This window comes from Streptomyces sp. NPDC086989 (assembly GCF_044745505.1).
Classification (GTDB): domain Bacteria; phylum Actinomycetota; class Actinomycetes; order Streptomycetales; family Streptomycetaceae; genus Streptomyces.
Genome location: NZ_JBIVAL010000012.1, coordinates 1 through 54370, shown reverse-complemented (window position 1 = coordinate 54370; position 54370 = coordinate 1). Strand labels below are relative to the sequence as shown.

Genomic DNA, 54370 nt, shown 5'->3' with positions numbered 1-54370 from the left:
GGCATGACCTCCCGCGACCTCACCGAGAACGTCGAGCAGCTCCAGATCCGGCTCTCGCTGGAGCTCGCCCGCGACCGCACGGTCGCCGTCCTCGCCCGGCTCGGCAAGCTGGCCGGCGAGCACGCCGAGCTGGTCATGGCCGGCCGCTCCCACAACGTGGCCGCGCAGGCCACCACCCTGGGCAAGCGCTTCGCGACCGCGGCCGACGAGCTGCTGGTCGCCTACGACCGCCTGGAGGACCTGCTGGGCCGCTACCCGCTGCGCGGGATCAAGGGCCCGGTCGGCACCGCCCAGGACATGCTGGACCTGCTGGGCGGCGACGCCGCCAAGCTGGCCGACCTGGAGCAGCGGATCGCCGCCCACCTCGGCTTCGCCCAGGCGTTCACCTCCGTCGGCCAGGTCTACCCGCGATCGCTCGACTACGACGTGGTCACCGCCCTCGTGCAGCTGGCCGCCGCCCCCTCGTCGATCGCGAAGACGATCCGCCTGATGGCCGGCCACGAGCTGGTCACCGAGGGCTTCAAGCCCGGCCAGGTCGGCTCCTCCGCGATGCCGCACAAGATGAACACCCGCTCCTGCGAGCGCGTCAACGGCCTGATGGTCATCCTGCGCGGCTACGCCTCGATGACCGGCGAGCTGGCCGGCGACCAGTGGAACGAGGGCGACGTCTCCTGCTCCGTCGTCCGCCGCGTGGCGCTGCCCGACGCGTTCTTCGCGTTCGACGGCCTGCTGGAGACCTTCCTGACGGTCCTCGACGAGTTCGGCGCCTTCCCGGCGGTCGTGGCCCGCGAGCTGGACCGCTACCTGCCGTTCCTCGCGACCACCAAGGTCCTGATGGGCGCGGTGCGGGCGGGTGTCGGCCGCGAGGCCGCCCACGAGGTCATCAAGGAGCACGCGGTGGCCTCCGCGCTCGCCATGCGCGAGCAGGGCGCCGAGCGCAACGAGCTGCTGGACAAGCTGGCCGCCGACGAGCGGATGCCGCTGGACCGGGCCCAGCTCGACGCCCTGATGGCCGACAAGCTGTCCTTCACGGGTGCGGCCGGCGACCAGGTCGCGGCGGTGGTCTCCCGCATCGAGGCGATCGCCAAGCAGCACCCCGAGGCCGCCGGGTACACGCCGGGGTCGATCCTCTGACCCCCGACGAGCTGAACGCCGCCCGTGACCGCGTCGTCCCCGACGTGGTCGCGGGCGGTCTGCGTGTGCTGTTCTGCGGGATCAACCCGGGTCTCCTCTCCGCCGCGACGGGCCACCACTTCGCCCGCCCCGGCAATCGTTTCTGGCCGGTCCTGCACCTGTCCGGCTTCACCCCGCGCCGCCTGGATCCCTCCGAGCAGGAGGAGCTGCTGACCTACCGGCTCGGCATCACCAACGTCGTCGCCCGCGCCACGGCCCGCGCCGACGAACTGAGCGCCGAGGAGTTCCGCGAGGGCGGCCGCATCCTGACCGCCAAGGTGGAACTGCTGCGCCCGCAATGGCTGGCGGTCGTCGGGGTCACCGCCTACCGCACGGCCTTCGGCGAGCGAAAGGCCCAGATCGGCCCCCAGGAGCGGACCATCGGCTCCACCCGCATCTGGGCCCTCCCCAACCCCAGCGGTCTGAACGCCCACTGGACCGCGGAGTCCATGGCCCAGGAGTACGCCCGCCTCCGCACGGCCGCCGAGACGACTGCCTAGGGAGGGTCGATCACGGTCACCGCGGCCATGAGCTGCGGTGAGTGGTCGGTCCCCCACCGGGCCTCGTAGACGGCGACCCAGCGGTCACCGGCCCGCCAGAGGTGGAGGTCGTCGCTGGTGTCGCAGATCTCCTGCCACGGCTGCGGCGCCTCGCCGCCCTCCGTCCGCAGGCGCAGGCTGTCGAGCGTGAACCGGTCGGGCTTCCCCCAGCGCTCCTCCAGCCGCTGGACCAGTGCCTCGAACTCGGCGGTCACCTGGTCCTCGTGCGCCACGCGCTCGGCCGCGTCCTCGTCTCCGTACCACCGGCTGCCGCCCAGCTCGGCGAGGTGGTAGCCGGGCCCGCTGGTGCCCACTTCGGACCTGCCCCGGACCTCGGGGAAGTCACGCGTCCGGAGCCGGTCGATCGTGTCGAGATGCTCTGCCGTGGTCATGCCGTCAGTATCCCGGGCGCCACTGACAACTGGCCCTGCGTCACGCGTCCCGTCGGCGCACCGCCGTCCAGCCGCCGACGAGCGCGGCCAGCGCCCACAGCGCCAGCACCCCGAGCCCGCTCCAGGGGCCGAGCCGGCCGGTGGAGTCCAGGTGCATGACGAGCTGTCCCGCCTGGTCCGGCAGGAACTCGGCCACTCCGCCCGCCGCCTGGCCGACGATGAACGGCACCATGACGACGAAGGGTATGAGGATGCTCAGTACGATCGCCGCACTGCGCAGCACCGCCGTCAGCCCGGCCGCGAACAGGGCCATGAGCGTGAGGTACACACCGCTGCCGAAGGCGGCGCGGAGGGTGCCCGGGTCCCCCAGGGACAGCGCGTGCGGGCCCATCACCGCCTGGCCCAGCACGAACGTGAGCAGTCCGGTGACCTGGCCCACCAGGAAGGCGAGCACCCCCACCATGGCGATTTTCGACAGGTAGAAGCGGGTGCGGCCCGGGACGGCGGTCAGCGAGGTGCGCAGGGCGCCGCCCTGGAACTCGGCGGACAGCGCGCTCGCCCCGAAGGTGAAGGCGGCTATCTGGCCGAAGTTGATGCCGTAGAAGGCTCCGAGCAGCGGGTCCTCCCCCAGGCTGTCGGCCTCCGCTTGCCCTACCGCGGCTGCGGCCAGCACTTGTATCCCGGCGGTGGCCACGAGGATGGCGATCAGGGCCCCGAAGGTGCCCCGGAGGGACCGTATCTTGATCCATTCCGAGTGCAGGACGGGGACGGTGGGCTGAGCAGCGCTCATGGCGAAGCCTCCTTGGGTCGTGGGCGGAGATCAGCGGGTGGCGGCGAACTGGGCGTGGTCGGCGGTGAGGTCGAGGTAGGCCTGTTCCAGTGAGGCGCGTTCGTCGGAGAGTTCCAGCACGGGGACGCCTTCGCGGGCCGCCATGGCGCCGAGTTGCTCGGCGTGTATGCCCTCGACGGTCCAGCGCCCGTTGTCCGCGCTCGCCATCTCGAAGCCGTCCCGGGCCAGGACGGCCCGGAGCAGGACCGGGTCGGAGGTGCGCAGACGGACCTTCGGGGTGCTGCGCGCCTCGATGAACTCCTCCATGGAGGAGTCGGCCAGCAGCCTGCCCTGACCGAGGACGACCAGGTGGTCGGCGAGCGCCGCGGTCTCGGTCATCAGATGACTGGAGACGAGCACCGTGCGGCCCTCCGCGGCGAGGCCCTGCATCAGCTCGCGGATCCAGATGATGCCTTCGGGATCGAGCCCGTTGGTCGGCTCGTCCAGCAGCAGGACCGCGGGGTCTCCCAGCAGCGCGGCCGCTATGCCCAGACGCTGACGCATGCCGAGCGAGAAACTCTTGATCCGACGCTTCGCCGCCGAGGCGATCCCCGACTGTTCCAGCACCTCTTCCACCCGCCGCGCAGGGATGCGGTTGGCTGCGGCGAGGAAACCCAGGTGGTCCCGGGCGGTGCGCCCGCCGTGGGCGGCCTGTGCGTCGAGGAGGGCGCCGACCCGGTGGAGCGGGTCGGGGAAGTCGGTGAACCGCTGCCCGTCGATCGTGGCCGTCCCGGACGTGACCCGGTCCAGACCCAGCAGCAGGCGCATCGTGGTGGACTTGCCGGCGCCGTTGGGGCCCAGGAATCCGGTGACCCGGCCCGGCAGGACATCGAAGGTGAGGTGGTCCACGGCCCTGGTGCGGCCGTATTCCTTGGTCAGTTCTCGGATCTCGATCCTGTTCATGGCTCAAGACTCGCCGTCCGCCCCCTCCCCCTCCCTCCCCCATGCGAGGGTGCCGTCTCCCCCACGTGGGGGAGACGCATCCGGGCCGGTCACTGCCACGATGGGGTCATGTACCGACTGCTCCGTGCCCCGCTCCAACCGGTGACCTACTCACGCTGGTTGCATCTGTGCGTGCCCATGCTGCTGCTGGCCGTGTGGATGTTCATAGGGCCGGAGATGCCGTGGATGCCGTTGGTCATCGTCATACCGTTCGGGCTGGTGCCCTGGGTGCGGCTGGCCGAGGGGCTGCAGGCGCAGTTCCTGCTCACGCCGAACGACCACGGCAACCCGGAAAGCGCCATCAGCGCCACCCCGTCGGCGCGTTGGGGAGACCGGTGGCGGACGCTGCTGTGGCTGGAGACCCGGCTGGTCATCGCGCTCGTCGCCATGCTCGCGACCGTGTGGCTGCCGGTGATGACCGTCGAACTGATCGCCACGGCCTTCGGTCACCCGATCCACGCGGACCCCATGGTGCCCCTCGTTCCGCCCCGGTGGATCGCCGCGCTGCTCGCCCCGCTGCCGTTGGTCCTCCTCATCGTCATAGTGGTGCTGCTGGGCGAGCTGGTCACCGCGGCGGCGCGCCGGCTGCTGGGTCCTTCGGCGGCCGAGCGGCTCACCGCACTGGAGGCGCGCACCGAGCAGCTGTTGGAACGCACCCGCATCGCGCGGGAGCTGCACGACTCGATCGGGCACGCCCTGACGGTGGCCGTCGTACAGGCGGGGGCGGCGCGGGCGGCCGGCAATCCGGAGTTCACCGACCGGGCGCTGAGCGCGATCGAGGAAACGGGACGGGCCGCGCTGGAGGACCTGGAACGGGTGCTGGTGGTCCTGCGGGAGTCGCCGCAAGCCGTTTCGCAGCGGCCGACGCTGACGGAGGCCGACCGGCTGCTGGATTCGGCCCGGGCGTCGGGGTCGGAGGTGGACGCACAACTGACGGGTCCGCTGGATCAGTTGCCGGGCCCCGTCACCCGGGAGGGCTACCGGATCCTGCAGGAGGCGCTCACGAACGTGCTACGGCACTGCGGTCCGGTGCCCGTGCGGGTCCGGGTGGAGATGGCCGTCGGCAGGCTGGACATGGAGGTCACGAACCCGCTGCCGGAGGGACCCACCGTCATGTCCGGCAGCGGGAGCGGGCTGCGCGGGATGCGGGAGCGGGCCGCGCTGCTCGGCGGGGAGGCCGAGACCGGTCCGTACGAGGGCAGTTGGAGAGTGCGCGCACGGCTTCCGCTGGAGCGAATAGGCTGACCGGATGCCGGTTACCGTTCTGCTCGTCGATGACGAACCCCTGGTGCGTGCGGGTCTGCGTGCCGTTCTGGATGCCCAGCCCGACATCGCGGTGGTGGGTGAGGCGGCCGACGGGGCATCCGTCGTCCCGCTCGTCCGCCGGCTGAGGCCGGACGTGGTGGCCATGGACGTGCGGATGCCGCTGCTCGACGGGATCGAGGCGACGCGGGCCGTGCTGCGGACCGTGGACTCCCCGCCGAAGATCCTCGTGGTGACCACCTTCGAGAACGACGAGTACGTCTACCAGGCACTGCGCGCCGGCGCGGACGGATTCCTGTTGAAGCGGGCCCGCCCCTCCGAGATCGTGCACGCGGTACGGCTGGTGGCGGAGGGTGAGACGCTGCTGTTCCCCGCGGCCGTGCGGGCACTGGCCGCGGAGTACGGGAACCGGCAGGCCCGGGCCGCGCTGGAGCGGGCCTCACTGACCGAGCGCGAGGAGGCAGTGCTGCGGCTGATGTCGCGGGGGCTGACGAACGTCGAGATCGCCCGCGAGCTGATCGTCGGTACGGAGACGGTGAAGTCCCACGTGAGCGCGATTCTGGGCAAGCTGGGGGCGCGGGACCGGACGCAGGCCGTGATCACGGCGTACGAGTCGGGGTTCGTCGCCCCGGCCTGAGAGGAGCAGCCGGTTCCGGCCGATGGGGGGCTGCTTCTCGCCGCCGGCCCGGGGGCGCAGTACGATCCGGCAGACAGGCTCGCCAGCTGGGAGGACACACGTTGGGGCAGCTGACCGGCGGGGATCCTTCTCTGCTCCGGCGGATCAATTCGGCCGTGGTGCTGCGGGCACTGCGGGCGGCCGAGTCGCCGACACTCACGGACCTCACCCGGGTGACCGGGCTGTCCCGGCCCACCGTCGAAGGTGTGGTCGAGGGACTGATCGGGACCGGGCTCGTCGTCGAGGCCGGTGCGGAGGAGGGTGCACGGCGCCAGGGCCGGCCCGCCCGGCGCTACCGCTTCCGGACCGAGGCGGGGCACCTGCTCGGCATCGAGATCGGCTCGCACCGGGTCGCGGTGCTGCTGTCCGGGCTGGACGGGCGGGTGATCGGCGCCGGCACCAAGGAGGTCGCCGAGACGGCGTCCGCGGACGAGCGGCTGGAGCGCGTGCGGGCGGCGGTGGCCGACCTGCTGCGACGGGCGGGCGTACCGCGCGACTCGCTGCGGGCGGTCGGTGTCGGCAGCCCCGGGATCGTTGAGGCGGACGGCACCGTGCGCCTCGGGACGGCCCTGCCGGGCTGGACGGGGCTGCCGCTCGGCGAGCGGTTGCGGCGCTCGTTCCGCTGCCCGGTGCGGGTGGAGAACGACGCGAATGCGGCGGCGGTCGCGGAGCACTGGAAGGGTGCCGCGCAGGACTCCGACGACGTGGTGTTCGTGATGGCGGGGCTCAGCCCCGGCGCGGGTTCGCTGATCGGGGGACGGCTGCACCGGGGGTTCGGCGGGGCGGCCGGCGAGATCGGCGCCCTCCACCTGCTGGGCCGCGACGTCACGCCCGAGAAGCTGCTGTCCACCACCGGAGAGCCGTTGCACCCGCTGGACGAGCAGGCGGTCGCCGAGGTGTTCGCAAAGGCCCGGCGGGGCGACGAGCGGGCCGTGGCCGCGGTGGAGCGGTTCATCCAGCGGCTGGTGCACGACGTGGCGGCGCTGGTCCTGGCCATGGATCCGGAGCTGGTCGTGGTCGGGGGTTGGGCGGCCGGCCTGCACGGGGTGCTGGATCCCCTGCGCCGCGAGCTGGAGCGGTACTGCCTGCGCCCACCGCGGGTGGCACAGTCCCTGCTCGGCGAGGCCGCGGTGGCCACCGGGGCCCTGCGGCTGGCGCTGGACCACGTGGAGGAAGAGCTCTTCGCGGTGGAGAAGACGGTCACCACCCGCCGCCGCTGACCGGCGTGCTCCCGGCACACCTCCGGAACGGCGAACGGCCCGCCCGGGTGTCCCGGGCGGGCCGTTGTCGCGCAGGCCGCCGTTGTCCTGCACGCCGCCGTTGTCGTACAGGCCGCCGTTGTCGCGCAGGCCGCCGTTGTCGTACAGGGCGCCGTTGTGGGGCGGCCCGGTCAGGAGGCCGCGCGGGTTTCGTGGCTTATCTCCACGGCCCCCGAGTCACCGAAGGTCAGGCGGCAGGTGTCCGCGCGGTACGTGGCGACCGAGACGGCGGCCGTTCCCGCGGCGGTGAAGTAGCGGGTGGTGACCACGAGCACCGGTGCGCCCGGCAGGCGGTCCAGTTCCTTGGCGTCGTCGGCACGGGCCGAGCCGAGTTCCACCGAGCGGTCCTGGCCGTCCAGGGCGAGCCGCTGGAGCTCGCGCAGCACGGCGCGTGCGCGGGCGGGTCCGGCCGGGGCGTCGATGGCGGACAGGCCGGGCACGGAGGCGGCCGGCACGTACAGCAGTTCCGCGGCGACGGCCTGGCCGTGGGAGACGCGGGTCCGACGCACGGTGTGCACGGGCTGGTCGGCGGCGGCGCCGAGGAGCTTCAGCACGGCGGGGGACACCACGGCGGTGTCGGCCACGTCCACGATCTCCCAGCCGTCGGCGCTCTCGCCGGGCCAGCTGTGCTCCGTACTGCCGACGGCCACACCGACCCGCGGCGGGGCGACGGTGGTGCCGACCCCACGGCGGCGCTGCAGCCGTCCTTCGAGTTCGAGCTGTTCGAGGGCCTGGCGCAGGGTCGCGCGGGCGACTCCGAAGCGGGCGGCGAGCTCACGCTCGTTCGGCAGGACCTCGCCCACCGCGAAGTCCTGGTCGAGCGCCTCGCTGAGAACGGTCTTCAGGTGCCAGTACTTCGGCTCCGGCACCGTTTCGAGCTGCGTGGTCCCCACCCTGATCCTCCTGCCATCGCTGCAATCGCCGTGTTCCAGCGGCAGTTCTGCGCCTTTGTTTATTAAAGGTTCCTGCACTATCCCAGCCGACGATAGGACGGCGCACCCCCTTGGTCAAGACCAATCCTCACCCCTTTACCGGGCAGATCGGGCATACGTATCAAGCCGTTCATGCGATGTTCTCGCGCACTCCGACGCCGCACTGCGACGCCGAACCGGAACGCCTCGCCCGACGGGGCTCGCCCCGAAGTCACCCCGACACGCGCCGGAGGCTTGTCCCCTCGTACTACCGGGCGGTAATCATGGCGGTAGTCATTACTGACAGCCTGTCTCACACGCGTCCACCCGACGAGGAGCAGCATGACCGCAACGGTCTCCTTCCCGATCGAATCGCCGCTGGGCCCCCGTACCGCCACCGTCGCCTATGAGCGCAAGGGCACCGGCGCGCCGCTGCTCCTGCTGCACGGCATCGGCCACCACCTCCAGGCCTGGCACCCGGTGACCGACATCCTGGCCGCCGAGCACGACGTGATCGCCGTCGACCTGCCCGGCTTCGGGGTCTCGGATCCGCTGCCCGAGGGAGTCCCGTACGACCTCGGCAACGTCGTCCCCGCGCTCGGCGCGCTCTGCGCGGCGCTCGGCGTCGAGCGCCCGCACGTCGTGGGCAACTCCCTCGGCGGGCTCCTCGCCCTTGAGATGGGCCGGAGCAACCTGGTCCGCTCGGTCACCGCGCTCTCCCCCGCCGGGTTCTGGACCGAGGCCGAGCGCAAGTACGCCTTCGCCACGCTGCGCGCGATGCGCGTCGGCGCGCTCACCCTGCCCCAGTCCACGCTGGAGCGGCTCTCGCGCAGCTCCGCCGGCCGGGCCGCGCTCACCGGCACCATCTATGCCCACCCGGCCCGCCGGTCGCCGGAGGCCGTGGTCGCCGAGACCCTCGCCCTGCGGGAGGCCACCGGCTTCGAGGAGACGCTGGCCGCGGGCCGCTCCGTACGGTTCACCTCGGACGTGCCCGGCCTGCCGGTCACCATCGCATGGGGCTCCCGTGACCGGCTGCTCCTGCCCCGGCAGGGCGTCCGCGCCAAGCGCACCGTGCCGGACGCGCGGCTGGTCCGGCTCCGCGGATGCGGTCACGTCCCCATGAACGATGACCCGGCGCTGGTCTCGCGCGTGGTTCTGGACACGGTGCGTGCCACAACCGGCCATTTCGGCCGAGGGACTGACGGCTGAGCGGCTGAGCGGCTGACGGCTGTTCATCCACGGTTCGGTTGCACGACGCGGGCGGGCCGGTGTGCGTCGGCACACTGGTCCGACCCGTCCCCGCCGGCCCCTGGAGACGCTCCGATGGCACCCATTCCGCACTCCCGACGGTCCCTGCTCGGCGGTTCACTCGCCGTTCCGGTGGGCCTCGCCCTGTCCGGGGCGCTCGCCGCGCCCGCGTTCGCCTCGCCCGCCACCGCCGCGGCGGCGTTCACCCGCTCCGGGCGCCCGGGCGCGCCCTGGGGCACCCAGTCTGGTGAGATCACCGCGCACTCGGCCACGATCTGGACGCGCTCCGACCGTCCGGCACGGATGTACGTCGAGACCTCCCCGAGCGAGTCGTTCCGCTACGGCGTCCGGCGGCACGGCGGCCCGTTCCTCGGTCCCGCCACCGACTTCACCGGCACGACCACCCTGCGCGACCTCCCGCCCGGGCAGCAGATCCACTACCGGGTGACCCTGGCCGACCCCGACGACCCGCGCCGCACCGGCGAACCCGTCTCCGGCACCTTCCGGACCACACCGGTCTCCCGCCGTCGGCACGTGCGCTTCCTGTGGTCCGGGGACCTCGCGGGCCAGGGCTGGGGCATCAACCCGGACCTCGGCGGCTACCGGGTCTTCGACGAGATGCGCCGGCTCGACCCGGACTTCTTCCTGTTCAGCGGGGACACGATCTACGCCGACGGCCCGATCCAGGCCTCCGTCCCCCTGCGCGACGGCAGCGTCTGGCGCAACATCACCACCGAGGAGAAGGCGAAGGTCGCCGAGACCCTCGACGAGTTCCGCGGGAACTTCCGCTACAACCTGCTCGATCGCAACCTGCGCGAGTTCAACGCCCAGGTGCCTGTCCTCGCCCAGTGGGACGACCACGAGGTGCGCAACAACTGGTATCCCGGCCAGGTGATCGACGACCCGCGCTACACGGTGCGCGACATGGACACCCTCGCGGGCCGCGCCCGCCGCGCCTTCGGCGAGTACTTCCCCGTCACCGACCTCCGCGGCGGGCGCGCGGAGGGCCGGATGTACCGGGTGATGCGGTACGGGCCGCTGCTCGACGTCTTCGTCCTCGACATGCGGACCTACCGCGACGCCAACTCCCCCGGCCGCCAGACCGTGGACCCCATCGGCATCCTCGGCCGGGAGCGGCTGGCCTGGCTCAAGCGGGAGCTGTCCCGTTCTCGCGCCACCTGGAAGGTCATCGCCGCGGACATGCCGCTGGGCATCGTCGTGCCCGACGGGGCGGAGAACTTCGAGGCCGTCGCACAGGGCGACCCGGGCGCCCCGCTCGGCCGCGAGCTCCAGATCGCCGAGCTCCTGCGCCACATCAAGCACCAGCGCATCACCGGCACACTGTGGCTCACGGCCGACGTCCACTACACGGCCGCGAACCACTACGCCCCCGAGCGGGCCGCGTTCACCGACTTCGCACCGTTCTGGGAGTTCGTCTCCGGTCCCGTCGGCGCGGGCGGGTTCCCGGCGGGGAAGCTCGACGCCACGTTCGGCCCCGAGACCGCGTACGTCCAGTCGGCTCCGCTCGCCAACATGTCGCCGTCCGAGAACCCCCCGTACTACGGCGAGGTCGACATCGACGGTGACAGCGGGGAGCTCACCGTCCGGTTGCGGCGCCAGGGTGGCGGCGTACTCTTCACCACCTCGCTCCAGCCGGGACGCGTGGGCCAGTAGGGACGGAAGGGGTGGCGGGGGCGGGGGCGCGAGCGGAAGGGGCGGCGGGGGCGCGGGCGGAAGGTCTGCGAACCGGCCGGAGAACCGGGCCAAACCGACCAGACGACACTTAACCAGTCGGTCACAGATCGTTCGTGATCACGCAACACCCCTGCGCCACAGTGACATGCATGACTGAACGCACCCACGCCCCCGCCCAGCGCCCCCACCGCCACCACTGGCGCCGCGACATCGTCGAGCTGGCAGCACTGTTCTGCGCCGTCGCGGTCGCCGACGGCATCGCCAATCTCGTCGCGCACGGTCCCGAGGGCCCGTTCCTGCTCGTCGCCTCCGCCGTCGCGCTCCTGATCACGGCGGCGTTCCACACCTGGTGGGCGCGGCGTCACAGCCATGCTCCGCCGCCCCTGCGAACAGCCCCGTCCGCTCCGGCCCGGGCAGCCGGGTCCGAGCCGGCCCCCGCGCCGGAGTCCGGGTCGCAGTCCGGGTCGGAGCCGGCGACCGCCACCACCTCCCTGTGGCGGATGCGGACGACCGTGCGCGACGAACCCGGCAGCCTCGCCTCGATCTGCACCGCGCTCGCCCACCACGGCGTGGACATCCTGACCCTCCAGACCCACCCGCTCCCCGAGGGCGGCACCGTCGACGAGTTCCTGCTGCGCGCCCCGCAGCAGTTGCCGGCCGGCGACCTCACCCGGGCCATCGCCGGCGCCGGCGGCCACAGCACCTGGATCGAGCGCGCGGACGCGCACGATCTGGTCGACACCCCCACCCGCGTCCTGGGGCTGGCCACGCGCACCGCCCTGGACGCCGCCGAGCTGCCCCTCGCGCTGCGCCAGTTGCTCGGCCGCTGCACCATCCACTCGATCCCGGCCACCACCCTCTCCGGCCGCCCCAACGCGGGCGCCGACGCCCCGGTCGAGGGCGTGCTGGAGGAGACGGTGATGCGCCTGCGCGACCCGTCGGGCGGTGCCATCACCGTGGAGCGCCCCTACCTGCCCTTCACCCCCACCGAGTTCGCCCGGGCCCGCGCACTCGTCGAGCTCGACGCCCGGCTCGGCCCGCGCGTCCCGCACGGCCACGACGTACTGACCCTGCCCGAGGGCAACGAGATCACCGTGCGCCGTGCGGACGGGTCCGACCTCGCCGCCGCCCGCGCGATGCACGACCGCTGCTCCGAGCGCACCCTCGGCCTGCGCTACCACGGGCCCGTCTCCGACGCCGACCGCTACCTCGCGCACCTGCTGAGCCCCCGGTTCGGCCGCACCCTCGCCGCAACCACCGCGTCCGGCAAGCTCGTCGCCCTCGGCCACCTGCTGTGGGACGGGGACGAGACCGAGGTCGCGCTGCTGATCGAGGACGACTGGCAGCGCCGCGGGATCGGCACCGAACTGCTGGGCCGCCTGATCGCGATGGCCGCCGAGACCGGCTGCGACAGCGTGTACGCGGTCACACAGGCCTCCAACACCGGAATGGTCGCGGCCATGCGGGGTCTGGGTCTCCCCCTCGACTACCAGATCGAGGAGGGCACCCTGGTGATCACGGCCCGGCTGGACGCCACACGGGGGGAGGCCACGCGGGGGGAGGCCACACGGGGGGAGGCCACGCGGGGGGAGGCCACACGGGGGGAGGCCACGCCGGCCGTTTCCCGGGTCCCGTACGAGCTGCCCCGCGCGCAGCATCCGTACGGGCAGCGGCACGGGCACTGAGCCACCCTGCGGCGGGTTCCGGCCGGGCGGCGTGAACCCGCCCCCGGCCGGGGCCGGTCGACGGCCGGGGGCGCCAGGACGGCCACTGCTTCCCTGCACGTCAGGAGGCTGACAGCGAACGGTGATGACGCGGGGCCGTTCGCCGTACGAAGATGGCCGCATGTCAGAGACCCTTCGCAGCGACAGCGCTTCCCGGCTGCCCCGTCAGGTCGCCGACGCATACGTCGACGACCTCATCGCCATCGATCCGATCACGGGCACCTATCTCGGTGTCGCCGCGAGCTCCAGCCGGCTCCCGGACTTCTCCCCGGCCGGCCGTGCGGCCGCCGCCGAACTGTCCCGCTCCACCCTCGCCCGCCTCGACGCCGCCGAGCGCCTGCCCGGGGCGGACAGCGACGCCGAGCGCCGCTGCGCCCGCCTGCTGCGCGAGCGCCTCACGGCCGAACTCGCGGTGTACGAGGCGGACGAGGACCTGCGCGCCGTCAGCAACATCCACTCGCCCGCGCACTCCGTCCGCGAGGTCTTCACGCTGACCCCGGCCGACACGGACGAGGAGTGGGCCGCGATCGCCGAGCGGCTCCGCGCTGTCCCCGCCGCGCTCGCCGGCTACCGCGAGAGCCTCGGACTCGGCCTGGACCGCGGCCTGTACGGGGGTCCGCGCGCCACCGCCACCTTCATCGGCCAGCTCACCACCTGGGCGGGCGAGGACGGCGACGGCGCCGACGGCCAAGCCGACGGCGAGAGCTTCTTCGGCGCTTTCGTGTCCCGCGGCCCGGAGTCGCTGCGCTCCGGGCTGGAGGAGGCGGCCGCCGGTGCGACCTCCGCCGTCGCGGAGCTGCGCGACTGGATGCGGGACGTGTACGCGCCCGCCGTCGCGGGAGAGCCGGACCCGGTGGGCCGCGAGCGCTACGCCCGCTGGTCGCGCTACTTCAACGGCACGGACCTGGACCTGGACGAGGCGTACGCCTACGGCTGGTCCGAGTACCACCGGCTGCTCGCCGAGATGAAGGCCGAGGCGGCCAAGATCCTGCCGGGCGCAGGTCCTTGGGAGGCGCTGAAGCACCTCGACGAGCACGGCACCCACGTCGAGGGCGTCGAGCAGGTCCAGTCCTGGCTCCAGGGCCTGATGGACGAGGCCATCGCGAACCTCGACGGCACGCACTTCGAGCTCGCCGAGCGCGTGAAGCGGGTCGAGTCCATGATCGCCCCGCCGGGCGGTGCGGCGGCCCCGTACTACACCAACCCGTCGGAGGACTTCTCCCGTCCCGGGCGCACCTGGCTGCCGACGATGGGCCAGACCCGGTTCCCGGTGTACGACCTGGTCTCCACCTGGTACCACGAGGGCGTTCCGGGCCACCACCTCCAGCTCGCGCAGTGGACGCACGTCGCGGACCAGCTCTCCCGCTACCAGGCCTCCATCGGCATGGTCAGCGCCAACGTCGAGGGCTGGGCGCTGTACGCGGAACGCCTGATGGACGAGCTGGGCTACCTCAAGGACGCCGAGCAGCGGCTGGGCTACCTCGACTGCCAGATGATGCGCGCCGCGCGGGTCATCGTGGACATCGGCATGCACCTGGGCCTGGAGATCCCGGCGGACTCGCCGTTCCACCCGGGCGAGCGCTGGACGGTGGACCTGGCGCAGGAGTTCTTCGGTCAGCACAGCGGCCGGCCGGCGGACTTCATCGAGAGCGAGGTGACCCGGTACCTGTCGATGCCCGGGCAGGCGATCGGCTACAAGCTGGGCGAACGGGCCTGGCTGCTCGGGCGGGACAACGCCCGGGCCGCGCACGGCGACTCCTTCGACCTGAAGGCCTGGCACATGGCCGCGCTGTCGCAGGGTTCGCTGGGCCTGGACGACCTGGTGGACGAGCTGTCGAAGCTCTGACCCTGTGCGGGCCGGCATACCGGCCTGCCCGCACACCGGCCCGGTACGTGTGCGGCCGGCACGCGTACGGGCCGCCCGCTCCCTTCGGAGTGGGCGGCCCGTACGGGTCGCGGCGCGCAGTGGGTGACGCAGCGGGCTCGCCTCAGCAGCCGCAGTCGTCCGAGTCGGTGGGCGCGGTCAGCGGGTCCGCCTCGGTGCGCTGCTGGTTTCCCTGCCAGGTCTCGACCTCGAAGCCCTCGCGGATCCAGTACTCGATGCCGCCGAGCATCTCCTTGACCTGGAAGCCGAGCTGGGCCAGGGCGAGGGCGGAGCGGGTGGCGCCGTTGCAGCCGGGGCCCCAGCAGTACGTGACGACGGGGAGGTCCTTGTCGAGGAGCTGCTCGGCCTGCTCGGGGATGAGGGCCGTCGGCAGGTGGATCGCGCCGGGCACGTGGGCCTGGTCCCAGGCCGGGGTGGAGCGCGAGTCGATCAGCTGGAAGCCGAGTGCGGCGCCCTGCTCCCGGTGGGCCTTGAAGGCGGCGGCGACATCGGACACGTCCGCGTGGAAGGCGAGGCTCGCCGCGAAGTAGGCGGCGGCCGCGGCCGGGGTGGCCGGGGGCACCCGGAGCACGGGGTTGGCGGTGGCGGCGGCCGGGAGGGCGCCCGCTTCGGTGAGCTGCGTCGTCTGCGTGGTCGTCATGGCTTCGAATCTACGAGGCACTGATCATCTCGGGAAGTGCCATTCCCCGGCCTTCCTCTTGTTCAGCCGGGGATTCCACTGCTACTTCTGGTCCATGACCGACTATTCCCCTGACGCCACCGACTGGCGCATCCTGACGGCCCTCCAGGAGGACGGCCGGGCCAGCTTCGCCGAACTCGCGCGCGCCGTCTCCATGTCCGCGAGCGCGGTCACCGAGCGGGTGCGCCGCCTGGAGGAGGCGGGCGTGATCACCGGGTACACCGCCGTGGTGGACCCGGAGAAGCTCGGCAAGTCCATCCTGGCGCTGGTCCGGCTGCGCTATCCGCACGGCAACTACAAGCCGTTCCACGACCTGCTGGAGGCCACCCCGGAGATCCTGGAGGCCCATCACGTCACGGGCGACGACTGCTTCGTGCTCAAGGTCGCGGCCCGCTCGATGGGGCACCTGGAGGAGGTCGCGGGCCGGATCGCGGGCCTGGGCGCCGTCACCACCAGCATCGTGTACTCCTCGCCGCTGTCCCGGCGCCCGCTCAGTCCGTGAGGGCCGCGGTGCGGTGGCGCACGACGGAGCCGCCGCGCTGCTTGACGATCTCCAACTGGGCCTGGACACGGGTGCGCAGGTCGCCGACGTGGCTCACGATGCCGACGCTGCGGTCCCGTTCGCGCAGCGAGTCCAGCACGTCGAGCACCTCGTCCAGCGCCTGGTCGTCGAGGCTTCCGAACCCCTCGTCGATGAAGAGGGTGTCGAGGCGCATGCCGCCCGCCTCGTCGGTGACCACGTCGGCCAGGCCGAGGGCGAGGGCGAGGGAGGCGAAGAAGGTCTCGCCGCCCGACAGCGTGGCGGTGTCCCGCTCACTGCCGGTCCAGGCGTCCACCACGTGCAGCCCGAGGCCGGAGCGCCCGCGTCCGCTCGCCTTGGCGTCGGAGTGGACGAGCGTGTAGCGGCCGCCGGACATCCGCAGCAGCCGCACCGTGGCGGCGGCCGCGACCTGCTCCAGACGGGCGGCCAGCACGTACGCCTCCAGCCGCATCTTGCGCTCGTTGTCGGCGGAGGTGCCCGCGGTGAGCCCGGCCAGCCTGGCCACCCGGTCGTACGCCTCGCGCAGCGGGCCCAGGGCCCGCAGCTCCTGTTCGGCCTGCCGGGACAGCCGGTCCAGCTCCGCACACCGCACCCGGGCGGCGTCGAAGGCGGAGCCGGCCGTGCGCAGCCGGGCCGCGGCCCGTTCGGCTGCGGCCTCGGCGGCCTCCGGGCGGGCCGGCGGCAGGGCCGCCGCGGCGGCGGTGTCGCGCTCGCCGCGGCGGTCGGCGAGCATGGCCTCCTCGGCCTGCCAGGCGTCCAGCCGGTGCTGGAGCGCGGTGCGTTCGTAGTCCGGGAGGACCGCGTCGGCGGCGGCCTCGACGGTGTCGAAGCCGGCCTTGAAGGCGGCGTCGGCGAGCCGGTCGTCGGCATCCTTGAGCCGGGCGGCGGTGTCCTCGGCCCTGCGCAGTGCGGCGGCGGCACCGGTGACCATCCGGACCCGGTCCTCCAGGGTCCGGGCGCGGGCCGCGACCGTGGGTGCGTCGCCCCGTACGACGGCCAGCTCGGCCTCCAGCGCGGCCTGCTCCTGGTCCAGGGCCTCGCGCCGGGAGGCCCTGGCGGCGGACCGTCGCTCGGCGTCGAGCCGGTCGGCGCTGCGGACGGCGTGCTCGCGCTCGGCGGCGGCCAGCCGCTCCCGGGCCGCGTGCAGTCCGGCGGCCGCGGCGTGGGCGGCGGCGTGCCGGGAGCTCAGGTCCGAGGTCAGGGCGAGGAGTTCGTCGGTGGTGGCCTCTCCTGCGGCGGCCGCGGCCTCGGCACGGGCCTCCCGGACGGCGGCGAGCGTGCGCTCGACGGCGGCCCGGCGCGCCTCGGCCTGTTCGGAGCGGGCGTGGGCGGCGTCCTCGGCGGCCCGGTCCACGTGCCCGGGGGCCGGTCGCGCCGGAGCGGGATGCTCCGGTGATCCGCAGACCGTGCAGGCCTGCCCTGCGACCAGCGACTCGGCGAGCTCGGCGGCGATGCCGCGCAGCCGGGCCTCCTTGAGCTCCAGCCAGCGCTCCCGTGCCGCGGCGGACTCCTCGCGTACGGAGAGCAGTTCGCCCTCGGCGCGCTGCGCGTCGGCGTCCAGCGCGTCCCGGCGCCGGGCGGCGTTCAGCTGCATACGGGCCGGCTCCAGCCGGCCGGCGAGCTGTTCGGCCAGCGTCGCGGCCTGCTGGGCGGCTTCCACCCGTTCGGCCAGGGCGGTGCGGGTGCTCTCCCAGCGGGCGAGCCAGTCGGCGGTCTCCCGCAGCTGCTCCTCCGCGTCGCGGGCCTCCCGCTCCAGGGTGGCCCGTTCGCGGCCGATCCCGGCGCTGCGCTGCTCGGAGCGCTGGGCGGCGCCGAGCGCGCCGAGGTCCTCGCGCAGCCGCTGCTCCACGGCGGACAGCTGCTCGGTGCCCGCCCCGGCGAGGGCCGGCGGAAGCTGGGCGCGGGCGGCGGCCTCGGCGTGGGCGGCGGTCAGGTGCGCGGCGGACGCCGCGCCGCGCAGTTCCAGGGCGGGGGCGACCAGCGCGGCGCGGCGGGCCCGGTCCAGCAGGGCGCTGACCCGTTCGCGTTCGGGCCCGGCCTCGGCGAGCAGGGCGGCGCGGCGGGCCGTCTCGGCGTGCCGGCGCTGGAGGCGGTCGAGCTCCCGGGCGTCCTCGGCGGCCCGCCGGGCGGCGGCGTGCCGCCCCTCGACGGCGGCGAGCGCGTACTCGGCGACGGTGAGCCGCTCGCGGGCGGAGCAGCGGGCGACGGCGGCCCAGGCCCGGATCGCCCCGGCCAGCCCGGGGTCGCCGGGCTGGTGTCCGGGCAGCGGCCAGGCCCGCAGGTCGGCGCTGTCACCGGCTGCCTGGGCGAGCCGCTGGGCGGTGCCGAGCACCTTCTCGTCGCCGGCGCGGACCTTGGCCTCGGCGGCCCGGCGGCGCTCGGCGAGCAGCGCCTCGACGGCGGCAAAGCGGCGGGTGTCGAAGAGCCGGCCCAGCAGCCTGCCCCGCGCCGCCTCGTCGGCCCGCAGGAAGCGGGCGAACTCGCCCTGCGGCAACAGCACGACCTGGCAGAACTGTTCGCGGCTCATGCCGAGCAGCTGCTCGATCTCCTCGCCGATCTCCTGGTGGGAACGGCTGAGCGCGAGCCAGCGCTCGCCGTCGTACTCGCGCAGCCAGCTCTGCGCCTTGTCCTTGGTGGTGCCGGTGCCGCGCTTCTTGGGGCGGTCCTGCTCGGGGCGGCGGGTGATCTCCAGGCGCCGTCCGCCGGCGGTGAGTTCGAGGGTGACCTCGGTCGGCGTCGCGGCGTCGGCGTGGTCGCTGCGCAGGCTGGTGCCGGGGGCCTGACGCGGGCCGGGCACCGACCCGTACAGCGCGTAGCAGACGGCGTCGAGGACGGAGGTCTTGCCGGCGCCGGTGGGGCCGTGGAGCAGGAAGATCCCGGCGCCGGACAGCGCGTCGAAGTCGATCTCCTGGGGTGCGGCGAAGGGGCCGAAGGCGGTGATGCGGAGCCGGTGCAGCCTCATCGGCGGGTCTCCTGCCGGGTGTCGTCCGCCCGCACGTCTTCGAAGGCGTCCTGGAGCACGGCCCGTTCGGCTTCGTCGGCGGCGCCGCCGCCGCGCACGTGGGCGACGAAGTCCTCTGCGATCTCCTGGTCGCTGCGGCCCTTGAGGCGCTGGGCGTACGAGGCCGCGCCGGTCTCCGGCCGGCCTTCGGGGTCGAAGGCGAGGCTGAGGGTGTGCGGGAAGCGGGCCGCGAGCCGGGCCATGGGGTCCTCGGGCCGGACGGGGTCGGTGAGGGTGGCCTCGATCCAGGAGTGCTCGTACGCGGCGTACGCGTCCTCCTCCAGCAGGGCGTCGAGCCGTCCCCGGAGCCGGGCGAGCGGCCGCGGCACGGGCGTGTCGATGCGCTCGGCGGTGATCTCCCCGGCCGGGCCGAGGTCGATCAGCCACATGGTCTTGCGGTGGTCGGCCTCGGAAAAGGAGTAGGCGAGCGGGGAACCGGAGTAGCGGACCCGTTCGTTGATCGTCTGGCAGCCGTGGAGGTGGCCGAGCGCGGCGTAGTCGACCCCTTCGAAGACGGCGGCGGGGACGGCCTCGACCCCGCCGACGGCGATGTCGCGCTCGCTGTCGCTGGCCTGCCCGCCGGTGACGAAGGCGTGGGCGAGGACGACGGAGCGGGTGCCGGGGGCGCGGGCGGCGAGGTCGGCCCGGACCAGGTCCATGGCCGCGCCGAGGACGGCCTCGTGGCTCACCCTGCCCGCGCCGAACCGGTCCTTCACCAGGGCGGGCTCCAGGTACGGCAGCCCGTAGAGGGCCACTTCCCCGTGTACGTCGGCCAGCACCACGGGGTCGGCGCAGCCCTCGGGGTCGGTGCGCAGGTGGATCCCGGCGCGGCCGATCAGGCCGGCGCCGACGCCGAGCCGGCGGGCGGAGTCGTGGTTTCCGGAGATCATCACGGTGGGCACGCCGAGGTCGGCGAGCCGGTGCAGGGCCCGGTCGTACAGCTCGACGGCGGGCAGCGGGGGCACGGCCCGGTCGTAGACGTCGCCGGCGACGAGGACGGCGTCGACCTCGTGCTCGCGGACGGTCTCGACCAGGTGGTCGACGAAGGCGGCCTGGGCGCCGAGCAGGTTGACGCGGTGGAAGGACCGGCCGAGGTGCCAGTCGGAGGTGTGCAGGAGCCTCACTCGCCGGCACCGCCGGACGTCGCGCCGCACATGTTCTTCCGCCCCCTGGTCGTCCTGGTCTGTCCCGGGCGGTCTCTCCCGCACGCCGAGCCCCTCTACGCTAACGCGTCGCCGCAGCCCCCGGGGCCCGTCCTCAGGACGCGTACGTCTCCCCGCCGAGGGTGAGGGTGGCGCTGCCCGCCGTGCTGTCGGCGAGCCAGGCCTCGAAGGCGGGCAGGTCCGCCTCCGGCAGGGCGACCTCGATCTCGACCGCGGCCCCGTAGCGCAGGTCCACCACGGTCCGGCCGGTGGAGCGCAGGTCGTTCTGGGTCTTGCCGGCCCGCTGGTGGTCGACGGTGACGGTGGCCAGCCGGTAGCGGCGGCGGGTGAGGGTTCCGAGCTCGTCGAGGGCCTCGCCGACGACGCCTCCGTAGGCCCGGATCAGGCCGCCGGCGCCGAGTTTCACGCCGCCGTAGTAGCGGGTGACCACGGCGACGGCGTACCGGATGTCGCGGCGCATCAGCATCTGGAGCATGGGCACCCCGGCGGTGCCGCCGGGTTCGCCGTCGTCGCTGGCCTTCTGGACCGAGGCGTCGGCCCCGATGACGTAGGCGAAGCAGTTGTGCGTGGCGGTGGGGTGCTCCTTGCGGATGCGCGCGATGAACTCCTGCGCCTCCTGCTCGGTGGCCGCGGGGGCGAGGGAGCACAGGAAGCGCGAGCGGTTGATCTCCGACTCGTGCACGCCCTCGCGGGCCACCGTCACGTACTGGTCCGACTTCACCGCTCCACCCTACGGGGAATCGGACACGTGCCCTTCCCGTTGATCCCGGAGGCGGCCCCGCGCAGCGGGCCGCATCGGCAAGGCAACAGGAGGCGGCACCGTGCACGGCGACCCGGCGACCATCCGAAAGATCCTCACCGAGCTCGGCGACACCTGGGCCGTGGTGGGGCTGTCCAACAACCGGGACCGGGCGGCGTACGGGGTGGCCCGCACGCTCCAGCGGTTCGGCAAGCGGGTCGTCCCCGTGCACCCGAAGGCGGAGACGGTCCACGGCGAGCAGGGGTACGCCTCGCTCGCGGAGATCCCGTTCAAGGTGGACGTGGTGGACGTCTTCGTGAACAGCTCCCTCGCCGGTGCGGTCGCCGACGAGGCGGTGGCCGTGGGCGCGCAGGCCGTCTGGTTCCAGCTGGGCGTGATCGACGAGGACGCTTTTGCGCGCACCCGTGAGGCCGGTCTGGACATGGTGATGGACCGCTGCCCCGCTATCGAGATCCCGGCGCTGTAGTCGGCCCCCCTACGCGGTCGACGGGCGGGATGGAGACGGCCATGGTCATCTCCATCGGGCCGGGGCCTTCGTTGCGGTAGGTGTGCGGGAGGTCGGCCTCGAAGGAGACCGCCCCGCCCGCCGGCACCGTGTACCGCTCGTCGGCGACGATCAGCGTCAGTTCCCCGGCCGTGACGTGCAGCATCTCGAAGGTGCCGGCCGGGTGCGGGTCGGAGTCCGTCCCGTCGCCCGGCTCCAGCCGGTACGTCCACATCTCCACCGGTCCGCGCCGGTCGTCTCCGAGCAGCATGCTCGCGCCGCTGCCCGCTTCCGTGGACCACATCCGCACCCCCCGGCCGGGCTGCACGACGTGCACCCGCGGGGTCCGGTCGTGGTCCAGCAGGGTGGTGATGCTCACGCCCAGCGCGTCGGCCAGCTTGACCGTGGTGCCGACGCTGGGGTTCGTACGGGCCTGTTCGATCTGGATGATCATGCCTCGGCTCACTCCGGCGCGGGCCGCCAGCGCGTCCAGGGTGAAACCGCGCTCGCCGCGCCACCGCTTGAGGTTCCGGCCGAGGGCCTGGGTGAGCTGTTCGAGGTCCGACACCGTTGCGCCCCCATCACTGGCGTCCAATATTTTGACTGGCGTAGTTCATTGCACTGAACTACCGTGCCTTGTGCTGCACGCTGCACTCCACCGTTCACTGCACTGTACTGCGAGGCCCCCGTCATGACCGCCTTCTTCGCCCTGGCCACAGCCGTGCTCTGGGGTCTGGCCGACTTCGGCGGCGGGCTGCTGACCCGCCGCCTCCCGGCGCTCACGGTTGTCGTGGTCTCCCAGATCCTCGCCGTGATCGCACTCGGCGCGGTCGTCCTGGGCACCGGGGCCTGGCGGGAGACCGGTCCGCAGCTCTGGTTCGCGGTCGCCGCGGGCCTCGTCGGACCGGTCGCCATGCTCAGTTTCTACAAGGCGCTGGCCCTCGGGCCGATGGGCGTGGTCTCGCCACTCGGCTCCATCGGGGTGGTCGTGCCCGTGGCGGTGGGGCTGGCACTGGGCGAGCGCCCCGGGCCCGGCCAGTTCGCCGGGATCGCGGTGGCCGTCGTGGGCATCGTCCTCGCGGGCGGGCCGGAGCTGCGCGGCGCCCCCGTACAGCGGCAGGCCGTCGTCCTCACCCTGACCGCCGCCTTCGGCTTCGGCGCGGTGATGGCCCTGATCGCGCACGCCTCCACGCCCTCCACGGGCGTGACCGGCCTCTTCCTCGCCCTGTTCGTCCAGCGGGTCACCAACGTGGCCACGGGTGGCACGGCCCTGTGGTTCCGGGCCCGGGGCGGCGCCCCGGTCCTGCCCGCGGGGACGGGTCCGCGCGTCCTGTGGGGCCTGCTGCCCGCGCTGGCCTTCGTCGGCCTGGCCGACGTCGCGGCGAACGGCACCTACTCGATCGCCGCCCAGCACGGTCCGGTGACCGTGGCCGCCGTGCTCTCCTCGCTCTACCCGGTCGTCACCGCGTTCGCCGCCTTCGTCGTGCTCAAGGAGCGGCTGCGGACGGTGCAGGCGGCCGGCGCCGGCCTCGCCCTCGCCGGCACGGTCCTCCTGGCCGCCGGCTGACCGGAACCGAGCCCTCGGGCGGTCCGGCCGGTCAGGCGGGTTCCGCAGCGGGGTCGGCCGCACGCTGCTCGGCCTCCGCCAACTGCGCCACCGCGCGCAGCTGCTCCGGCGTCACCCCTTCCGGGATCGGCACCGGCGCCGGGGTCCGCAGCGGCGGCTGCCACCCCGTCTCCGGCTGCCACCGGCGCACGATCCGCGCGGGCGCCCCGGCCACCACGGCGTGGTCCGGCACCTCGCCCCGTACGACGGCCCCCGCGGCCACCACCACGTTGCGGCCCAGCCGGGCCCCCGGCAGGATCACCGCGCCCGTGCCGAGCCAGCAGCCGGGGCCGATCTCCACCGGGGCGCTGCGCGGCCACTGCTTGCCGACGGGCTCGTGCGGATCGTCGTAGCTGTGGTTCGTGGAGGTGATGTAGACCCCGGGTCCGCAGAACGTGTCATTGCCGATCGTGATCCGGGTGTCGGCTATGACATGGGTGTCCCGGCCGAGGACGACGCCGTTCCCGAGAACCAGCACCGGCTCGCTGCCGAGGTCGAGGCCGGGCATCATCCCGGCGGTCAGCGTGACCTGTTCGGCGATGATGCAATGCTCGCCGAGGCGGATCCACGGCTCGCCGAACACCGTGCCCTGGGGGAAGGCGAGGCGGGTGCCGTGTCCGATCGCGCCGAAGCGCAGCCGGCCGGGGGTCTGCGCGGTCACCGCACCGGCCTGCTGCATCCAGCGCCAGCCGGCGTGGACCGCACGGCTGGCGAGCCTGCGGCGCAAGGACGCCAGGGCCGTCACGGCGGGCAGGGATGAGAACGTGTTCTGGTTCTTCGGCACCGGGTCACCGTAACGCGCCGGGTGCCCCGAGCGCGCCGTGATCTTCACCCCATCGCCGGGTGCGCGGGGTGCGTGGCCTACCGTGCCGGTAGCGCGACACCGCACGCCGGACACAGGACTGAGGAAGAGAACATGACGTATCAGGCGGACCAGGGCCACGCACTCGTCGCGGGCGTGGGCGGCAAGAGCCCGCGGATCGACCCCACGGCCTTCACCGCGCCGACCTCGGTCGTGGTCGGCGACGTCACGATGGCCGCGGGCGCCAGCATCTGGTACTCGGCGGTGCTGCGCGCCGACTGCGGCCCGATCTCGCTCGGCGCGGACAGCAACGTGCAGGACAACTGCACGCTGCACGTCGACCCCGGCTTCCCGGTCACGATCGGCGAGCGGGTCTCCATCGGCCACAACGCGGTGGTGCACGGCTGCACGGTCGAGGACGACTGCCTCATCGGCATGGGCGCCACCGTCCTCAACGGCGCGGTGATCGGGGCCGGCTCGCTGGTGGCCGCGCAGGCGCTGGTCCCGCAGGGCATGGTGGTCCCGCCCGGGTCGCTGGTCGCGGGCGTGCCGGCCAAGGTGCGGCGGGAGCTCACCGACGAGGAGCGCGAGGGCATCAAGGTCAACGCCCTGATGTACGCGGACCTGGCGAAGCAGCACCGCGCGGCCGTCCAGCCCGCGCAGTAACGGGCCGGCGCGCACGCCGTACCCGCGCCGTACCCGCACCCCCGCGCCGTACCCGCCCGGCACACGGCCGGAAGCGGTCCGGCCGCGGGCGGTCCGGCCGCGGGGTCCGGCCGTCGGGCGGTCCGCTATTCGGCCGCGGCCGGCTCCGCCTCAGCGGCCGTTCCCGCCGCCTCGGCCGCCTTCTTCATGCGGCTGCGCAGCACCAGCGTCACGGTGAGCCCGATCAGCAGGGCCACCACCAGCGCCACCCAGGAGAAGCCCTTCAGCCACGGCTCCGCCACGATGCCGATCGAGTAGATGACGGCCGTGGTGCCGCCCGCCCAGAGGATTCCGCCGAGGACGTTCGCGATCAGGAACCGCCAGTACGGCATGTGCAGCACGCCGGCCAGCGGACCGGCGAAGATCCTCAGCAGGGCCACGAACCGCCCGAAGAAGACGGCCCACATGCCCCACTTCTCGAAGGAGCGCTCGGCCTGCGCCACGTGGTCCGGCCCGAAGTGCTTCGGGAAGCGCCGGCCCAGCCTCTCCAGCAGCGGCTTGCCTCCCCTGCGGCCGATCGCGTAGCCGATCGAGTCGCCCACGATCGCTCCGACGGAGGCGCAGACCCCCAGGACCACGGGGTCGATCTCGCCGTGCTGCGAGGCCAGCAGTGCCGAGCTGACCAGGACGATCTCCCCCGGCAGCGGGATGCCCAGGCTCTCCAGCCCGATGACCAGACCCACCAGGAGATAGATGCTGACCGCCGGAATCGTCTCCAGCCATTCCTGGATGTGCACCGGTACGTCCTCCCGAATCGCGGCGGCGCGCCCGCTGTGACACGCCGAACGGGCAGCCTATCCGCTCTCGAACACAGGCTTCGCCCTCAGGCGCAGTTCACGGGAGGAACGGCCCGCGAACACTTCGCGAAGGCCTGAACCCGGCACCGGGCGTGCCGCGCTCCGGCCGGACGCTCGGCTTCTCGTACGCCCAGGTCGTGTACGAGGGCCCGTGCCCGACCGGGAACAGCGGGGCCACCTGCCGCACGTCGTACCAGCGGTGTCCGACGTGGACGCCCTGGCCGTACTCCTGCCTGCCGCCCACACCCGACCAGCGCACCGGGTCCCCGCCGACCGGGGTCGGGTGCTCGTCGGCCGGGAAGGTCTGGGCGAGCCTGCCGCCCGGGTCCACGTCGCCGAAGAGGACGTCGTATGTGCGGGGGTTCACGGCGGTGCCGCCTCGATCAGCCGCGGCTGCCCGCCCGGCAGCCCCAGCGAGGTCCGGTCGGTGCCCTCGGCGGCGTCGTCACAGGCGAACAGCACGACGGTCGTGCGCCTCATCGGCGGTCTCCACGGCCGCGGCGAGGTCGGCGGCCCGGGTCGCCTTCGTGGTGTGCAGCAGCCGCAGCCGCCGGCCCGCGTCCCCGCCCTCGGCGGAGACGGCGAACCGGTGCGTGCCCGCCCTGAGGGCGAGGGTGCGGCGGCGGACCGCGAACCCCGTCGGGCGCCGCGGCGGGGAGCCCGTCGGCGAACCGCTCGGCCACGCCCTGCCCGACCGGGGAAGAGCTCCTCGCCGTCGGGGCGCACGCCGGGCCGCTTCCGGTGGAGTGGACGAGCAGCGCCCGCTCGTCGTCCGCGCCGAGCGTGAACGTGCCCTCGTGGCTCCGGCTCGGCCGGCGGCCACCCGTCGGCCGGCCTCGTTCATGGGGGCTCGCTGCGGCTCCGGGCGGCGGGAGCGGCCCGCGCCGGGCCTGTCCCGCGCCCACGGTGCGGCGCCGGGCCGGCCGGCCGGGCCGGACGCGCCAGCGCTGCGCCGAGGTTCAGCCCTGCGGCGGCGGCTCCAGGGCCTCGGTGTCCCGGCGGGCCGCGTCCTGCGCCTGCACCCGCGCCTCGGTGCGGTGCCCGCGCGCGATGTAGTCCCGTACGACGGCCTCCACCGCGTCCTGGGGCGAACCGATCCCGGCGAGGACCATCACCTCCACCACGAGCTCGGCGTCGAGACTGATGTCGACCTTGGCCACGGCCACCTCCTGAACAATCGCCCGGACTCCAGCCATCCCCCGCGCCCGCGGGCTCGACACGCGCGGCACGGAAAGAGGGCGAGGAAACGGAGAACGCCGAGAACCCCGAGAACGCCACAGAACGCGGTAGACGCGGGGAACGGGGAACTCAGAGGTCCCGGAGAGCACGCGGGAAACAGGGAACCCGCCCGGAGACGAGGGTTGTTCCTCGTCCCCGGACGGGTCCTGGACCGGCGGCAGCGCCCACGCACGGGCGGCCGTCGGCGACTAGGCGTTCGGACGCAGCGTCCAAACGACGGTCATTTCGCCCGTCACGGCCTCGTCCTCGCGCTGGATGGCGATGGTGACGGGGAACTCGGGGCGGCCGCCCGCGTCGAGTTCGGCGACGACCTCGGCGGCCGGGCGGCCGAGGGTGGCGGTGGCGGTCACGACGCCCTTGGCGAGCTTCTTGTAGCCGATCTCGGCCTTGACGGCGAGGGGCACGGCGCGCGAGAGCTGGTCGCCGAAGGCGGCCAGGACGATCGCGCCGCTCGCGGACTCGGCGAGGGTGAACATGGCGCCGGCGTGCGGGCCGCCCACGTGGTTGTGGTAGTCGGGCTGGTCGGGCAGCCGGACGACGGCGCGCTCGGGGGTGGTCTCCAGGAACTGGAGGTTCAGGGTCCGGGCCATCGGCACCGTAGCGGCGAGCAGTTCGCCCACGTTCATCTGGTCTGCGCTCATGGCAGGCGATGTTACCCACGAGTAGACATCATTGGCCAGACCTGGGCCGGGGGCGGCCGTGGCTCCTGTCATCGGCGCCCACTATCGTTACCGGCCATGTGGCCAGGACAGCAGCAGCCGCCCGGGGGAGAACAGAACCCCCAGGACGCGCATCAGAACCCGTACCAGCAGCAGCCAGGACAGGGACAGCAGCCGAACCCGTACCAGCAGCAGCCGGGCTACGGGTACCCGCAGGCGGGCTACCAGGCGCCCCCGCCGGTGCAGCCGTGGGGCCAGCCCCAGCAGGCCGCGCCGCTGCCGCAGAGCAGCGGCGGGAGCCCGTACGCCACCAAGACCGTGGCCATCGTCGCGGCGGCCGCGGTCGTCGTGGTGGCCGCCGCCACCGGCGCCTTCGTCCTGACCCGGGACGACAAGAAGAGCGACCAGGCGGACAACAAGCCCGCCGCCTCCTCGTCGGCGCCCTCCTCCCCCGCCGCCGCGCCCGCCTCGCCCGGCGCCAACCCGCGCGCGGGCGGCGACGTCAAGCCGGTGATCCCCGGCTGGAAGGTCGTCCTCAACCCCAAGTACGGCACCGCCTTCGACGTCCCGCCGGAGTGGAACGTCGCGAGCGCGGGCGTCATCTCCGGGTTCACCGACGACTCGAAGAACGACGGCATGCCCATGATCAGCTTCTCCGCGCCGGCCTTCCTCAAGGAGGACTGGTGCAAGGTCGACTCCAACAAGGACGGCCGCGAGGAGTCGACGGGCCTGGCCGGTACCGGCACCAAGGGCGGCCAGGGCGCCAAGGACACCGCCGAGGCGGTGAAGAACGAGGCGGGCAACTGGGCGTTCGCCGCGTTCGCGCAGAAGGCGCCCAAGGGCACCGTGAAGGTCTCGGAGCCGAAGGAGTACACCACCTCCTCCGGCCTCAAGGGCCACATGGCGACCGCGACGGCGATCGGCGTGCCCAAGGAGAACAAGTGCTCCTCCGACGGCAAGTCCATCGCGTTCAGCTTCAAGACCGCCAACGGTGACTTCTCCAGCTGGATCCTCTACAGCGCCGCGGGCGTCCAGGGCGAGGTCCCCCAGGAGACGATGGACAAGATCCTCAGCTCGGTGCGACTGAACGGCACCGGCAGCACCAGCTGACCCACCGGTCACAGGCCACAGGTCCGTCCCGTTCGCAACGATGCATCCGACCCCGCGCCCCGGGCCGTAATCCGTTTGGATTCTCGGACCGGGGCGTGGATAGTCCCGGGGGTGAAACCTCCCCCCACCGCCGCGTCCCACACGACCGCCCGCCGCCGGCCCGCCTGGGCCGGACGCAACTACACCCTGCTCACGGGTGCCGCGGTCGTGACGAACCTCGGTAGCCACGGAGCGCTCATCGCCTCGGCGTTCGCCGTTCTGGAGGCGGGCGGGTCCGGGGGCGACGTCGGCCTGGTGGCGGCCGCCCGCACGCTGCCCCTGGTCCTCTTCCTGCTCATCGGCGGCGCGCTCGCCGACCGGCTGCCGCGCCACCGCGTGATGGTCGCGGCCAACGCCCTCAACTGCGTCTCGCAGGCCGCTTTCGCCGCGCTCGTCCTGACCGGGCACCCGCGGTTGTGGCAGATGATGCTGCTGACCGCGCTGTGCGGCACGGGGCAGGCCTTCTTCAACCCGGCGGCCGAGGGGATGTTGCTCTCCAGCGTCTCCGGCGAGCACGCCAACCGCGCCTTCGCCCTCTTCCGGATGGCGATGAACAGCGCCGGCATCGGCGGAGCGGCCCTCGGCGGAGCCATGATCGCCGCGATCGGTCCCGGCTGGGTCCTGGCCGTGGACGCCGCCGCGTTCGCGGTCGCCGGAGCCCTGCGCGCGTTCCTGGACGTCGGCCACGTCGCCGACCGGGCTGCCGGCGGCGGCCTGCTCGCCGACCTGCGCGAGGGCTGGGTGGAGTTCCGGACCCGGCCCTGGCTGTGGAGCATCGTGCTCCAGTTCTCCGTGGTCGTCGCCGTCGTCGGCGCGGCCGAGGCGGTCTACGGTCCGCTCGTCGCCCGCGACCGGCTCGGCGGCCCCGCCCCCTGGGGCCTGGCGCTGGCCTTCTTCGGCATCGGCACCATCGCCGGGGCCGTCCTGATGATGGTGTGGAAACCGCGCCGGCTGCTGCTGGTCGGCACCCTGTGCGTGTTCCCCCTGGCGCTGCCGTCGGCAGGTCTGGCGGTGCCCCTGCCGGTGTGGGCCCTGTGCACGGTCATGTTCGTCAGCGGAACGGCCATCGAGGTGTTCGGCGTGAACTGGATGACGACCATGCACCAGGAGATCCCGGAGGAGAAGTTCTCCCGCGTCTCGGCCTACGACTGGTTCGGCTCCGTGTCCATGCTGCCGGTGGCGACGGCGGTGGCCGGCCCCGTCGAGTCGGCCTTCGGCCGCACCACGGCCCTGTGGGGCTGCGCCGCGCTGGTCGTACTGGGCACCGCCGCCGTCCTCTTCGTCCCGGACGTACGCCGCATGACCCGCAAACCCGCTCCCCCGAAAGCCGCTTCGGTCCCGGCCGCCGCGCCCGGTGCGCCCGGCGCCGTCGACCGGGCCGCCGACGCTCCCGGCCCGGCGGTCCCCACCGGGGTCAGCCGAGGCTGAACGCGCCCTCCGGCGGCTCCGGCGAGGGGGCGGCGTCCGCGTCCCCCACCGGAACCGCACCCTTCATGAACCGGGCCAGGGCCGCCCCCTCCTCGACCCGCGCGGGAAAGGCGTCCGCCGCACACCGCCGGGACAGCGCGGCCACGGGCAGCTCGGCGTCCGAGGCGAGCAGCACGGCGTTCCCGAACCGCCGCCCGCGCAGCACCCCGGGCTCCGCGACGAGTGCGAGCCGCCCGAACACCGCGCCGAAGTTGGCGAGCTGGGCTCGCAGGAAGCCGAACGGCGCCCCGTCGGCCAGGTTGGCCGCGTACACCCCACCGGGCCGCAGCACCCGCGCCGCCTCCCGCGCGTACTCGACGGAGGTGAGCTGCGCCGGTACCCGCGAGCCGCCGAACACATCGGCGACCAGGACGTCCGCGCTGTCGGTGGGGGCCGCGCCCAGCCAGGCCCGGGCCTCGGCGGCGTGCACCGTGACGCCCGATCCGGCCGGCAGCGGCAGGTGCTCGGCGACCAGCTCCACCAGGGCGGCGTCGAACTCGACCACCGTCTGTCGGGAGCCCGGCCGGGCCGCCGCCGCGTAGCGGGGCAGGGTCAGCGCGCCGCCGCCGAGGTGCAGCAGGTCCAGCGGCCGCCCCGGCTGCGCCACGCAGTCCAGGACGTGCGCGAGGCGGCGTACGTACTCGAACTCCAGGTACCCGGGATCTTCGAGGTCCACGTACGACTGCGGCGCGCCGTCGACGGTCAGCAGCCACGCCCGCTCCCGGTCCACGTCCGGCATCAGCTTGGCGGTGCCCTGGCCCACGGCCCGGACGACCGGGATCTGTTCGTCGCTCACCGCACCATTGTCCGGCAGCCGGACGACCGGGGCGCCGTCCGGGTCGCCGGGCCGCCGATCCGTCAGGCGCTCACGCCGCCCAGACCTCGGCCGCCTCCGCCGCGTGCTCCGCGGCCTGCGCGAGGCCGGCCCGCGCCGCCGGGTCCCGCCGCGCCGGATCCAGGACGTTGCGCCCGAAGGCCTTGCGGGCCCGGGCGGACGGGGTGATCAGCAGCACCCGCGCCCCGGCCTCGCGCAGCCGCGCCGCCTGGGCCGCCGGTGAGGGGGCGAGCCCGGAGCCGAGCGCCATCGGCGCGAGGATCACCACCCGGGTACAGCCGGAGGCCAGGTCGGCATTGGTCGCGGACCGGATCCCGCCGTCGATGAACCGGCGTCCGCCCACGGTGACCGGCGGCCACACCCCCGGCACCGCGCAGCTCGCCGAGACGGCGTCGACCAGCCCGGCCCCGCTCTCCCGGTCGAAGGCGGCGAGCTCACCGGTGAGCGCGTCGACGGCGGTGACGACCAGCCTGCGCTCGGGCCAGGCGTGCGAGACGAGCCGGGCTTCCAGCACCTTGCGCCGATCCGCCTCCGCGCCGGTTTCGGCGGCGAGCGCGAGGGCGCCGACCCGCCTGCGGTAGCTCTCCGGGTCCCGGGAGCGCGCCATCGCGACGGCGTACCGGGCGAAGAGCCCCGCACCGAGCCGGGCGACGGCCTCCCCGGCGGGGTCGCCCAGCTGGCGCTCGTACAGCTCCTGCGGGGTGAGCAGCCCGGAGGTGAGCTGGGCGCCGACCACCGAGCCGGCCGAGGTGCCCACGACGAGGTCGGCGGCGGTCAGGTCCACACCCGCCCGGGCGAGCCCGTACAGGATCCCGGTCTCCCAGCCGATGCCGGTGAGTCCTCCGCCGCCCAGCACCAGTGCCGTACCGCCGCTCATCCCGGCCTCCTTCTCCGCGCTCCGTGCGCCCGTGGTGACGGCAGTCTGGCGCAAGCGGACTGCCGTCACCACGGTGGGGTGCCGGGATTCCGGCGGCGGTGCGGCCGGCGGTTCAGCCGAGCACGGCCGTGACCGTCCCCGCGCCGACGGTGCGCCCGCCCTCGCGGATCGCGAAGCCGAGCCCCGACTCGAGCGGCACGTCCCGTCCGAGCTCGACGGTCATCGCGACCGTCTCGCCCGGCCGGGCCACCCCGGCCACGCCCAGGTCCACGTCCCCCACCACGTCGGCGGTGCGGATGTAGAACTGCGGCCGGTACCCGGTCGCCACCGGGGTCGTACGGCCGCCCTCCCGCGCGGAGAGCACGTACACCTGCGCGGTGAAGCGGCGCTTCGGCTCGACGCTGCCGGGAGCGGCGACCACCTGCCCGCGGCGTACGCCGTCGCGCGGCACGCCGCGCAGCAGCAGCGCGACGTTGTCCCCGGCCTCGGCGGACTCCATCGGCTTGCCGAAGGTCTCCAGGCCGGTCACCACGGTCTCGACGGGCTCGCCGTCACCGCCGAGGACGCTGACCCGGTCGCCGGTGCGGACGCTGCCGCGCTCGACGGCGCCCGTCACGACCGTTCCGCGCCCGGTGATGGTCAGTACGTTCTCCACCGGCAGCAGGAACGGCGCGTCCGTGTACCGCACCGGCATCGGCACGTAGGTGTCGACCGCGTCGAGCAGCGCCTCGATCGCCGCGGTCCAGCGCGGGTCGCCCTCGAGCGCCCGGAGTCCGGACACCCGTACGACCGGTGCGCCGTCGCCGCCGTAGCCGTGGGCGGTGAGCAGTTCGCGGACCTCCAGCTCGACCAGGTCGGTGAGCTCGGGGTCCCCGGCGTCGGCCTTGTTCAGCGCGACGACGATGTGGTCCACGCCGACCTGGCGGGCGAGGAGCACGTGCTCGGCGGTCTGTGGCATGACCCCGTCGAGGGCGGAGACGACGAGGATCGCCCCGTCGAGCTGGGCGGCGCCGGTGACCATGTTCTTGACGTAGTCGGCGTGGCCGGGCATGTCCACGTGGGCGTAGTGCCGGGTGTCGGTCTCGTACTCGACGTGCGTGAGGTTGATGGTGATGCCGCGCCGGGCCTCCTCCGGGGCCCGGTCGATGCGGTCGAACGGTACGAAGGAGGCGCCGCCGCGCTCGGCGAGCACCTTGGTGATGGCGGCGGTGAGGGTGGTCTTGCCGTGGTCGACGTGACCCATGGTGCCGATGTTGAGGTGCGGCTTGGTGCGCACGAAGGCCGTCTTGGCCATGATGTCTTTCCCGTTGGTTCGATGATCCGAAGCTGCTCCGGGACCCCTGAGGCCGGGCCGACCCTCCCCCTGCGGGGTCCGCCGGACTGTCCGGGAAGGGTCAGCTTCGTGCGCCGTCGAACGCGGCGAAGGCGGGTGCCTCGAACGCCGCGAAGGCGGGTGCCTCGAACGCCGCGAGTGCCTCGAAGGGGAAAGCGGCAGCCTTCGGCGCGTCCGCGACTGCGGACGGCGCTGCGGGGAAGGCGTACCGGGACATGCAGCCGATCCTGCCGGACCGCGGGCGGCCCGTCGAATGAATTTCCCTGCGTTCAGAGGTTCTTGAGCGCTTCGCGTGCGGAGAGGGGCGACAGGGCGTCCCGTTCCGCGGCGACGAAGGCGCGGACCGCCTCCGGGTCGGTCTTCGCGTACTCGCGCAGTGCCCAGCCGATCGCCTTGCGGATGAAGAAGTCGGGGTGGCCGCTGCGCCGGCGGCAGTAGGCGAACAGGCGCCCCGCGTCGGTGTCGGACTTGTAGCGCAGTTGGTGGAGCAGGGCGGTGCGGGCGAGCCAGACGTCCTCGTCGCCGATCCAGTCGTCCATCACGGCGGTGAGCGCCGGGTCGGCGGCCACGAGCGGGCCGGCCGCGTGGGCCGCGAGCAGGTCGACGGTGTCCCACCACGGGACGGTGACGACCAGCCGGCGGACCACCGGCAGGAAGCCGGAGGAGCAGACGCCCACGTGGCGCCGCAGGTAGTCCACCGCGAAGTAGTGGTACTCGCGCTCCGGCAGCTCCCAGCACCGCAGCACGAGCGCGGTCACATCGGCCTCCGCCGGCTTCGGGGTGCCCGCGGTCACGGCCTTGGAGAGTTCGCGGCGCAGCGGGGTCCGGATGCCGAGGAAGGGGGCCGCGTCCTTCATGTACGCGGCCATGGGCCGGGCCCGCACCGGATCGGCTGCCGCCGCGTACGCCGTGGTCAGGCGGTCCACGAGGGTGTCGGCGAGGGCGCTGGGCGGGGCCTGCGGGGGACGCTGGTCGTTCGGCCGCATGAGGCCCAGATTACGGCGCGACGCCGTACGGGTCGGCTAGTCTCCCCGGATGTCCCTCCTCCTCGCGCCGTGGACCCGGCTGTCGCTGCTCGGCGTGCTGCTGCTGGCCGCCGGCGTGTGCGTCGTGCTGTACGAGCCCCAGCGCCTCCTGTCGCAGGGCTGGCCGACGGGGTTCCCGGTGGGTGCGGCGGTGCTGCTGTTCGCGGTCGCGTACGGGGTGGCCACGGCGGCGCTGGCGCCCCGCCCGCTGCTCAACCTGGCGGCCGGGGCGGTGTTCGGCATCCCCTTCGGCCTGGTCGCGGCGGTCGGCGGCTCGGTGATCGGCGCCGCAATCTCCTTCGGGCTGGGCCGGTTGATGGGCCGGGATGCCCTACGGCCCCTGCTGCGCGGCCGCTGGCTGCGGGCCGCCGACGACCAGCTCGCCCGGCACGGCTTCCGTTCGGTGCTGGCGGTCCGGATCTTCCCCGGCCTGCCCTTCGCGGTCGCCAACTACTGTGCGGCGGTCTCCCGCTGCGGCTGGCTCCCGTTCCTCCTCGCGACGGCCGTCGGCGTCGTCCCGAACACCGCGGCGTACGTGGTCGCGGGCGCGAGCGCCTCCTCCCCGGACTCCCCCGCCTTCCTCGCGTCCTTCGGCTTCATCGTCGTTTCCGCAGCGGCGGCCGCGGTCGTCGGGTGGCGGGGGCGGCACCGGCTGGCGCCCGTACCGGCGTGCGAAACGCGCGATCCGGTGCCCGTGCACCCCCCTGTGGTCAGTGCCGCTCCCCACGGGCCCTAGCATCGGACCCGAACTGCCCGACGATCACAAGGACGAGCGCACCCCGACATGAGCTGGTTCGAATCCCTAATCCTCGGTCTCGTCCAGGGGCTTACGGAGTTCCTCCCGATCTCCTCCAGCGCCCATCTCCGGCTGACCGCGGCATTCGCCGGCTGGCAGGACCCGGGCGCGGCCTTCACCGCGATCACGCAGATCGGCACCGAGGCCGCCGTGCTGATCTACTTCCGCAAGGACATCGCACGGATCATCTCCACCTGGTTCCGCTCGCTCTTCAACGCGTCGCTGCGCTCGGAGCAGGACGCCAAGATGGGGTGGCTGGTGATCGTCGGCTCGATCCCGATCGGTGTGCTGGGTATCGCCTTCAAGGACCAGATCACCGGCCCGGCCCGTGACCTGCGGCTGACCGCCACCACCCTGATCGTTATGGGCGTCGTCCTCGGCATAGCGGACCGGCTGGCCGCCCGCGACGAGGAGGGGGGCCGGCACCGCGCCGTCCGCGAGCGCAAGAGCCTCAGGGAACTGGGCGTCAAGGACGGCCTGATCTTCGGTCTCTGCCAGGCGATGGCACTGATCCCGGGCGTTTCCCGCTCCGGTGCGACGATCTCCGGCGGCCTGCTGCTCGGCTTCACCCGCGAGGCGGCCGCACGCTACTCGTTCCTGCTCGCCATTCCGGCGGTACTGGCCTCGGGCGCGTTCGAGATCAAGGACGTGGTCGAGAGCCCGGGTCACATCACGTGGGGGCCGACGATCTTCGCCACGGTCATCGCGTTCTTCGTGGGCTACGCCGTCATCGCGTGGTTCATGAAGTTCATCTCCAGCAAGAGCTTCATGCCCTTCGTGATCTACCGGATCGCGCTGGGCGTCGCACTGTTCGTGCTGATCGGCACGGGCGTGCTGAGCCCCTTCGCCGCCCAGTCGACCGGCTGACGCCGCCGCCGCTCACCACTTCGCGTGAACAGGAGGCCGCACGGGAACGTTCCCGTGCGGCCTCCGCGTCGTTGTGCCTGGAGAGACCTGAAGAGACCGGAAGGCAAGCAGTAGGGGGTGTCCCGTGGGTCGAGTGGTGCTGGAGCGGTTTCCGGCCGGAAGTCCGAGGGGAAGCTGGCCCGCCGAGGAGTACGCGGCGGAGCGGATGCGCGAGGGCGTGCCGGCCGAGGTGGTGATGGACCTGGCCACCGATGCGTTCCTCGTCGTGGTCCGGCAGCGGGAGGCGCATTCCGGTCACTGATCCACTGCGGACGGATCCGGAGCGCGCACGCCCCTTGGCGTCGCCGCCCGGGGCCCCCACACTGACTCGATGACGCAGCGTGTGGACCTCGCCACGGTCATGGACCGGATGGCGATCGACGAGGTGGTCACGGGGTACGCGGTGGCCGTGGACGACGGCGACTGGGCGGCGTACCGCGCGCTGTTCACCCCTGCCGGACGGGCCGACTACAGCTCGGCGGGCGGCATCGAGGGTCCGGCCGCCGAGGTCGCGGACTGGCTCGCGCAGACCATGGAACTGTTCCCGGTGCGCCAGCACCTCATCGTCAACCGGCTGATCCGCCTGGAGGACCGGGACGGCTCGCCCGGCGACCGGGCCGAGGTGCGGGCGGACTTCCTCAACCCGATGCGGCTCGCCGGGGCCGGCTCCGACGCGTCGGTGACGGCACCGAACTTCGTGGCCGCCGGACGCTACGCCTTCGTCCTCGCCCGTACCGCCCGCGACGGCTGGCGGCTGACCCGCGTCACCGTCCACGAGAAATGGCGGCACATGTCCGTCTGACGCGACTCCCAAGCCCTGACGGGCCGTCCGGACGGCCCTGTTCCACACTGGAAGCGGAGGCGTGCCATGGTCGCGAAGCGGATCCGGTACGGGCGTGCGGCGGCCGCGGCTGCCGCCGGGGCACTGCCGTGCCTCGCCTTCCCCGCCCCCGCGCTCTGGTGGTTCGCGTACGTCTCCCTCGTGCCCTGGATGCTGCTGCTGAGGTCGGCGCCCAGCGGGCGGCGCGCGGCCGTGGAGGGCTGGCTGGGCGGCGCCGGGTTCATCGTCGCCGTCCACCACTGGCTGCTGCCCAGCCTGCACGTGTTCCTGCTGCCGCTGGCCGCCCTGCTGGGGCTGCTCTGGATCCCCTGGGCCCTGCTGGTGCGGGAGTTCCTCGGCGGGGCCCCGGAGCCGGGCCGGGCGACGGCCGCACTGCTCCTCGTACCGGCGGGCTGGTTGCTGTCGGAGCTGGCCCGGTCCTGGCAGGGGCTGGGCGGGCCGTGGGGGCTGCTGGGGGCGAGCCAATGGCAGGTGCCGCCCGCGCTGCGGCTCGCCTCGGTGGGCGGGGTGTGGCTGGTGAGCCTGTTGGTGGTGGCGGTGAACTGCGGGGTGGTGATGCTGATCGCGGTACCGGCGGCGCGGGTTCCGGCCCTGGCCGGGGTGACGGGATGCATGGTGCTGACGGGGGCGGTGTGGCTGTGGGTGCCGCGGCCCGACGTGTCCGGCGCGCTGCGCGTGGCCGTCGTGCAGCCCGGGACGGTGGCCGACGGCCCGGACAGCGCGGACCTGCGGTTCGCCGCCGGGGAACGGCTGACGCGGATGCTGGCCGGCCAGCGGGTGGACCTGGTGGTCTGGGGCGAGAGCAGCGTCGGTGCGGACCTGGCCGCGCGCCCGGACCTGGCCCGGCGCCTGGCCGCGCTGTCCGCCGAGGTCGGGGCACCGCTGCTGGTCAACGTCGACGCGCGGAGGCCGGCGGCCCCGGCCCTCGTGCCCGCGCCCCTGCCCGAGGCGGTGTCGGGGGGTCCGGCCGAAGGCGGCATCTACAAGAGCTCCGTGCTCGTCGGGCCCGACGGACCGACCGGCGACCGGTACGACAAGATGCGGCTGGTCCCCTTCGGCGAGTACATACCGGCCCGGTCGCTGCTGGGCTGGGCGACCTCGGTCGGCAAGGCCGCCGGCGAGGACCGCCGCAGCGGCGCCGGCCCGGTCCTGATGCGGCTGCCGGGACGGCCCGGTGTGCGGATCGGCCCGCTGGTCTGCTTCGAGTCGGCCTTCCCCGACATGAGCCGCCGCCTGACCCGGGACGGGGCCGAGCTGCTCGTCGCCCAGTCGGCCACCTCCAGCTTCCAGCACAGCTGGGCCCCGGCCCAGCACGCCTCGCTCGCCGCGCTGCGCGCCGCGGAGGACGGCCGTCCCGTCGTGCACGCCACGCTCACCGGGATCAGCGAGGTGCACGGCCCGTCCGGCGAGCGGATCGGCCCGGCGCTGCGCACCTCGGCGCGCACGGCGCAGGTGTACGAGGTCCCCGTCGCCCACGGCACGACGTACTACGTCCGCTTCGGGGACTGGCCCGTCGGGGCCTGTCTCGCGCTGCTGGCGCTGTACTGCACGGTCGAGGGCTCGCGGTCGCTCGGCCTCAGGAGGCCGGAGCCTGCTCCAGAGCCGACGTCACCACCCGCTCGCACAGCTCGTGGGTGAGCAGCGCATCGCGGGCGCTGAGCGTCTTGCCCGCCGCGACCGATTCCAGGAAGGCGTCCACGACCTGCTCGATGCCGCGCTGGCGGGCGACCGGCACCCAGTCGCCGCGGCGCCGCACGGTGGGCTGGCCGCGGTGGTCGATGATCTCGGCGAGGTTGACGACCTGCCGCTTGGCGTCCTGCCCGGACACCTCCAGGATCTCCTCGGTGGAACCGGACAGCCGGTTCATGATGCCGAGCGCGGTGAAGCCGGGGCCCGACATCTGCAGGACGACCTGGTGCATCAGCCCGTCGCGCAGCTGCGCCCGGACGTCGATGTGGTCGGCTTCGCCGGGGAGCAGGAAACGCAGGGTGTCGACGACGTGGATGAAGTCGTCGAGGACGAGGGTCCGCGGGTCCTCGGGCAGCCCGACCCGGTTCTTCTGCATGACGATCAGGTCGCGCGGGTGCTCTGCGCACTGCGCGTAGCCGGGCGCGTGGCGGCGGTTGAAGCCGACGGCGAGCGAGACCCGGCGCTCGTCGGCCAGTTCCACCAGCCGCCGCGAGTCCTCGAGCGCGTAGGCGAGCGGCTTGTCCACGTAGGTCGGCACGCCCGCTTCGAGCAGCCGGGTCACGATCTCGGGGTGAACGGCCGTGGGGGCGTGCACGAATGCCGCGTCGAGGCCCTCGGCCAGGAGTCCGTCCAGGCCGGTGTGGCGGCGCGCGGGCGGGATGTGGTGGATCTCCCCGATCCGCTCCAGCGTGGCGGGGGTCCGGGTCTGCAGGTGCAGTTCCACGCCCGGACGGGCGGTGAGGACGGGCAGGTACGCCTTCTGGGCGATGTCGCCGAGTCCGATGACGCCTACCTTCACCGGAAACCTCCAGGTTGATCCTTGCGGGACTCCCGCAGCTTAATCCCTGGTGGCGCAGGTCGCGTTCGCCGAGGATGGGGGCCATGACCACCACCACCGGATCCCACCGCACCGAGCCCTCCACCACCGCGAACGAGCGGGACATGCTGGACGGCTGGCTCGACTACCACCGCGCCACCCTCCTCTGGAAGTGCGAGGGCCTCGGGGACGAAGAGCTGGGCCGCACCCCACTCGCCCCCTCCCGGCTGAGCCTGCTGGGTCTCGTACGGCACATGGCGGAGGTGGAGCGGTACTGGTTCCGGGAGATCATGCTGGGCGAGGACCTGCCCGAGCTGTACTGCACGCGCGAGGACCCGGACGGGGACTTCCACTTCGGCCCCGGGGACACGTGGGCCGAGGCCGAGCAGACCTGGCGGACCGAGGTCGAGCTGGCGCGGCGGGCGGCGGCCGGCCGTTCGCTGGACCTGGTGTCGGATCCCGCGAGCCACCATCGCGGCGAGGCGTTCAGCCTGCGCTGGGTCTACACGCACATGATCGAGGAGTACGCGCGCCACAACGGGCACGCGGACCTGCTGCGCGAGCAGATCGACGGCGCCACGGGCGACTGACGCCGCGGTGGCGTACGGCGGGTGCGGCGGCCGGTGTGCGGCGGCCGGTGACCTGCCGGTGTCCGGCCGGTGTCCGGCGGATGCCCGTCACCCGTGCGGGGTGAATATCGGCTCCGGGTTTTCACAACGAGGTCCTCGCACAGCAGAGTTGCGCGAGTGCATCCAACCCGAACCACGACGAAACTGCTGCTCGGAGTCGCCTGTGCCGTCTCGGCCGTCTCCGGGTGCGTGCATGTGACCCCCGCCCCGATGCAGCCGGCGGCCGCCCCCGGCACCGCTGCGGCGCCGGCCCGGCACGAGCCGCGCGGCGGGCCGGGAGCCGCACCGGTGGAGGTCCAGGCGCCCGCGCTGGAGGCGCTCCAGGCCGTACCCGGGCATTCCGCGCTGCCGGCGGCCCCGGCCGTCGGGGGTGGGCGGCCCGCTCCGGGCGGAGCCGCGGGCCCGGCCGGCTCGACGGGCTCGGCCGTCCCGGCGGGCCCCGCCGCCGGAGGGCCCTCTCAGGCCGTCCCGCCGGTGCCGGACATCCCGGAGCCCCGCCGGCCCGCGCAACGCGCTCACGCGGGCAAGGGCGGCCGCCAGGACCCCTCGGGACCGGAAGCGGAGGTTCGGCGCGAGCTGGCGAAGGAGCTGCCGGTCCGGCCGGCCGACGTGTGCGCCCTGGGCCGCCGGCACGGCCGCTGGCACCCGGACAGCCCGGAGGCCCGCATCTGCGCGGGTGTCCGGGGCGGCTGAAACCGGGGCAGCCCTGCCGTGCAGCCGAGCGGAGGCGCAGCGGAGCGGAAGGCGCAGCCGACGCGGTCGCACGCCAGGCGGGGCCTACGGGTGCTGTTCCGGGAACGGCCGGGGCCCCCTGCCCGGTTCCGCGGCGAGGCGCCGCTCCAGCCGGGCGATGGCGGCCCGTACGCCGTTCCCGTACCCGTCGTCGGACAGCGCCCCGGTGGCGGCGCGGGCGCGGGCCAGATGCAGCCGCGCCGCGTCGGGCCGCTGGAGCTTGACGTAGTCGGCGGCCAGGTTGAGGTGCAGCGACGGGTAGAACACGCGCACGGCGGGATGCGGTTCGTGCTGCGCGGGCAGCCCGTCCCGCAGGCCCCGCCCCAGTCCGTCGGCGGCGGTCAGGGCGCGCAGGTCCCAGGCCAGTTCGTCGGCGGGATCGTCCTGCGCGTCGGCCATGTAGTGCGCGAGCGTGCAGCGGTGGAGCGAGTCGCCGTCCTCGCCGATCTCGTGCCAGATCTCGGCGAGGCGGTTGCGGGCCTCCTCGCGGTCACCGGCGTGCAGCAGGATGACGGCCTGGCCGATCCTGGTCATGACGGCGTCCTCCGACGCCTCCTGCTGCTCCGTCACGGCGGCCTCCGGCTTGCTCCGCCAGACCTGCTCCGGTCTGGTCGTCACGACGCTAACCGGAGGCACCGGCAATGGCACCGAGGCGCGTGCGGCGTCAGCCGAGGTTCGGGATCGTCCAGTCGATCGGCGCATGGCCCTGGGCCGCGACGGCCTCGTTGATCTGCGTGAAGGGCCGGGAGCCGAAGAACTTCTTCGCCGACAGCGGGGAGGGGTGGGCGCCCTTGACGACCACGTGCCGCTCCTCGTCGATGAGCGGGAGCTTCTTCTGGGCGTAGGCGCCCCACAGCACGAAGACGGCCGGGTCGGGGCGGTCGGCGACGGCGCGGATCACCGCGTCGGTGAACTTCTCCCAGCCCTTGCCCTTGTGCGAGTTGGGCTCGGCCTCGCGGACGGTGAGGACCGCGTTGAGCAGCAGGACGCCCTGCTCGGCCCACGGCATCAGGTACCCGTTGTCGGGGATGGGCGTGCCCAGCTCCGCCTGCATCTCCTTGTAGATGTTGCGCAGCGAGGGCGGGGTCTTGACCCCGGGCCGCACCGAGAAGCACAGGCCGTGGCCCTGGCCGGCGCCGTGGTAGGGGTCCTGGCCGAGGACGAGGACCTTCACCCGGTCGAAGGGAGTGGCCTCCAGGGCTGCGAAGACCTGCTCTCGGGGCGGGTAGACCGGCCCGTTCGCCCGCTCCTTCTCGACGAACTCGACGAGCTCTTTGAAGTAGGGCTGGTCCAGCTCGTCGCCGAGGACGGGGAGCCAGGACTCGGGCAGCATCTGGGTCACGTGTACAACCTCCGGTACAAGTTCGTGCAACTGCTTGGTGCAACAGTCCAGAACCTACCGGGGGCCACTGACAACGCCTCACCGCGGGCGCCCGTGGGCGCCCGCGGCAGGTGCTACCAGCTGGTCTTGCGGTACAGCTCCCACATCTGGAAGACGGTCTGCGGGTCCAGCGCCCGCTCACCGCCGGCGATGTCCTCGCGGGCGGCGACGTACAGCTTGCCCTGCCACAGCGGCAGCAGCCGGACGTCGTCGGCGAAGATCTGCTGGGCCTGCTCGAACTCGCGGACACCGGCCGAGCGGTCGCTCTCGCGGCGGGACTTGGGCAGCAGGTCCGTGAGGATCTGGGCGGGCTCGTACGGGGTGCCGACCGCGTTCTCCTTGCCGACGAACGGCGCGATGAAGTTGTCCGGGTCCGGGAAGTCGGGGAACCAGCCGCGGCCGAAGACCGGGTACTCGCCGTTCTTGTAGCCGACCTGGAAGACCTTCCAGGGCTGGCCGCGCAGGGTGACCTTGAAGAGCTGGCTCTCGTCGAGCTGGCGCTTGAGCTCGGTGAACTCGTCGGCGGTGGAGGCGCCGTAGCGGTCGGTGGTGTACCAGAAGGTCAGCTCCACCGGCTGGGTGATCCCGGCGTCCCGGAGGATCTTCTTGGCCTTGTCGACGCTGGCCTGGCCGTACTTGTCGTAGAAGGGCGTCTTGTGGCCCACCACGCCCTTGGGGACCATGGAGTACAGCGGCTCGGCGGTGCCCTGGTAGACCTTGGAGACGATCGCGCCGCGGTCCACGAGCTGGGCGATGGCCTGGCGCACGGCCGGCTTGGCGACCTGCGGGTCCTTGGGGTTGAAGACCAGGTAGCGGATCTCCGCGCCGACGTTCTCGACGACCTGGACGCCCTGGGCGTGCGAGGCGGGGGTCTGCAGGTCCTTGATCTCGGGGGCCGACAGACCGCGGTAGGTGGCGTCGATCTCCTTGGCCTTGAGCGCGGCGACCATCTTGGTGGAGTCCGTGAAGTAGCGGATGGTCACGCCGTCGTTGCGCCGGTTCGCGAAGCCGTTGTACGTCCCGTTCTTGCCGAGGACCGCCTCGCTGCCCTCCTTGTACGAGTCGAGGACGAACGGGCCGGAGCCGGTGACCTTGCCGTCCTCGCGGACCTTGTCGGCCGGGTAGTCCTTCGGGGCGACCAGGGAGGCGGCCGGCGAGCCGAGGACGAAGGGGAACGTGGCGTCGGGGGTCTTCAGGTGGAAGACGACCGTCAGTGCGTCCGGGGTCTCGATCTTGTCCAGGCTGCCGAAGAGGCCGAGCGGGCCGGTCTGGGAGTTGATCGTCCGGATCCGGTCGAGCGAGTGCTTGACGGCCTTGGCGTCGAGCGGCTCCCCGTCGGTGAACTTCAGGCCCTTCTTCAGGGTGCACCGGTACGACTCGTTGGCGGAGTCGGTGAACTCGCAGTTCTGGGCGGCGTCGGGCTGGGGCTTGGTGGAGCCCGTCGGGAACGCCAGCAGGGTCTGGTAGACGTTCCGGTACAGCTCCCAGGAGCCGTCCCAGGCCGCAGCGGGATCGAGGGTGCTCGGGGCGCTCGTCGTGCCGACGACGATTCTCTTCGCGGCGTCACTGCTGTCGTCCGAAAGCAGACCGCATCCGGCGAGCAGGGATATGGACGCAAGGGCTGCAGTGATCTGCAGGCATCTGGTCCGGATGAACACGTGCACGCTCCTCGATCAGCCAGGGGTGCGGCAGACCCTACCGCAGTGCCTCACAAATCCAATGGGCAGGTTTCATGTGACACTTGACCGATTTCGTGCATATTAGGTACGCATTTGCCTCCCCTCGGGAGGCAAATGCGTCCGATTATCGATCAGTGCACTCCGGCATTGAGGAACATTCCGCCGTCGACGACCAGAGTTTGGCCTGTGATCCATTCCGCTTGTGGAGATGTAAGAAAAGCCGCCGCTCCGCCGATGTCCTCCGGGAGCCCCAGCCGGCCGAGCGGGTAGGCGGCCGCGGCCTCCTGCTCCCGGCCCTCGTAGAGCGCCTGCGCGAACTTCGTCCTGACCACCGCGGGGGCGATCGCGTTGACCCGGACCCCGGGCGCCATCTCGTGGGCGAGCTGGAGGGTGAGGTTGACCATGGCGGCCTTGCTCATCCCGTACGCGCCGATGAAGGGCGAGGCGGAGACGCCGGCGATGGACGCGATGTTCACGATCGCGCCGCCGTTGTCCTTCTGCCAGGCGTGCCAGGTCCGCTGGGCGAACCCGAGCGCGGAGATCACGTTGGTCTCGAAGACCTTGCGCGCGACACCGAGGTCCAGGTCGGCGATCGGACCGAAGACCGGATTGGTGCCCGCGTTGTTGATCAGGAAGTCGACCCGGCCGAAGGCCTCCATCGTCCGCTCGACCGCGACGGCCTGGTGGCCCTCGTCGTGGGCCTTGCCGGCGACCCCGATCACCCGGTCGGCGCCGAGCGCCTCGACGGCCTCCTTGAGGGCGTCCTCGTTGCGCCCGGTGATGCACACCCGGTCACCCCGGGCGACCAGCGCCTGCGCGATGCCGTAGCCGATGCCCCGGCTCGCTCCGGTGATCAGCGCGACCTTGCCGCTGTCCACCACGTTCGTGCTGTTGTCCGTCATGAGCCTGCGCCCTGCCTCTCGTCAGTTGAGCGGGCCGCCGGCCACGTACATGACCTGGCCGGAGACGAAGCCGGCGGCCTCGCCCGTGAAGAAGGCGATCGCGTTGGCGATGTCGTCCGGACGGCCGACGCGCTGGACGGGGATCTGGGTGGCCGCGGCGGCCTGGAAGTCCTCGAAGCCCATGCCCACGCGCGCGGCCGTCTGGGCGGTCATCTCCGTGACGATGAAGCCGGGGGCGACGGCGTTGGCGGTGACGCCGAACTTGCCGAGCTCGATGGCCAGGGTCTTGGTGAAGCCCTGCAGACCGGCCTTGGCCGCCGAGTAGTTGGCCTGGCCGCGGTTGCCCAGCGCCGAGCTGCTGGACAGGTTGACGATGCGGCCGAACTTGGCCTCGACCATGTACTTCTGACAGGCCTTCGACATCAGGAACGCACCGCGCAGGTGGACGTTCATGACGGTGTCCCAGTCGTTCTCGCTCATCTTGAAGAGCAGGTTGTCGCGCAGCACGCCCGCGTTGTTGACCAGGATGGTCGGGCCGCCCAGGGTGCTCGCGACGCGCTCGACGGCCGCCTCCACCTGCGCCGCGTCGGAGACGTCGCAGCCGACCGCCAGGGCCTTCCCCCCGGCGGCGGTGATCGTCTCGACGGTGTCCTTGCAGGCCGCCTCGTCGAGATCGAGTACGGCGACCGCCCGGCCCTCGGCGGCCAGGCGTACGGCGGTGGCCGCGCCGATGCCCCGGGCCGCCCCGGTCACGATCGCGACGCGCTGCTCGGTGGTGGACATGGTGGATCTCCTCGCCCTCGGAATCCTCAACAGCGGCTCCTCGTGGGTGAGCAACCGCTTAGTAGCTTCAGCTGAGGAGACGCTAGGAGCCCTGGCACCCGGTGTCAACGGCACCGGGCCCCAGGGCTCTCCAGGTCGTGGCGGCCACCGTACGGATCTTCGTACCGTTCGGCCGGATCAGCGGACCAGCAGGTCGAGCAGCCGTTCCACCTCGGCCTCCGGGTCGGCGGTGAGGCCGGTGTGCACCGGCCCGGGCTGCACGACCGTGCTGCGCGGGGCGATCAGCCAGCGGAACCGGCGTCCCGCGTCGTCGCCGGCCGCCTGGCCGGCCCACTCGCCGCCGGTGCACACGCCCGCGACCCCGTGCAGGGCGGCGCGCACGCCGGCCACGTCGGCCCCGGGGTCCAGGGCGAGGAGCTTGGCCTCGTCCAGATGGGTGCGCGCGGCCACGTACGAGCGCGCCCGGCAGTAGACGATCACACCGGCGTTGAAGCACTCACCGCGCTCCATCCGGGGCACCACGCGCACCAGCGCGTACTCGAACACGTCCCGCTTGGTCACTCGCCGTCGCTCTTCTTCTTGGTCTTGTGGGGCCATTCGGACAGGTGGTCGGTCAGCCACCCGGGGGGCTTCGACGGCGCCTTCACCTCGGCCTCCATCGAGATCCTCTCGTGGATCGTGGCCGCGCGCGGCAGCAGCACCTCCACGTAGGCGCGGCGCACCGCGTCGGTGGAGTCGAAGCCGGGCTCGTCGACCAGCCACTCGTCGGGCACGTCCGCGACGACCTCGTCGAGCAGCTCCCGGGTCACCAGGGGCGCGAGGGCGGCGGCCGCCGCCGCGATGTCCGGGCCGACCGGGGCCAGGACGTGGTCGGAGGCGTTGTACGGCTTGGCCGCGGCGCTCGCGGCGGTGGGCCAGTTGTGGTGCCAGATCATGGTGGCGCCGTGGTCGATCAGCCACAGGTCACCGTGCCAGACCAGCATGTTCGGGTTGCGCCAGGACCGGTCGACGTTGTTGATCAGCGCGTCGAACCAGACCACGCGCCCCGCCTCGGCCGGGTCCACCTGGTACGCGAGCGGGTCGAAGCCGATCGACCCGGGCAGGTAGTCCATCCCGAGGTTGAGTCCGCCGCTGGCCTTCAGCAGCTCCTGGACCTCCTGGTCGGGCTCGCCGAGCCCGATGACGGGGTCGAGCTGCATCTGCACCAGCCGCGGGACCCGCAGGCCGAGGCGCTGCGCCAGGCGCCCGCAGACGACTTCGGCGACCAGGGTCTTGCGGCCCTGGCCGGCTCCGGTGAATTTCATGACGTAGGTACCGAGGTCGTCGGCTTCGACGATCCCCGGGAGCGAGCCGCCCTCACGCAGGGGCGTGACGTAACGGGTCGCGATCACTTCGGACAGCATCCGCCCAGGTTACGGGGGTCAGCGCGCGGGAGCCCACTGCGCGAGCACGGCTTCGGCCGTGGTGACGGTCGCGACGAGTGCCAGGGAGTTGTGGATCACCTCGGCGGTGTAGGCGGCGGGCACCCCCGCGATGGCGTCGGACGGCACCACGACCCGGTAGCCGAGGTTCACGGCGTCGAAGACGGTGTTCGGGATCGCGATGTTCGACGACACCCCGGCGACCACGAGGGTGCGGATGCCGAGGTTGCGCAGGAGGGCGTCGACGTCGGTGCCGGAGATCGGGGAGAGGCCGTGCAGCCGGCGGACCACCAGATCGTTTCCGGCCACCTCGATGGGGGCCGCGACCTGCACCGCCCGGGTCCCGGTCAGCTGCCGCACGGGCAGCTTCGCGGCGGCCCGGAACAGCCGCGCGTTGGCGTTGGCCGCGAGCCCGTCGGGGCGCCGTTCGGCGACCGCGTGCAGCACCTGTACGCCGGCTGCGTGGGCGGCGTCGACCAGCGCGGCCACCCGCCCGAGCATCCCGGAGTCCCTGGCCTCCTTGGCGAGTTCGGGCAGTGCGCTCTCCTCTCCGACGACGCCGTTCTGGCACTCGACGGTGAGCAGTGCGGTGGTGGCGGGATCGAGATCCGGCTGCGGCATGGCTCCCCCTGGCGTGACGGCCGTCGATCCCGCATGATTCCTGACACTCAGTCAGATGTGAAGGGGTGTGGGACGGATGGACGGATCACAGCGGCGGGGCCGCCGCATCATGATGACCGACGCGGAAGTGGACGCCTTCCTGCGCGAGCAGCGCACCTGCCGGGTGGCGACCGTCTCCCCGGACGGCCGTCCGCACGTGGGCGCCCTGTGGTTCGCCTGGGACGGCGCCTCGCTGTGGCTGTATTCGATCACGCGCAGCCGGCGCTGGTCGGACCTGCGGGCGGACCCGCGGATCTCCGTGGTCGTGGATGCGGGCGAGGCCTATGACGAACTGCGCGGGGTCGAGCTCTCCGGCAGCGCCGCCTTCGTGGGCGAGGCCCCGCGTACGGGCGTGCCCTGTCCGGAGCTGGCCGAGGCGGAACGACTGTTTCCGGCCAAGAACTTCGGCATAGAGGAGATGCCGCACGACGGCCGCCACGCGTGGATCCGCCTCACACCGGATTCGGTCGTCTCCTGGGACTTCCGCAAACTCTGACGCGCCCACGCGCCGGGCACCCTCGGCGTCACGACACCCGGGCGCCCTCGGCGTGACGACGCCCCGGAACCGCGGCGCCACGGGCGCGACGCTACGGGCGGGACGCTACGGGCGGGACCCTTGGGCACAGCGGCGCTACAGGACCGCGGCGGCGGCCTCCCGGAGCGCGTCGACGGCGGCCCGGATCGAGGGCCGCCGGTCGGCGTCCGCCCGCCACACCACGTACACGTGACGCCGGACGGAGTCGCTGACGGGCAGCAGCCGGACCCCGTCCGGCACCGGACCGCGGCCGAGCCGGGGTGCCACGCACACACCGAGTCCGGCCTCCACGAAGGCCAGCTGGGTGTGGTGCTCCTCGGCGATGTGCGCGATGCGCGGCTCGACGCCGGTGCCGCGCAGGGTGTACACGAGCCACTCGTGACAGAACTGGCCCTCGTTCCAGGAGATCCAGTCGTCGTCGGCGAACTCGGCGAGGGTGACCCGGTCGCGGCCGGCCATCCGGTGGCCGGCCGGAACGGCGATGTCACAGGAGTCGTCGAGCAGGTGCGTCCGCGTGAGCTCGGCGGGCACCGGCATCCGCTTGTTGTGCCAGTCGATGGCCAGGGCCAGGTCGAGGTCGCCGCGGACGACCGCCGCCATGCTGTCCTCGGGCTCCCGCTCCCGTACCAGGGGCCGCAGTTCGGGGTGTCCGGCGCGCAGGGCGGTCAGCGCCTGGGGCAGCAGCCCGCGCATGGCGGTCGGGAAGGCGCCGATCCGCAGCTCGCCGACGGCGCAGCCCCGCTGGGCCTCCACATCGGCCTGGGCGAGCTCCACCTGGGAGATGATCCGGGCAGCGTGGTCGGCGAGGAGCCGCCCGGCGTCGGTGAGCCGGACCCCGCGGCCGTTCTTGGCCAGCAGCGGCTGGCCTACCTCCCGCTCCAGCTTGGCCATCTGCTGGGAGACGGCGGAGGTGGTGACGTGCAGCCCGTCGGCCGCGCCGCTGACCGAGCCGTGGCGGGCGAGGGCATCGAGGGTGCGCAGGCGCTCCAGGTTCAACATGTAAGCGATGCTACGCCGTCACAGCCAAGAAATCTCGCTTGTCCTACGTAGTTGAGCGGAGCAGAGTACACCTCATGAGCGCACCCACCACCCCTCGCCCCACACTCTCCCCGCCGGCCGCCCCCGCCCGCACCGCCTCCGCCCGGGTGGACTGGCGCATCCGCTTCGCGATCCTCTCGGTGGTCTGGGGCTTCAGCTTCCTGCTGATCAAGGTGGGCACGCAGGCGTACGCCCCCTTCCAGGTCGCCCTCGGCCGGGTGCTGTTCGGCGCGCTCGCGCTGCTGACCGTGCTCCTGGTCCGCCGCGAGCCGCTCCCCCGGGGCCGCCGTACCTGGGCCCACCTGGCCGTGGCGGCGCTGCTGCTCAACACCGCCCCCTTCTCGCTGTTCTCGTACGCCGAGCTCAGCATCCCGTCGAGCCTGGCCGGGATCTGCAACGCCACCTCGCCGCTGTGGGGCATGGCGCTGTCGATGGTGGCCCTGTCCGAGGACCGCCCGACGCGGCGCCGTTTCGCCGGCCTGGGCCTGGGGTTCCTCGGCGTCCTGACGGTCCTGGGCGCCTGGCAGGGCTTCTCGGGGATCGACGCGAAGGGCACCGCGCTCGCCCTGCTCGCCTCGCTCTGCTACCCGATCGGCTGGATCTACGTCCGGCGCACGCTGGCCTCGGTACCGAGCTCGCCGGTGGCGCTGACCGGCGCCCAGCTGATGCTCTCCACGCTGCAACTGCTGGCGGTCAGTGCCGCGTTCACCTCGGCCCCCGCCTCGTTCCCGCTGTGGCCGACCCTGTCGGTGATCGCACTGGGCGCCCTCGGCACGGGGATGGCCCTCCAGATGCAGTACGGACTGGTGACGGAGGTCGGTCCGACCACGGCCCAGATGGTCACGTATTTCATCCCGGTCATCGCCACCACGGCGGGCGTCGCCCTCCTGGGCGAACAGCTCCACTGGAACACCCCGGTGGGCGCGGCGATCGTCCTGGCCGGAGCGGCCCTGACCCAGACCCGCCGCCGCTAGGGAGTGTCGTCAAAGTAGCGTCGGCCGCCCGAAGGGCGGCGCCGGCCAGACGGGACTTTGACGACACGACCTGGGTCGGCGCGACGCGCCCGCCTAACCGCAGTCGCCGAGGATCGGCCCCGAACCGTCGGGCGTGTGGGTGGTCCACAGCATGAACAGCTCCAGCAGGATCGCCACGACGTTCAGCAAGGCAACGGTGAACGCCAGGAGTCCCGGCCAGGTGTCCCAGATCCGGACCCCGCAGCGCCGCCGGATCCACCGGGCGAGCAGCAGGCAGACGACCATGGCCGACAGCCCGAGGACCGGTCCCGCCCACGCGAAGACGTACTCCACCTTCGGGAAGGGCATGAGCCGGCAGGCCGCCTGCTGCCGGTGTACCCAGGCCATGTCGATGTCCTCCACGTGCAGGGAGGAGAGCACGCCGAGCACAGCCACGGCGGGAACGAGCAGTGCCGTGATCACCATGCCGGGTGTGACCGTGTGGCCGTGCGGGGCGGCAGGCGAGGCGGCGGCGGAAGAAATATCCATCAGTACCAATTCGGGTGCGTTCGGACGATGTGGACGAAGGCTCAGCAACCGTCACCGAGGTTGATCCCCGCCGCGGCGGCCGAGTAGACGGCGTACAGCTGGATCAGTTCCATCGGGACCGCCAGGACGCTGAACCACACGGTGGTACCGGCGAGGAGGCCGGGCCAGCCCTCCCCGAGCCGGAGGCCGTACCGCCGCCGGAGCCGCCGCGCGAGCAGCACGCACACCGCCACCGCCGCCAGGCCGAAGCCCAGACCGGCCCAGCCGGCGGCGTACTCGGCCACCGGGAAGGGCAGGTGACGGCAGGCTTCACGTTGCCGGTCGGCCCACCCGTACTCGATGTCCTGAGTGTGCAGGGAAGTGGCCACACCGGCCACGACCATGAGCGGCACCAGCAGTGCCGACGTCACGATGCCCGGCGTGGCGACACGCGGGCGCGCCGAGCTGTCGCTTGCCGCCGGGGCTGGCGATGCGGTGGCCATCAGTACCAATTCGGGTGCGGTCGGACGATGTGGATGCGCTGCTCGCCGTGGTTCCTGGTGGCGACGTGTTCCCTGCTGTCCAGGCTCACGTTCTCGAACGAGCTGGTGTGCTGGGTCAGTTTGATGTCACCGTCGGGGGTCACCGAGGTGACCACGGCAGCGTGGTAGATCTCGCCCTGGGGTTCGGCCGGGTCGGGAGCGACCTGCTCATAGAAGATCACGTCGCCGGGGCGCGCATCCGCTCGCCTGACCTCCTCACCGCCGTTGTGCAGGAGGAAGCCGTGCAGGTCTTTGGCCAGACCCCACGAGCGAGAGTGGTAGACCCGGCGGTCGATCCTGTCCACCCCCACACCGCTCTCCCGCCCCCAGGTGTTGTCCCCGCCGGGGCCCAGCCAGAAGTCGAACTTCTTCTGCATCCCGCCAGCCTCCAGGGCCGACGATGTGAAATTGGCGCAGTTGTTCTTGAAATCGAGATCGTCCTTCTTGTCCCAGTGGTCGAGGGCGTACCGCACCATCTCGACCCGGTCGATCTTGCCGTCGGGGCCGCGGAGTTCACGGCCGACCTCGGGGGGCAGGCCCTTGAGGTCGGCGAGGGTCACGGGGTCGGCCCGCATGAGGTCCTTCTGCTGCTGCGGGGTCAGGCCGTCCCACCAGGCGCGCTGGAGGTGCGGGTCCTTCCCGACCGGGATGTCCGCCCGGAGCATCTCGAATTCGACGTGGGACGCCTCGACCAGGATCTCGTTGTGCGCCTGCGAGGTGTCGGCGACGTTGACGGTCTTCGCCAGTTTGTCCAGCTCCGCGGAGGCCTTCCCGTCCGCCTGGGCGGCCTCACGCAGGGCTTCGTCTATCAGCGCGTTGACCGTCGCGATGTCGCCCAGTTCCTTGGTGTAGGCGTCGCGCACGTTCTGCGGCACGTTCGGGCCGACGGGCGCGGCACCCGTGTACGCGCCCACCGCGCGGCCGTCCTGGATGCTCAGCCCGTACTCGCGCGCCAGCTCGGCCGCGTGGAAGAGCGTGCGCTGGGCGAAGCCCATGGAATGGGCCAGGGCGTCGAGGACCATGGCCACGCCCTTCATGATGTCGCCGCCGGATTCGAGGCGGTCGGCGAGGTCCTCCAGGCGTTTGCCGGCCTGCTTGCCGGTGGCGTCCGCCCAGTGGTCGTCGAGCGGCTTCTTGCCCTGCGCGCGAATGTCCTCGCATGCGGACGAGGAGCGCCGGGCGAGGTCGACCCAGTCGTCCGCGGCCTTCTGCCACTGGTCCACGCGGCAGTCGTACAGGTCCTGGTAGGCGACCACGGGTCAGTTCCTCCCGAAGTCGGTGAGGCCGTGCTGAAGCCGGTTGAAGGCGTCCTCCGCCTGGGCGTCCGTGGTGTCGTAGGCGTTGGCCGTGGTGTGGAGGTTGTCGGCCATGGTGTTCATCTGCTTCCCCAGGTCGACCATGTGGTCCTCCCATGCGGTCGCACACCGCTTCAACGCTCCGGCGGAGGCCCAGCCGTGGTGCCCGTCGGCTGCCGTGTCGCTCGAATCCAGGGACTTGCGGAGGTTCTCCAGCGCCTTCTCGGCCGCCGCACCGGCGCCCCCCGCGCCTTGCCGCACGTAATACGTCTTGATGTCGATGTCCACGCAGTCCCCCATGAGTTGTTCCCGAACAGCCTAACTTCGCTCATACGTGCGTTTTCGTCAGCAACACGGCGAGCCCGCCGAGTTCTGCATGCACCTCGGCGGCGTTCCACGGCGTCCGGGCCGGGCGTCGCGTCAGTCGAAGCGGCCGCTCGTGGCGGGCCGCACCGCTGCGGCCACCGCCGCCGCGAGTCCCGGCACCTCGGCCCCTTCCAGGCCCGACACGGTGATCCGCACACCCTGCCCCGAATCCACCCGGAACCAGCCGCCCGGGGCCACCGCCCAGCCCGCGGACAGGAGCCTCGTCACCGCGCCCGTCTCGTCGGCGACCGGCACCCACACGTTCATCCCGCTGCGGCCGTGCGCCGCCACCCCCCGCTCCCGCAGTGCCGCGACCAGGCCGTCCCGCCGCTCCCCGTAGGAGCGTGCGACCGCCGCACGGTCCACCGCGCCGGAGCTCCACAGCTCGACCGCCGCGTACTGGAGCAGCCGGCTCACCCATCCCGGGCCCAGCCGCTGCCGCCCGCGCACCCGGTCCAGGGTCACGGGGTCGCCGGTCAGCACCGCGAGCCGCAGGTCCGGCCCGTACGCCTTGGCGGTGGACCGCACCAGCGCCCAGTGCCGGGTCACCCCGCCGAGCGGGTGCAGTGGCAGGTCCACGATGCCGTGCCCGTGGTCGTCGTCGACCACCAGCACCTCCGGGTACCGGGCCAGGACATCGCGCAGCTGCGCCGCCCGGTCGCCGCTCACGGCCGCCCCGGTCGGGTTCTGCGCCCGGGAGGTCACCAGCAGGGCCCGCGCGCCCTCCGCGAGCACCCGCTCCACCGCCGTGGCGACCGGGCCGTCGTCGTCCACCGCCACCGGCACCACCCGCAGCCCCAGCGCCGCGGCGAGGTCCAGCACGCTCCCCCACCCCGGGTCCTCGACCGCCACCGCGTCCCCCGGCCGCAGGTGGGCCACCAGGACGCGCTCGATCCCGTCGAGCGCACCCGAGGTCACCCCCACCGGCCCGGCGGGGACCCCGTCCGCATCGAGGTCGGCCCGGGCCAGCCGCTCCAGCTCCGGCACCACCGGATCGTCCCCGTACAGCGTCGGAGCCTGCGCGTACCGCCGGGCGGCCTGCGCCAGGGCCCCGTCCAGCGCGGGCAGCAGCCGGACGTCCGGGTTCCCCGACGCGGCGTCACGCGTCCCGGGCGGCACCGCCATCCGCAGTTCGTCGCGCGGCGCGCTCGCGGGCCGACCGCGCACCCGGCTGCCGCGCCGCCCGTCCGTCTCGATGACCCCGCGCTCGCGCAGCGTCCGGTACGCGGCGGCCACGGTGTTCGGGTTCACCCCGAGCACGCCCGCGAGCTCGCGCATCGGGGGCAGCGGCGCTCCCGGTGCGAGTGCGCCCGATCCGACGCCCGCCTCGACACTCGCCGCGATGTCCGATGCGCGACGTCCTGTGATCCGGTATTCTCCTAGCACAAACAACATTATGCACTAGTACAACGGAGCACGCACTATGACCGCCACCACCGACACGCAAGAGATGCCCGGAGCGAACGTGCCGGGCGGCGGCTACGAGCCCACGGACCGCACCGTCCCCAGCCGCTCCCGCGAGCGGGCGCGCTACGACCGCGAGACGGTCCACTCGATACTCGACCAGGCCTACGTCTGCCACCTCGGCTTCGTCCGCGACGGCGCCCCGGTGGTCCTGCCGACCCTCTACGGACGGGTCGGTGAGACGCTGTACGTCCACGGCTCGACGGGATCGCGCCCGCTGCTCGCCGCCGGCCAGGCGGACCCGGGGCTGCCCGTCTGCCTGACGGTGACGCACGTGGACGGCCTGGTGCTGGCCCGGTCGGCCTTCCACCACTCGATCAACTACCGCTCCGTGATCGTGCACGGCACCGCTTACGAGGTGACCGACGAGGACGAGCGCCGGATGGCCCTCGACGCCCTCGTCGACCACGTGGTCCCGGGCCGCTCGGCGGACTCCCGGCCCGCCAACGCCAAGGAGCTCGCCGCCACCGCGGTGATCCGGCTGGACCTGAACGAGGTGTCGGCGAAGCTCCGTACGGGCGGCCCCCACGACGAGCCGGAAGACATGGGCCTGCCCTACTGGTCGGGCGTGGTCCCGGTCGCGCCGGTGCACGGGGCCCCGGTCCCGGCCGACGACCTGGCCCCCGGGATCGCCGTTCCGGACTACCTCACCGCACTCTGAGTGGATGTTCTGTGCGCTGAAGTCTGGTTTGACACCATCTTCTACCAGCCCGAGAAGTAGCATTCTGGGTCATCCATCCCAGTTCGATACCTGG

At 73.0% G+C, this 54370-nt stretch carries 59 protein-coding genes (1 of these 59 cut by a window edge); 25 read left to right on the top strand and 34 right to left on the bottom strand.

What is annotated here, in order from left to right; all coding sequences use genetic code 11:
- On the top strand, window positions 1-1134 hold the 3' portion of the coding sequence (purB, locus tag ACIPK4_RS27285; RefSeq protein ID WP_030300188.1) for an adenylosuccinate lyase. The gene continues 300 nt to the left of window position 1, outside the view; 1134 of the gene's 1434 nt are visible here — the last part of the coding sequence; its start codon lies beyond the left edge, outside the window; the stop codon is at window positions 1132-1134.
- Window positions 1131-1673, top strand: a complete 543-nt coding sequence (gene mug, locus ACIPK4_RS27280) for a G/U mismatch-specific DNA glycosylase (protein WP_402317445.1) — start codon at window positions 1131-1133, stop codon at window positions 1671-1673. Before purB ends, mug begins: the two co-directional genes overlap by 4 nt.
- Here the strand turns inward: mug and ACIPK4_RS27275 are convergent.
- Genes ACIPK4_RS27275 through ACIPK4_RS27265 form a run of 3 tightly spaced genes read right to left on the bottom strand, consistent with a single transcriptional unit; the run spans window position 1670 to window position 3836 of the window.
- Complete coding sequence (locus tag ACIPK4_RS27275; protein ID WP_402317012.1) at window positions 1670-2104, bottom strand: hypothetical protein; 435 nt, start codon at window positions 2102-2104, stop codon at window positions 1670-1672. The two genes, mug and ACIPK4_RS27275, sit on opposite strands and share 4 nt — an antisense overlap.
- A 40-nt stretch (window positions 2105-2144) precedes the next feature.
- Window positions 2145-2894 carry an ABC transporter permease gene (locus ACIPK4_RS27270; RefSeq protein WP_402317009.1) on the bottom strand — a complete coding sequence of 250 codons (750 nt, stop codon included), beginning with the start codon at window positions 2892-2894 and terminating at the stop codon, window positions 2145-2147.
- Window positions 2895-2924: 30 nt separating this feature from the next.
- Window positions 2925-3836: an ABC transporter ATP-binding protein gene (locus ACIPK4_RS27265; RefSeq protein ID WP_402317006.1), complete on the bottom strand. Its 912-nt coding sequence runs from the start codon at window positions 3834-3836 to the stop codon at window positions 2925-2927.
- Between the two features lie 108 nt (window positions 3837-3944).
- Between ACIPK4_RS27265 and ACIPK4_RS27260 the strand changes: the two genes are divergently transcribed.
- The 3 genes from ACIPK4_RS27260 (at window position 3945) to ACIPK4_RS27250 (ending at window position 7034) form a co-directional block, all read left to right on the top strand.
- Complete coding sequence (locus ACIPK4_RS27260) at window positions 3945-5120, top strand: sensor histidine kinase (protein ID WP_402317004.1); 1176 nt, start codon at window positions 3945-3947, stop codon at window positions 5118-5120.
- 4 nt (window positions 5121-5124) lie between these two features.
- A complete protein-coding gene (locus ACIPK4_RS27255; RefSeq protein WP_402317002.1) occupies window positions 5125-5775 on the top strand; it encodes a response regulator in 651 nt (216 codons plus the stop codon).
- A 101-nt stretch (window positions 5776-5876) separates the two neighbouring features.
- Window positions 5877-7034 (top strand): ROK family transcriptional regulator, encoded by a 1158-nt coding sequence (locus ACIPK4_RS27250; RefSeq protein WP_054225052.1) that lies wholly within the window; start codon window positions 5877-5879, stop codon window positions 7032-7034.
- A gap of 170 nt (window positions 7035-7204) precedes the next feature.
- On the opposite strand, the gene ACIPK4_RS27245 is transcribed toward ACIPK4_RS27250, so the two are convergent.
- Entirely contained in the window at window positions 7205-7966 is a 762-nt protein-coding gene (locus tag ACIPK4_RS27245) for a GntR family transcriptional regulator (protein ID WP_376194015.1), read from the bottom strand.
- Between the two features lie 360 nt (window positions 7967-8326).
- On the opposite strand from ACIPK4_RS27245, the gene ACIPK4_RS27240 reads away from it, so the two are divergent.
- From ACIPK4_RS27240 to ACIPK4_RS27225, 4 genes are all read left to right on the top strand, one after another.
- Complete coding sequence (locus ACIPK4_RS27240; protein WP_402316999.1) at window positions 8327-9193, top strand: alpha/beta fold hydrolase; 867 nt, start codon at window positions 8327-8329, stop codon at window positions 9191-9193.
- A gap of 114 nt (window positions 9194-9307) precedes the next feature.
- Window positions 9308-10906 carry an alkaline phosphatase D family protein gene (locus tag ACIPK4_RS27235; RefSeq protein ID WP_402316996.1) on the top strand — a complete coding sequence of 533 codons (1599 nt, stop codon included), beginning with the start codon at window positions 9308-9310 and terminating at the stop codon, window positions 10904-10906.
- Between the two features lie 170 nt (window positions 10907-11076).
- Window positions 11077-12612: a GNAT family N-acetyltransferase gene (locus tag ACIPK4_RS27230; protein ID WP_402316995.1), complete on the top strand. Its 1536-nt coding sequence runs from the start codon at window positions 11077-11079 to the stop codon at window positions 12610-12612.
- A 160-nt stretch (window positions 12613-12772) separates the two neighbouring features.
- Window positions 12773-14497 carry a DUF885 domain-containing protein gene (locus tag ACIPK4_RS27225; protein WP_402316992.1) on the top strand — a complete coding sequence of 575 codons (1725 nt, stop codon included), beginning with the start codon at window positions 12773-12775 and terminating at the stop codon, window positions 14495-14497.
- 142 nt (window positions 14498-14639) lie between these two features.
- On the opposite strand, the gene ACIPK4_RS27220 is transcribed toward ACIPK4_RS27225, so the two are convergent.
- Window positions 14640-15176 carry a rhodanese-like domain-containing protein gene (locus ACIPK4_RS27220; RefSeq protein ID WP_402316989.1) on the bottom strand — a complete coding sequence of 179 codons (537 nt, stop codon included), beginning with the start codon at window positions 15174-15176 and terminating at the stop codon, window positions 14640-14642.
- A gap of 94 nt (window positions 15177-15270) precedes the next feature.
- On the opposite strand from ACIPK4_RS27220, the gene ACIPK4_RS27215 reads away from it, so the two are divergent.
- Window positions 15271-15717, top strand: coding sequence for an Lrp/AsnC family transcriptional regulator (locus ACIPK4_RS27215; RefSeq protein ID WP_053789735.1), 447 nt, complete (start codon window positions 15271-15273; stop codon window positions 15715-15717).
- On the opposite strand, the gene ACIPK4_RS27210 is transcribed toward ACIPK4_RS27215, so the two are convergent.
- From ACIPK4_RS27210 to ACIPK4_RS27200, 3 genes are all read right to left on the bottom strand, one after another.
- Window positions 15707-18718: an AAA family ATPase gene (locus ACIPK4_RS27210; protein ID WP_402316986.1), complete on the bottom strand. Its 3012-nt coding sequence runs from the start codon at window positions 18716-18718 to the stop codon at window positions 15707-15709. The genes ACIPK4_RS27215 and ACIPK4_RS27210 overlap by 11 nt on opposite strands.
- Window positions 18715-19881, bottom strand: coding sequence for an exonuclease SbcCD subunit D (locus ACIPK4_RS27205; RefSeq protein WP_402316983.1), 1167 nt, complete (start codon window positions 19879-19881; stop codon window positions 18715-18717). The genes ACIPK4_RS27210 and ACIPK4_RS27205 overlap by 4 nt, the downstream gene beginning before the upstream one ends.
- A 133-nt stretch (window positions 19882-20014) precedes the next feature.
- Complete coding sequence (locus ACIPK4_RS27200; protein WP_054225047.1) at window positions 20015-20641, bottom strand: YigZ family protein; 627 nt, start codon at window positions 20639-20641, stop codon at window positions 20015-20017.
- 100 nt (window positions 20642-20741) lie between these two features.
- Here ACIPK4_RS27200 and ACIPK4_RS27195 point away from each other — a divergent pair, with 100 nt between their 5' ends.
- Entirely contained in the window at window positions 20742-21146 is a 405-nt protein-coding gene (locus tag ACIPK4_RS27195) for a CoA-binding protein (RefSeq protein WP_402316980.1), read from the top strand.
- On the opposite strand, the gene ACIPK4_RS27190 is transcribed toward ACIPK4_RS27195, so the two are convergent.
- On the bottom strand, window positions 21124-21732 hold the full coding sequence (locus ACIPK4_RS27190) for a helix-turn-helix domain-containing protein (protein ID WP_402316977.1): 609 nt from the start codon (window positions 21730-21732) through the stop codon (window positions 21124-21126). The genes ACIPK4_RS27195 and ACIPK4_RS27190 overlap by 23 nt on opposite strands.
- A gap of 123 nt (window positions 21733-21855) precedes the next feature.
- Between ACIPK4_RS27190 and ACIPK4_RS27185 the strand changes: the two genes are divergently transcribed.
- Window positions 21856-22731, top strand: a complete 876-nt coding sequence (locus ACIPK4_RS27185; protein WP_402316974.1) for an EamA family transporter — start codon at window positions 21856-21858, stop codon at window positions 22729-22731.
- 31 nt (window positions 22732-22762) lie between these two features.
- On the opposite strand, the gene ACIPK4_RS27180 is transcribed toward ACIPK4_RS27185, so the two are convergent.
- Window positions 22763-23554, bottom strand: a complete 792-nt coding sequence (locus ACIPK4_RS27180; RefSeq protein WP_376194038.1) for an acyltransferase — start codon at window positions 23552-23554, stop codon at window positions 22763-22765.
- A gap of 132 nt (window positions 23555-23686) precedes the next feature.
- On the opposite strand from ACIPK4_RS27180, the gene ACIPK4_RS27175 reads away from it, so the two are divergent.
- Window positions 23687-24238 (top strand): gamma carbonic anhydrase family protein, encoded by a 552-nt coding sequence (locus tag ACIPK4_RS27175; RefSeq protein WP_402316971.1) that lies wholly within the window; start codon window positions 23687-23689, stop codon window positions 24236-24238.
- A gap of 125 nt (window positions 24239-24363) precedes the next feature.
- Here ACIPK4_RS27175 and ACIPK4_RS27170 read toward each other — a convergent pair whose 3' ends face one another.
- The 4 genes from ACIPK4_RS27170 to ACIPK4_RS27155 all read right to left on the bottom strand — a co-directional run bounded on the left by ACIPK4_RS27170 (window position 24364) and on the right by ACIPK4_RS27155 (window position 26954).
- Window positions 24364-25014 (bottom strand): DedA family protein, encoded by a 651-nt coding sequence (locus ACIPK4_RS27170; protein WP_054225042.1) that lies wholly within the window; start codon window positions 25012-25014, stop codon window positions 24364-24366.
- Window positions 25015-25111: 97 nt separating this feature from the next.
- The gene (locus ACIPK4_RS27165; RefSeq protein WP_402316968.1) at window positions 25112-25441 is read right to left on the bottom strand and encodes a hypothetical protein; all 330 of its coding nucleotides are present in this window, start codon (window positions 25439-25441) and stop codon (window positions 25112-25114) included.
- 592 nt (window positions 25442-26033) lie between these two features.
- Entirely contained in the window at window positions 26034-26234 is a 201-nt protein-coding gene (locus ACIPK4_RS27160; protein ID WP_376194042.1) for a DUF2191 domain-containing protein, read from the bottom strand.
- Window positions 26235-26501: 267 nt separating this feature from the next.
- Entirely contained in the window at window positions 26502-26954 is a 453-nt protein-coding gene (locus ACIPK4_RS27155) for a DUF4442 domain-containing protein (protein WP_189973593.1), read from the bottom strand.
- A gap of 96 nt (window positions 26955-27050) precedes the next feature.
- On the opposite strand from ACIPK4_RS27155, the gene ACIPK4_RS27150 reads away from it, so the two are divergent.
- Entirely contained in the window at window positions 27051-28082 is a 1032-nt protein-coding gene (locus tag ACIPK4_RS27150; RefSeq protein WP_376194044.1) for a hypothetical protein, read from the top strand.
- Between the two features lie 111 nt (window positions 28083-28193).
- Complete coding sequence (locus ACIPK4_RS27145) at window positions 28194-29549, top strand: MFS transporter (RefSeq protein WP_402316963.1); 1356 nt, start codon at window positions 28194-28196, stop codon at window positions 29547-29549.
- Here ACIPK4_RS27145 and ACIPK4_RS27140 read toward each other — a convergent pair.
- The 5 genes from ACIPK4_RS27140 to ACIPK4_RS27120 all read right to left on the bottom strand — a co-directional run bounded on the left by ACIPK4_RS27140 (window position 29536) and on the right by ACIPK4_RS27120 (window position 33619).
- The gene (locus ACIPK4_RS27140; protein ID WP_402317442.1) at window positions 29536-30327 is read right to left on the bottom strand and encodes a spermidine synthase; all 792 of its coding nucleotides are present in this window, start codon (window positions 30325-30327) and stop codon (window positions 29536-29538) included. The two genes, ACIPK4_RS27145 and ACIPK4_RS27140, sit on opposite strands and share 14 nt — an antisense overlap.
- Window positions 30328-30454: 127 nt before the next feature.
- Window positions 30455-31300: a patatin-like phospholipase family protein gene (locus ACIPK4_RS27135; RefSeq protein ID WP_402316960.1), complete on the bottom strand. Its 846-nt coding sequence runs from the start codon at window positions 31298-31300 to the stop codon at window positions 30455-30457.
- A 112-nt stretch (window positions 31301-31412) separates the two neighbouring features.
- Window positions 31413-32594: an elongation factor Tu gene (gene tuf / locus ACIPK4_RS27130; RefSeq protein WP_402316957.1), complete on the bottom strand. Its 1182-nt coding sequence runs from the start codon at window positions 32592-32594 to the stop codon at window positions 31413-31415.
- A 100-nt stretch (window positions 32595-32694) separates the two neighbouring features.
- Window positions 32695-32850 carry a hypothetical protein gene (locus ACIPK4_RS27125; protein WP_402316954.1) on the bottom strand — a complete coding sequence of 52 codons (156 nt, stop codon included), beginning with the start codon at window positions 32848-32850 and terminating at the stop codon, window positions 32695-32697.
- Between the two features lie 52 nt (window positions 32851-32902).
- On the bottom strand, window positions 32903-33619 hold the full coding sequence (locus ACIPK4_RS27120; RefSeq protein WP_402316952.1) for a DNA alkylation repair protein: 717 nt from the start codon (window positions 33617-33619) through the stop codon (window positions 32903-32905).
- A gap of 49 nt (window positions 33620-33668) precedes the next feature.
- On the opposite strand from ACIPK4_RS27120, the gene ACIPK4_RS27115 reads away from it, so the two are divergent.
- From ACIPK4_RS27115 to lnt, 5 genes are all read left to right on the top strand, one after another.
- Window positions 33669-34394 carry a TVP38/TMEM64 family protein gene (locus tag ACIPK4_RS27115; RefSeq protein ID WP_402316949.1) on the top strand — a complete coding sequence of 242 codons (726 nt, stop codon included), beginning with the start codon at window positions 33669-33671 and terminating at the stop codon, window positions 34392-34394.
- 48 nt (window positions 34395-34442) lie between these two features.
- The gene (locus ACIPK4_RS27110; RefSeq protein ID WP_376194059.1) at window positions 34443-35321 is read left to right on the top strand and encodes an undecaprenyl-diphosphate phosphatase; all 879 of its coding nucleotides are present in this window, start codon (window positions 34443-34445) and stop codon (window positions 35319-35321) included.
- Between the two features lie 124 nt (window positions 35322-35445).
- Window positions 35446-35622 carry a hypothetical protein gene (locus tag ACIPK4_RS27105; protein WP_099893904.1) on the top strand — a complete coding sequence of 59 codons (177 nt, stop codon included), beginning with the start codon at window positions 35446-35448 and terminating at the stop codon, window positions 35620-35622.
- A 69-nt stretch (window positions 35623-35691) separates the two neighbouring features.
- Window positions 35692-36162 (top strand): nuclear transport factor 2 family protein, encoded by a 471-nt coding sequence (locus ACIPK4_RS27100; RefSeq protein ID WP_402316944.1) that lies wholly within the window; start codon window positions 35692-35694, stop codon window positions 36160-36162.
- A 66-nt stretch (window positions 36163-36228) separates the two neighbouring features.
- Entirely contained in the window at window positions 36229-37839 is a 1611-nt protein-coding gene (gene lnt / locus ACIPK4_RS27095) for an apolipoprotein N-acyltransferase (RefSeq protein WP_402316942.1), read from the top strand.
- Here lnt and ACIPK4_RS27090 read toward each other — a convergent pair.
- Complete coding sequence (locus ACIPK4_RS27090; RefSeq protein WP_402316939.1) at window positions 37778-38689, bottom strand: Gfo/Idh/MocA family protein; 912 nt, start codon at window positions 38687-38689, stop codon at window positions 37778-37780. The genes lnt and ACIPK4_RS27090 overlap by 62 nt on opposite strands.
- An 83-nt stretch (window positions 38690-38772) precedes the next feature.
- Between ACIPK4_RS27090 and ACIPK4_RS27085 the strand changes: the two genes are divergently transcribed.
- Together ACIPK4_RS27085 and ACIPK4_RS27080 are read left to right on the top strand one after the other, a co-directional pair.
- Window positions 38773-39297, top strand: coding sequence for a DinB family protein (locus ACIPK4_RS27085; RefSeq protein WP_402316936.1), 525 nt, complete (start codon window positions 38773-38775; stop codon window positions 39295-39297).
- 156 nt (window positions 39298-39453) lie between these two features.
- Complete coding sequence (locus tag ACIPK4_RS27080; RefSeq protein WP_402316934.1) at window positions 39454-40029, top strand: hypothetical protein; 576 nt, start codon at window positions 39454-39456, stop codon at window positions 40027-40029.
- 84 nt (window positions 40030-40113) lie between these two features.
- Here the strand turns inward: ACIPK4_RS27080 and ACIPK4_RS27075 are convergent, their stop codons facing one another.
- From ACIPK4_RS27075 to ACIPK4_RS27040, 8 genes are all read right to left on the bottom strand, one after another.
- Entirely contained in the window at window positions 40114-40638 is a 525-nt protein-coding gene (locus ACIPK4_RS27075; protein ID WP_054225108.1) for a hypothetical protein, read from the bottom strand.
- A 94-nt stretch (window positions 40639-40732) separates the two neighbouring features.
- A complete protein-coding gene (locus tag ACIPK4_RS27070) occupies window positions 40733-41401 on the bottom strand; it encodes a uracil-DNA glycosylase (protein ID WP_054225107.1) in 669 nt (222 codons plus the stop codon).
- Between the two features lie 122 nt (window positions 41402-41523).
- Complete coding sequence (locus ACIPK4_RS27065) at window positions 41524-43107, bottom strand: ABC transporter substrate-binding protein (RefSeq protein ID WP_054225026.1); 1584 nt, start codon at window positions 43105-43107, stop codon at window positions 41524-41526.
- 152 nt (window positions 43108-43259) lie between these two features.
- Window positions 43260-44009: an SDR family oxidoreductase gene (locus ACIPK4_RS27060; RefSeq protein ID WP_054225106.1), complete on the bottom strand. Its 750-nt coding sequence runs from the start codon at window positions 44007-44009 to the stop codon at window positions 43260-43262.
- A gap of 42 nt (window positions 44010-44051) precedes the next feature.
- On the bottom strand, window positions 44052-44813 hold the full coding sequence (gene fabG, locus ACIPK4_RS27055) for a 3-oxoacyl-ACP reductase FabG (protein WP_402316931.1): 762 nt from the start codon (window positions 44811-44813) through the stop codon (window positions 44052-44054).
- Between the two features lie 177 nt (window positions 44814-44990).
- Window positions 44991-45374, bottom strand: coding sequence for a DUF3037 domain-containing protein (locus ACIPK4_RS27050; protein ID WP_054225024.1), 384 nt, complete (start codon window positions 45372-45374; stop codon window positions 44991-44993).
- Window positions 45371-46216, bottom strand: coding sequence for a HipA family kinase (locus tag ACIPK4_RS27045; protein WP_054225023.1), 846 nt, complete (start codon window positions 46214-46216; stop codon window positions 45371-45373). Before ACIPK4_RS27045 ends, ACIPK4_RS27050 begins: the two co-directional genes overlap by 4 nt.
- An 18-nt stretch (window positions 46217-46234) precedes the next feature.
- Window positions 46235-46855, bottom strand: coding sequence for an isochorismatase family protein (locus ACIPK4_RS27040; protein WP_402316928.1), 621 nt, complete (start codon window positions 46853-46855; stop codon window positions 46235-46237).
- A gap of 76 nt (window positions 46856-46931) precedes the next feature.
- On the opposite strand from ACIPK4_RS27040, the gene ACIPK4_RS27035 reads away from it, so the two are divergent.
- Window positions 46932-47390 carry a pyridoxamine 5'-phosphate oxidase family protein gene (locus ACIPK4_RS27035; RefSeq protein ID WP_402316926.1) on the top strand — a complete coding sequence of 153 codons (459 nt, stop codon included), beginning with the start codon at window positions 46932-46934 and terminating at the stop codon, window positions 47388-47390.
- A gap of 135 nt (window positions 47391-47525) precedes the next feature.
- Here ACIPK4_RS27035 and ACIPK4_RS27030 read toward each other — a convergent pair whose 3' ends face one another.
- Window positions 47526-48428, bottom strand: coding sequence for a LysR family transcriptional regulator (locus ACIPK4_RS27030; protein WP_402316924.1), 903 nt, complete (start codon window positions 48426-48428; stop codon window positions 47526-47528).
- A 74-nt stretch (window positions 48429-48502) separates the two neighbouring features.
- Between ACIPK4_RS27030 and ACIPK4_RS27025 the strand changes: the two genes are divergently transcribed.
- A complete protein-coding gene (locus ACIPK4_RS27025) occupies window positions 48503-49441 on the top strand; it encodes a DMT family transporter (RefSeq protein WP_402316922.1) in 939 nt (312 codons plus the stop codon).
- Window positions 49442-49534: 93 nt separating this feature from the next.
- Here the strand turns inward: ACIPK4_RS27025 and ACIPK4_RS27020 are convergent, their stop codons facing one another.
- The 5 genes from ACIPK4_RS27020 to ACIPK4_RS27000 form a co-directional block, all read right to left on the bottom strand.
- A complete protein-coding gene (locus tag ACIPK4_RS27020) occupies window positions 49535-49969 on the bottom strand; it encodes a hypothetical protein (protein WP_402316919.1) in 435 nt (144 codons plus the stop codon).
- A gap of 41 nt (window positions 49970-50010) precedes the next feature.
- Window positions 50011-50379, bottom strand: coding sequence for a hypothetical protein (locus ACIPK4_RS27015; RefSeq protein ID WP_402316917.1), 369 nt, complete (start codon window positions 50377-50379; stop codon window positions 50011-50013).
- Window positions 50380-50450: 71 nt separating this feature from the next.
- Complete coding sequence (locus ACIPK4_RS27010) at window positions 50451-51746, bottom strand: amidase domain-containing protein (RefSeq protein ID WP_402316914.1); 1296 nt, start codon at window positions 51744-51746, stop codon at window positions 50451-50453.
- 3 nt (window positions 51747-51749) lie between these two features.
- A complete protein-coding gene (locus ACIPK4_RS27005) occupies window positions 51750-52085 on the bottom strand; it encodes a type VII secretion target (RefSeq protein ID WP_402316912.1) in 336 nt (111 codons plus the stop codon).
- A 120-nt stretch (window positions 52086-52205) separates the two neighbouring features.
- Entirely contained in the window at window positions 52206-53546 is a 1341-nt protein-coding gene (locus ACIPK4_RS27000) for an aminotransferase class I/II-fold pyridoxal phosphate-dependent enzyme (RefSeq protein ID WP_402316910.1), read from the bottom strand.
- Window positions 53547-53574: 28 nt separating this feature from the next.
- Between ACIPK4_RS27000 and ACIPK4_RS26995 the strand changes: the two genes are divergently transcribed.
- Entirely contained in the window at window positions 53575-54276 is a 702-nt protein-coding gene (locus tag ACIPK4_RS26995; protein WP_402316908.1) for a pyridoxamine 5'-phosphate oxidase family protein, read from the top strand.
- The last annotated feature ends 94 nt before the right edge of the window (window positions 54277-54370 follow it).

Bases quoted from the DNA above. Each gene is read 5' to 3' on its own strand.
- ACIPK4_RS27275 (WP_402317012.1), bottom strand. From the start codon at position 2,104: ATGACCACGGCAGAGCATCTCGACACGATCGACCGGCTCCGGACGCGT.
- ACIPK4_RS27270 (WP_402317009.1), bottom strand. From the start codon at position 2,894: ATGAGCGCTGCTCAGCCCACCGTCCCCGTCCTGCACTCGGAATGGATC.
- ACIPK4_RS27265 (WP_402317006.1), bottom strand. From the start codon at position 3,836: ATGAACAGGATCGAGATCCGAGAACTGACCAAGGAATACGGCCGCACC.
- ACIPK4_RS27260 (WP_402317004.1), top strand. From the start codon at position 3,945: ATGTACCGACTGCTCCGTGCCCCGCTCCAACCGGTGACCTACTCACGC.
- ACIPK4_RS27255 (WP_402317002.1), top strand. From the start codon at position 5,125: ATGCCGGTTACCGTTCTGCTCGTCGATGACGAACCCCTGGTGCGTGCG.
- ACIPK4_RS27240 (WP_402316999.1), top strand. From the start codon at position 8,327: ATGACCGCAACGGTCTCCTTCCCGATCGAATCGCCGCTGGGCCCCCGT.
- ACIPK4_RS27235 (WP_402316996.1), top strand. From the start codon at position 9,308: ATGGCACCCATTCCGCACTCCCGACGGTCCCTGCTCGGCGGTTCACTC.
- ACIPK4_RS27230 (WP_402316995.1), top strand. From the start codon at position 11,077: ATGACTGAACGCACCCACGCCCCCGCCCAGCGCCCCCACCGCCACCAC.
- ACIPK4_RS27225 (WP_402316992.1), top strand. From the start codon at position 12,773: ATGTCAGAGACCCTTCGCAGCGACAGCGCTTCCCGGCTGCCCCGTCAG.
- ACIPK4_RS27220 (WP_402316989.1), bottom strand. From the start codon at position 15,176: ATGACGACCACGCAGACGACGCAGCTCACCGAAGCGGGCGCCCTCCCG.
- ACIPK4_RS27215 (WP_053789735.1), top strand. From the start codon at position 15,271: ATGACCGACTATTCCCCTGACGCCACCGACTGGCGCATCCTGACGGCC.
- ACIPK4_RS27210 (WP_402316986.1), bottom strand. From the start codon at position 18,718: ATGAGGCTGCACCGGCTCCGCATCACCGCCTTCGGCCCCTTCGCCGCA.
- ACIPK4_RS27185 (WP_402316974.1), top strand. From the start codon at position 21,856: ATGACCGCCTTCTTCGCCCTGGCCACAGCCGTGCTCTGGGGTCTGGCC.
- ACIPK4_RS27175 (WP_402316971.1), top strand. From the start codon at position 23,687: ATGACGTATCAGGCGGACCAGGGCCACGCACTCGTCGCGGGCGTGGGC.
- ACIPK4_RS27155 (WP_189973593.1), bottom strand. From the start codon at position 26,954: ATGAGCGCAGACCAGATGAACGTGGGCGAACTGCTCGCCGCTACGGTG.
- ACIPK4_RS27150 (WP_376194044.1), top strand. From the start codon at position 27,051: ATGTGGCCAGGACAGCAGCAGCCGCCCGGGGGAGAACAGAACCCCCAG.
- ACIPK4_RS27140 (WP_402317442.1), bottom strand. From the start codon at position 30,327: ATGCCGGACGTGGACCGGGAGCGGGCGTGGCTGCTGACCGTCGACGGC.
- ACIPK4_RS27135 (WP_402316960.1), bottom strand. From the start codon at position 31,300: ATGAGCGGCGGTACGGCACTGGTGCTGGGCGGCGGAGGACTCACCGGC.
- tuf (WP_402316957.1), bottom strand. From the start codon at position 32,594: ATGGCCAAGACGGCCTTCGTGCGCACCAAGCCGCACCTCAACATCGGC.
- ACIPK4_RS27125 (WP_402316954.1), bottom strand. From the start codon at position 32,850: ATGTCCCGGTACGCCTTCCCCGCAGCGCCGTCCGCAGTCGCGGACGCG.
- ACIPK4_RS27120 (WP_402316952.1), bottom strand. From the start codon at position 33,619: ATGCGGCCGAACGACCAGCGTCCCCCGCAGGCCCCGCCCAGCGCCCTC.
- ACIPK4_RS27115 (WP_402316949.1), top strand. From the start codon at position 33,669: ATGTCCCTCCTCCTCGCGCCGTGGACCCGGCTGTCGCTGCTCGGCGTG.
- ACIPK4_RS27110 (WP_376194059.1), top strand. From the start codon at position 34,443: ATGAGCTGGTTCGAATCCCTAATCCTCGGTCTCGTCCAGGGGCTTACG.
- ACIPK4_RS27100 (WP_402316944.1), top strand. From the start codon at position 35,692: ATGACGCAGCGTGTGGACCTCGCCACGGTCATGGACCGGATGGCGATC.
- lnt (WP_402316942.1), top strand. From the start codon at position 36,229: ATGGTCGCGAAGCGGATCCGGTACGGGCGTGCGGCGGCCGCGGCTGCC.
- ACIPK4_RS27085 (WP_402316936.1), top strand. From the start codon at position 38,773: ATGACCACCACCACCGGATCCCACCGCACCGAGCCCTCCACCACCGCG.
- ACIPK4_RS27070 (WP_054225107.1), bottom strand. From the start codon at position 41,401: ATGCTGCCCGAGTCCTGGCTCCCCGTCCTCGGCGACGAGCTGGACCAG.
- fabG (WP_402316931.1), bottom strand. From the start codon at position 44,813: ATGTCCACCACCGAGCAGCGCGTCGCGATCGTGACCGGGGCGGCCCGG.
- ACIPK4_RS27045 (WP_054225023.1), bottom strand. From the start codon at position 46,216: ATGCTGTCCGAAGTGATCGCGACCCGTTACGTCACGCCCCTGCGTGAG.
- ACIPK4_RS27040 (WP_402316928.1), bottom strand. From the start codon at position 46,855: ATGCCGCAGCCGGATCTCGATCCCGCCACCACCGCACTGCTCACCGTC.
- ACIPK4_RS27035 (WP_402316926.1), top strand. From the start codon at position 46,932: ATGGACGGATCACAGCGGCGGGGCCGCCGCATCATGATGACCGACGCG.
- ACIPK4_RS27030 (WP_402316924.1), bottom strand. From the start codon at position 48,428: ATGTTGAACCTGGAGCGCCTGCGCACCCTCGATGCCCTCGCCCGCCAC.
- ACIPK4_RS27025 (WP_402316922.1), top strand. From the start codon at position 48,503: ATGAGCGCACCCACCACCCCTCGCCCCACACTCTCCCCGCCGGCCGCC.
- ACIPK4_RS27020 (WP_402316919.1), bottom strand. From the start codon at position 49,969: ATGGATATTTCTTCCGCCGCCGCCTCGCCTGCCGCCCCGCACGGCCAC.
- ACIPK4_RS27005 (WP_402316912.1), bottom strand. From the start codon at position 52,085: ATGGGGGACTGCGTGGACATCGACATCAAGACGTATTACGTGCGGCAA.
- ACIPK4_RS27000 (WP_402316910.1), bottom strand. From the start codon at position 53,546: ATGTTGTTTGTGCTAGGAGAATACCGGATCACAGGACGTCGCGCATCG.
- ACIPK4_RS26995 (WP_402316908.1), top strand. From the start codon at position 53,575: ATGACCGCCACCACCGACACGCAAGAGATGCCCGGAGCGAACGTGCCG.